The sequence below is a fragment of the Streptomyces toxytricini genome (assembly GCF_014649915.1).
Classification (GTDB): Bacteria; Actinomycetota; Actinomycetes; order Streptomycetales; family Streptomycetaceae; genus Streptomyces; species Streptomyces toxytricini.
The window spans coordinates 195,194-252,864 of record NZ_BMTY01000010.1; the positions used below are offsets into that span (position 1 = coordinate 195,194).

The following is a 57,671-nucleotide window of genomic DNA, read 5'->3' on the forward strand; positions in this document are numbered from 1 at the left end:
ATCGCCCTGACGGGCCTCAGCATGGCGGGCGACCTCGCACCCCGCGCCGCGGCGTTCGAAAGCCGGATCGCCGCCCTGGTGGCGATGCCGGGCTGCGTGGACCCCTGGCTGGGCTTCCCGCCCGAGATCCGCCAGATCCTCACGCCCGACAAGCAGCAGACGAACGACATCTGGAACAAGGAGGTCGTCCCGGAGCTGCCCCCGGAGGCCGCCGCGACCATGAAGAAGCGCTTCGAGCCGTTCTCCGTCCCCGCGATGCTCGAAGCCCGACAGGGCCGGTTGTTCACGGACTTCTACACCCCGGCCACCCGCATCCAAGCCATGAAGATCACGGACGTCGTCCCCCGCATCAAGGCCCCCACCCTCGTCCTCGACTACGAAGGCGAGCAGTTCTACCCCGGCCAGCCCCGCCAGATGTACGACGCCCTCACCTCGCCCAAGGACTACGTACGGCTGACGGCGGCGCAGGGAGCACAACTGCACTGCTCTCCGATGGCGCCGCAGCTGCACTGCGAGGTCGTCTTCGACTGGCTGCAGCACACCCTGCCGGGCACCTGACGCCAGCGGGGCCGTTCGACGCTACCGGGTCGAACCGCGCTGCCCGATCTCGAACCCGGGCGGCTTCAGGCCCTTGAGGCACTCCGTGTCCGCCGCGTCCGGGGTGTCGAAGAAGGAGACGGCGATCTGCTGCGCGCACTTCGAGGTGGCGAACACCACGTGCGGCTCGTACGGGACGGTGACGACCGTGGCGTTGGGCAGCGTGCGCGCGACGTACGGCCCGTTGTCCGCGCCGGTCTGGGCGTCGAAGCTGCCGGACAGGGCGAGCGTCGGAATGTCGCTGCGGGTGGCGTCCCGGATCGACGGGTCGGCCGGGGGCACGTCCCACACGTCGCAGTCCGGCCGGAGATAGGTCAGCTGCGGCGCCTGCTCCTGCACCGAGCGGGGGTACGTCGGGAACGCCTTCCGGCCGCCCTCCAGAGCCTGCTCCTCCGTCTCGTACGGCGTCCACTCGCTGCAGAACACGCCGTAGACGAGGCCGTGTGCGACCCTGCCCATGGCCGCCGGGCTGAGCTTGCCGCCTGCGTACTGCTGCGCGATCCGCTGGGGTTTGCCGTTGGCCAACTCGTCGATGGCAATGGGGACTTGCGGTGCGACGTGGGTGGCGGAGGTCATCCAGTTCACCAGCGTGCCGCCGTCCAGCACGACCTTCACCGGCTTGTCGCTGCCCGGCAGCGTGACGGTCGTCGTGACCGGCTTCGCTTCGAGGTCGCGGACGAGCTCGTCGAAGGTGGCCGACAGGTTCGGGTACCGCTCGTTGCACGCCGGCTCGTCCGCGCACGCCTTGAACACGCCGTCGAAGCCCTGCCGGGCGCTGCTCCAGGTCGCCGCCGAACCCGATATGGCCGGCGGCAGGATGCCGTCGAGGGCGACCGAGCGCAGCCCGTCGGGGTGCAGGCGCATGTACACCAGCGCGAGGTGGGTGCCGTAGGAGATGGCGTACAGGTTCCACTGCTTCAGGCCGAGCGCGGCGCGCAGGTCCTCGTAGTCGGCGGCGCTCTCGGTGTCGTTGTAGGCGGCGAGGTCGATGCCCTTGGCGGCCAGCCGGTCGCGGCAGGCCCGGGTGGCCTCGACGTGCAGGCGTTCGGTGGAGGGTGCACCGGAGACGAGGCCGACGGCGCGCGCGTTGAACGCGTCGATGTTCGGGCACAGGACGTTCGGCTCGGCCGAGTACGTGCCGCGCTGGGACATGAGGATGACGTCCCGGTCGCGGTTCAGGCCGCCGCTGATCGCCATCTTCGCCTCGCCGACCGCGTCGTCGCCGGGCCCGCCGGCGAGCCACACGATGGGGTCGGGCTTCGGCGTGGCCGACAGCGCGGGCACGATCGCGACACCGAGCCTGATCTGCCTGCCGTCCGGCCGGGCGCGGTTCTCGGGGACGGTGAGGGTTCCGCAGCGGGCCCCTTCGAGCTCCTCGATCGGCTCCGGCGTCTTCGGACAGGCGCCCGGTGCGTAGCTCGCGTCGCCGACGGTGCGGGCGGCCGTGCCGATCGGCGCGCCGGGCGTGGCAGTGGCGTCGGCGCCGGACTGCGCCTGCGCCGCGGGCACGGCGAGCAGCCCGGCGACGAGCACACCGGTCGCCATGCCCGCGGACGCCGCCCGCAGCCGCCGTACGGTGCGCCTGCGGGGCGTGTGGTGGAGCGTCATCTGCCCTCCCGCTCATTTCGGGATGATCGTGAACGGCGCCGGCTTGAGACCGTCCACGCACGAGGTGTCGGGGGCGGTCGGGCGGGCGAAGAACGACGCCAGCACCTGCTGCGCGCACGGCGACTGCGGGACGACCCAGTGGCCGATGCCGGGGACCAGCACGGACGTCGAGCGGGACAGGTCGGCGGCGACACCCTTCGCCCAACTCGCGCCCGTCTTCACGTCGAACGTGCCGGAGACGACGAGGGCCGGCACCGCGCTTGCCGTGGGCACGCGCTGGATCTCCGCGCGGTCCGCCACGTCCCAGATCCCGCACACCGGGTACTGGAAGGGCAGCTGCGGCGCCTGCGCCAGCACCGAGTCCGGCCAGTCCGGGTACTCCTTGCGGCCCGCCGCCAGCACGTCGGCCTCCGTGTACCCGGGAGCCCACTCGGCGCACGCGATCGAATTCGTCAGGCCGTGGGCGAACTGGCCGGCCTCCTGGACGGATCCGGCCGCGCGCGCCTGCGCGAAGCGCTCCGGGTTCCCGCGGCTCAGCTCGTCGAGCGCCGCCGGCAGGTCGTTCGGCCGCGGCGTGAACGCGACGATCAGGTTCAGCAGCGCGCCGCCGTCGAGCACCGTCTTGACCGGCTTCCCGCCGCCCTCCGGCGTGACGTCCAGGGTCAGCGGCTGCGCCTCCAGCTTGCGGATCTGCTCCGTCAGCATGCCGGGCAGGTCCGGGTAGCGGTCCTTGCAGGCGGGCTGCGCCGCGCACGCCGCGAAGATGCTGCGGATGCCCTCGGAGGTGCTGCTCCAGGTCCAGGGGAGGGTCACGTACTGGGACGGGGCGACGGAGTCGATCGCCACCGAGCGGATCCCCGCGGGGTGCAGGCGCAGGTAGGTGAGGGCCAGGTTGGAACCGTACGAGTACCCGTACACGTTCCACTGGGGGATGCCGAGCGCCGTGCGCAGGTCGGCGAAGTCGGCGGCGTTCTCCGTGGTGTTGTAGGCGTTCAGGTCGACGCCGTCGGCGACGAGCCGGGCCCGGCAGTCCGTCACCGCCTTCCGCATGATCTGCTTCGCCTGCGCGGAGTCGTAGCCCAGGCCGACGGCCTGCTCGTTGAACCGGTCGACCTCGGGGCAGGCCAGGTTCGGCTGGTCGTACAGATTGCCGCGCTGGCCCATGACGATGAGCTCGCGGTCCTTGTTCAGTCCGGAGTCGACGAGGAACGGGATGTCGTCGAACGTGTCGGCGCCGGGCCCGCCCGCCATGAACACCACCGGGTCCGGCGCGGGCTTCTCCGCGGCGGCGGGAATCCTCGCCACCGCCAGCCTGATCGTCCGGCCGCCGGGCCGGGAGCGGTTCTCCGGCACCTCCAAGACGCCGCACTTCGCGCCCGCCAGCGCTTCGATGGGCTCGGGCGGCTCGGGGCAGGCCCCCGGTACGAACCGGGCGCCCGTCGGACCCGTCGGGCTCGGTGTCGCGGCCGGGGAGGCGACGCTGCCGGATGCGGGGCCGAAGGCGGCCAGGCACGCGAGAGCGGCCGCGGCAGCCCCCGCACGGAGGGTGTGCTCGGACAATGCGATCCCGTTCCTTCGCCGGCTTCGGCGGCTGCCGCCGAAGCCGGCGGAGCCGCTGCGTTTGGGGCGGAACGCGCGTCCTTCGAAGCTACCGTGGGGCGCGGCCCCGTGCACCCGGAGCGGACACGCCCCCGGTCACCGTGTCCGCATGCCGGTGGGCCACGCGCCAGGCGCCGTCCTCCCTGCGGTACACCTGGGTGGCGCGCAGCGTGTACGTGCGGGGCTCCCCGTTCACGGAGGCGGAGGTGTGCTCGAGGCCGACGGTGTACGCCATGTCGCCCGAGACGTCGTACGCCTGCAGCTCGAACACGTACGACGTGCAGTCGGAGAACGTCTCCGCGAGGCCGGTGAAGAGGGCGTCCAGCTCGGCGCGGCCGGCGGCGTCGCGCCACGCGCCGAGAACGCTCACCGGTTCGCTGCACGACCAGAGGGCGCGGCGGGCTGCCGCGTCGCCGTTGTGCAGTGCGACCTCCGCCGCGTACAGCTCGGTTCTGACCCATGCCAGGAAATCGTCGCGATCGGTCATGCCCTCATGATGGCCCGGCACGGCGGCCGCGGCCTCGGGGGAGGGGCTTGCCCCCAGTGATCTTCGTGCCGTAGAGGTGGTGGCCCGCCGGCAGGCGCCGGACGCCCCGAGGCGGCGTCCGGTGCGGATACAAGGAAGGCCCACCGACATGGTCTCGGTCGTGCAGAACGTGGCGATTGACTGCTGCGACGCCTACGGACTCGCCTGCTTCTGGAGCAGGGTGACGGGTGGTCCGGTCGATCCGGAGGCCCGACCGGGGGACCCGGAGGTCCAGGTGCTGCTGGAGGAGGGGCCGCTGCTGTACTTCAACCAGGTGCCCGAGCCCAAGACGGTCAAGAACCGCATCCACCTGTGCCTGCGCCCGGACACCACGCGCGAGCAGGAGGTGGAACGCCTCCTGGGCCTCGGCGCGACCCTCGTCGCCGACCGCCGCAATCCCGACGGCTCCGGCTGGGCGGTCCTCGCAGACCCCGAGGGCAACGAGTTCTGCGTGCTGCGCAGCGCGTCGGACCGGGCCGCCACGCCGTCCTGACGCCTGAGCCCGCCCCGACCGGGCCGTGGAGCCGCCGGGCCCGCGACGGGTCACCCGGCGGGGCGGACGGGCTCCGGAACCCCGGTCGGCCCGCGGCGGTCTTCCGCGCCGGAGGCGGCCTGTGGGGCGACTGCGGTGCGGTGGGCGCGTTCGATGGCCTGGCCCCAATAGGTCCCGGCGACCATGAGCCCGGCGCCGAGGCCGGCCCACATGGTGAGCCGTTCACCGCCGACGCCGATCCCCACGGCGACCGCCCAGATCGGCTCCGTGCCCAGGAGCAGGCTGGCCCGGCTCGCGGACGTGCCCTGCACCGCCCACGTCTGGGCGAGGAACGCGAACACGCTGCAGAACAGGGCGAGATAGACGAGCTGCATCCACGTCGCACCACTGCTGTGGAACAGTTCCGGCAGATGGCCGAGGGCGAGCGGCAGGAACAGCGCCGCACCCACGACGGTCTGGACGGCGGTGAGGTTCAGCGGGTCCACGGGCCGGCCGGCGGTGAGCCGTCCGACGAGCGCGACGTGCCCGGCCCGCACGGCCGCGGCGGCGAGCATCAGCCCGTCCCCGAGCCGCGGCGCCTGGAAGCCGGTGCCGACGGTGAGCAGCCCGACGGCCGCGACGCAGCATGCGGCGGCGAGGAAGAACCTCCCCGGCAGCCGGCCGCCGGTGCGGTCCAGCAGCGGGGTCAGCACGATGGTCAGACTGATGATCAGCCCTGCGTTGGCGGCGCTGGTGTGCGCCACCCCGTACGTCTCCAGCACCAGCACGGCGGCCTGCGTCGTCCCGAGCAGCAACCCGGCGCGCACCTCCGCACGTGTCCACGCCCGCCTCCGGCGCCGGAACGCCACCAGCGCCCCACAGGCCACTGCGGACAGGGCGTACCGGGCGAAGAGGACCGCCAGGACGGGAAGGGCGGCGGTGGCCGTCTTGGCGGCGAGGTAGCTGGAGCCCCAGACGAGCGCGACCAGCAGGAGAACCGCATCCGTGCGGCGGGCAACATGCATGCGCCCACCGTGCCCCACCAGCACGTTGAAGACCACAACCAAGATCTAAACCGATCATGTAGCAGCCCTACACTGTCGCCGTGGACGAACGCCAACTGCGCATCCTGCGCGAACTCGGGGACCTGGGCAGCGTCAGTGCAGTCGCCGAGGCGCTGCACGTCACCCCTTCCGCGATCTCCCAGCAGCTGCGGCTGCTGCAGCGCTCCCTCCCCGTCCCGCTCACCGAACGCGCCGGCCGCCGCCTGGTCCTGACCGACGCCGGCCAGGCCCTGGCCGCGGCGGCCGTCCACGTCGAGACGGCCCTGGCCCAGGCGCGGCACGCTGTCACCGACTTCGCCGAGCAGGCGGACGGCGGCGTATCGGTGGCCGCCTTCCACAGCGCGGCCTCGTCCTTCTTCCCGCCCCTGCTGCGCAGCCTCGCCGGCCCCGGCAGCCCCCACCTGGCCCTCGCGGACGAAGACGTCGCCCAGGACGACTTCCCCGCCCTCACCCGGCGCTACGACCTCGTACTCGCCCACCGCCTCGACCACGGCCCCCCGTGGCCGCGCACGGTGACCTCCAGGACGCTCCTGCGTGAACCCCTGGACATCGCCCTGCCGGCCGGCCACGCGCTGGCCTCCCGTCCCGCGCTCGCGCCGCACGAGGTGGCGGACCAGCCGTGGATCACCGTCCACGACGGCTTCCCGCTGATGCAGACCATCAAGGCCATCGCCGTCGTCGCCAACCGCCGGCTGGACATCGTCCACCGGATCAACGAGTTCGCCGTGGTCGCCGAGGTCGTCGCCGCCGGCGGCGGCCTCGCGCTGATGCCCCGCTGGACGGCCCGGCCGCACCCCGGCGTCGTCCTCAGGCCGCTCAGCGCAGTCCACGCCCGACGCGACATCGACGTCCTCCACCGCCCCGAACGCACCGCCCGGAAGGCCGTCCGCACGGTCCTCGCGGCCCTGCACACCGCGGCCGCCCACATCCGGAGCCGGGACCGCTCCGCCGGCACCCCTGCCACAGCCGATGGGGAGCCTCCCGGCCTCGTGCGAGGCCGGGAGGCTCCCTGAGGCAGGGCCGACGGGTGACCGATGACCGCGAGGTCGAGGCCGGATCCTCAGTCTCGGTCGTGGTCGTCGTCGGGGGCGTGATGGAACTTCACGGTTGTGGTGGTGGTGACGGTCTTCTTGAGGACCTTGCCGTGATGGTTCTTGGTGATCTTGGTCACCGTCTTGACGGTGGTGACCTTGACCCGCCCGTCACTCAGGGTGCGCTTCGTGACCGTGATCTTGGTCGTCACGATCGTTTTGGCGCGGCCCTCGTGCGCCACGTGCTCCTGGGTCGTCTGGACGGCCGGCGTCTGCGGCGCGGCCGGCGCGGCGAAGGCGGTGGAGGGGAGGAGCGCTCCGCCGGCGGCGAGGGCTCCGCAGGCACCGAGGAGGGCGAGACGCTGGGTGAGGTTGATGCGGGTCATGGGTGTCTCCTGGGGGGTAAGTCCGCCGGTCCATCGCCCGGCCGATCCGAGTCGCCCCTTGCTGGGGCCGTGCTTCCATTGGGCCCCACGGGCGACAACCGGGTCACGCCCCTGCATCTCGGGACTTGACGCCCTCCCCCGCTCGGTGTTCACTCCACCGCCCCGGCCGGACCTGCCGACACCGTGACCTCATGCGCAGGGCACAGCCCGTACTGCCCCAGAGGCATACCATGCTGCCCATGACGCAAGATGACGGGGAGCTCGACAGCCTCGTACGCAAGCGGATCCGAGCCCTGCGCGTGGCGCAGGGCTGGTCCCTGGAGGAGCTGGCCACTCGCGCCAACCTCAGCCCGTCCTCGCTCAGCCGCATCGAGAACGGCCGGCGTCGACTCGCCCTCGACCAGCTCGTCACCCTCGCCCGCGCTCTGGACACCACCCTGGACCAGCTCGTGGAGAACGCCGCCGACGACGTCGTCATCAGCCCGATGATCGACGGTGCCCGCGGCCTGATGCGCTGGCCCGTCAAGGGGGAGCCCGGCATGACCGTGGTGCGCCGGCGCATGACGGACCCGCCGCCCGACAACCCCGCCGGAATGCGCGCCCACCCCGGCCGTGAATGGCTGGTGGTGCTCTCCGGCACAGCCGTCCTCATGCTCGGCCACCGGCGCTTCCGCATCGAGACCAACCAGGCCGCCGAATTCCCCACGATGATGCCGCACGCCATCGGCGCCGAGGGCGGCCCCTGCGAGATCCTCGGCATCTTCGACCGCGACGCCCGCCGCGGCCACCAGAAAGACGCCGACGCCACCTGACGCCCCGCCCTGCAGCCGGCCCATTGCGCGGCGAGCAGCACACAGCCCTGCTTTCTTGCGCACTAGGCAAGGAGCCTTGCGGCAGGCGCATCAGTCTGTACGGTGGCGGCATGAGCGAAACGCACCACCACACCTCCTCCCACCACGAGCACGGCGACGCCGGCCAAGCGGAGATCCTCGACCTGGACGCCGAAGTGCTCGCCGAACACACCGCTTCCCTCACCGCCTGGCTGCCGCTGAACGGCCGGCCGCACCAGATCGTCGACCTGGGCAGCGGCACGGGCGCGGGCACCTTCGCGCTCCTCGACCGCTTCCCCGACGCACACGTCACCGCCGTCGACGCCTCGGCCGGGCACCTCCGCCTCCTGCGCGAGAAGGCGTGCGCCCGCGGTGTCGAGGGCCGCGTACGGACCGTCCAGGCCGACCTCGACACCGACCCCTGGCCCGACCTCGGCACGCCGGACCTGGTATGGGCCTCGGCCTCGATGCACCACATGGCCGACCCCGATCGCGCCCTGCGCAACGTCCGGGAACTCCTCGCCCCCGCCGGTCTGTTCGCCGTCGTCGAGCTCGCCGGCTTCCCCCGCTTCCTCCCCGCCCACGCCCCGGAGAGCCGACCCGGCCTCGAAGAGCGCGCCCACGCCGCGACGGACCGCTTCCACTCCGAGCACGTTCCGCACCGCGGCGCCGACTGGGGGCCGATGCTGAAGGCCGCCGGCTTCACCGTCGACTCCGAGCGCACCCTCACCGTCGACATCCCGGGCGAGCGCAGCGAGGCGATCGGCCGCTACGCCCACGGCAGCCTGCAGCGCATCCGCAGCGTTGCCGCGGCCGCACTCGGCCCCGAGGACCTCGCGGCCCTCGACGAACTCCTGGACACCACCAGCCCGAACGGCCTGCTGCACCGCAAGGATCTGGCCGTACGCACGAAGCGCACGGTCTGGGCCGCCCGCCCCGCCTGACACCACCCCGACCCCTGACCCGGGGCACCCCGCCGCTCGCCCCCCTCGGCGACCGCTCCCGCGCGCAGACGGCCGCGGTGCCGATACGCCTGGACGCCCAGACGGACGAGGTACAGCGCCCCGGCCGGCCTCACGGCGGTGACCACGGCGGCCGACCACCACCCACCGCGAGGGCTACCACGTCCTCTACGCCCTCAACCGCACGCGCCTCGACGCCGTCACGGCGGCCCTTACCACCCTCGCCCCCACCGACTGACCCCCCGGCCGCTACCGCTGCGCGGCAGCCGGCCGGCGCCGCTACCGCAGTGCCGCGGCCAGCAGGTCGGTGCCCAGCGCCGTCAGGTCCGACAGGTTGAGGCCGTAGCGGACGTACCGCCCCTCCCGCCGCGCCGTGACGAGCCCTGCCTGCCGCAGGAGCGCCACGTGGCGGGAGACCTCCGGAGGCGTCAGCTCCCAGGCGTGGGCCAGCTCGCCGTTGGTGTGCGGTCCCCGGGCCAGGGTGCGGAGCAGCCGCAGACGGGTCGGGTGGGCGAGGGCCTCCAGCCGCAGCGCGACCGTCTCCAGTGAAACCGGCTCCGCGGGGCCGGGCCCGTCCACCGGGTACTGCACGACCGGCCGCCAGCCGGGCGCGTGGACCACCGCAAGGTGCGGTCGGCCGAAGACACTCGGGATGAAGGTGACACCGCTGCCCCTGGCGGTCGTCGCCTTGTCCAGCAGCTTGTCCACGAGGATGGAGTCGCCGTCCGGCGCCAGGGTCACCACGCCGGAGACCGAGGCGAGGGCCGCCCCGAGGCCATGGCGCCTCAGCAGGTCGTTCTTCCACCGCAGGTCCGTTGCGATCCGGACGGCCGCATCGGCCCACGCCGCGTCGAAGAAGGCGCCGGCACAAGCCTCCAGCGTCTCCCGGACGCGCGCCCGTACTGCCCCCGGATCCGCGAGGAGCCGCTCCGCGAAGGCTCCCTGGCGCGGGCCCCGGGCCTGGGCCAGGTCGAGGGCCAGCTCGCGCGTTGCGGCATCGGTGAGGGGCGAGGGGGACGCGAAGTGGACCCGGTTGCCGCACGTGGTGATCAGCGCGGCGGACACGTACCGCTCGTCGTCGATCCGGTCCACGTCGTCCAGTTCCTCCCCGAGCGTCCGCCGCGGCCGCGCCGGCAGCATGAAGTCGGCCTGCGACGTACGCCAGAGGAACTCCGCCTCCCGCAGCCGCTCGGCCAGCTCCGGCTCCAGCCCGGCCCACACCTCGGCGGCCCACGCGGCGAACTCCGGATGGTGGTCCGGCTCGGCCAGCACGTGCAGCATCGCCGTCAGCTCGGCCAGGGGGGACGCGGCGAACTGCAGCGCCTCGCTGGGCACACCGCCGATGTCGATCCTCAACGTCATCCGCACATCATCCCCACTCCGCCGGACGCGCCTGCGACGGTTGACGATCTCCGTCAAGCAACGTGCCCCCGCGCACCGCCGAACCCACCGTTCCCTCATGCCCGCCACGACCCCCGCCCTCGCCCGCACCCGGGTCCCGAAAGTCCGGCCGCGCGCTCTGCTGCGCGCCTCGGGAGGCCCCCGCTACGCCGTCGCCCTGACCATCGACGCCCTCGGCACGGGCCTCCTGCGGCCCTTCCTCCTCCTCTACGGCGTCACGGTCCTCGACCTGTCCGCCTTCGGCACCGGCCTCGCCATGACGGCCGGCATCGTCCTCGGCCTGCTCTGCATGCCCGCCGTCGGGCGGTGGCTGGACCGGGGTGCCCGCAGCACCGTCGTCGCCGCCTCGACGCTGATCCGCGCACTGGGCGTGGCCGTCCTGGTCGCGACCCCGCCGGGGCACGCCTGGCCGTTCACCGCCGCGGCCCTCCTCCTGGGCATCGGCAACCAGGCCTGGCCCGCCGCCCATGCGGCCCTCGTCGCCACCCTCGCCCACGGGCGGGAGCGCGACGCCGCCCTCGCCGCGGGACGCGCCCTGCGCAACGCCGGAATGGGGGTCGGCGCCCTCCTCGCGATGGCCTGCATGGCCGGCGGGACCTCCGCCCTGCAAGCGCTGGCAGCCGTCACGGGAACGGCGTACCTGGCCGCCGCGGCACTCGCGCGGCCGGTCCGCGTACGAGCGGAGCAGCCCGGGAACACAGCAGCCCGGTCCCGATCAGCGGCGGCCCCGGACGGACACCCGCCCCGCATGCGCGCCCTTCTCGCCGCCAACGCGGTGTACGTCTTCTGCCTCAACATCCCGGAGATCGCCCTCCCCGTTGATCCTGCTCACGCAACTGCACGCCTCACCGGTGTGGTCGGCGGCGATCTTCGTGGCCAACACCGTTCTGGTGGTCGTGCTCCAGGTCCCGATCACCATCCTGATGTCCCGCTACACCCGGCGCACCGCCATGGCCGTCGCCGGCATCATCCTCGCAGCCTCCTACCTGGGCTTCCTCGCCGTGACGTCCCTGGCCGACAGGGACGGACAGGTCTGGGCCGCCGCCGGCGTCGCCGCCGTGTCCGTCGTCTGCACCCTCGGTGAGATCGCCTACACCGGCAGCGCCACCGCCCTGGTGACGGCCCTCGCCCCGCCGGGTGCCCTGGGGCGCACCCTGGCCCGCTTCGAGTTCTCCTCCGGCTTCGGCCTCGCCGTCTCACCGGCGGCCATCACCGCCCTCGCGCCGCACGGCCCGACCGCACTGTGGGGCACCCTGGCCGCGGCGACCCTCGTGTCGGCCTCCGCCGTGGCCGCCGAAGCGGACCCCGCGGCCCCGAACGGACAACCCCACGCCAACGCAGGCCCGGGCGGCGGGTGAAGAGGCGTCGCGGAGTTGCGCTGCAGGAGGGCTGTGGCGTCAGCGGCCGCGCGGAGGGCCGTACGGCTGGAGGAGCTGGTCCACGGGGGCGTAGTCGTCGCTCAGCGGCCGGGCGCCGCCGATCCAGGCGGTCAGGGCGTCACCGGTGGCGATCTTCCAGCCGGTCCCGCGGCCGTCCAGAGCGCGCTGTGTCGCGGGGACGTCGAACGGCCGGTCGGAGGCGAGGGCCACGAGGTTGCCGCCCGAGGGAGCGGTGGCGCGGTCGAGGCCGATGTCCTCGGGCTCGCCCATGACGGCGACGTGCTCGAAGGTTCCGCCGAGCGTGGCGACTTCGGCACGTGCGAAGGCCATGTCGCCGTGGTCGATGAGGTTGGCGACGTACACGCCGCCCCCGTTGAGCACACGGCGTACGTCGGCCATCGCCTCCGCCGTCGTGAGGTGCCAGGGCACGCTCACGCCCCCGAAGGCGTCGCCCACGACGAGATCCAGGCTGGCGGCGTCCAGGCGCCGAAGGCCGAGCCTGCCGTCCTCGACGCGCACGTCGATACCGTTGCCCGGCCTCAGGCCCAGGTGGTCGCGGTTGATGCGGACGACCCCGTCGTCGATCTCGGACACGACGCTGCGCGTGCCGGGGCGCGTGGCGGCGAGATGGCGGGGGAGGGTGAGTCCGCCGCCCCCCAGGTGGTGGGCGGCGAGCGGCCGCCCCTCGGGGAACGCGGCATCGACGACCGACGCGATGGCCCGCACGTACGTGAACTCCAGGACGGCCGGGTCGTCGACGTCGACGTAGGAGTGCCGCAAGCCGTCCAGGACGAGGGTGCGGCCGGTGGCCCGGGCGGGGTCCGCGACGATGCGCGCGCAGTGGTAGCGGGTCTCCTGGTCGCAGTTGCCGGGCGCCACGGTGACGGCGAGGCCGCCGGCGAGGACCGCGAGTGCCAGCACGGGCGTGCTGTTCCATCCGCGCCTGCGCCACTCCACCAGCGCGGAACCGGCCACCAGCAGGGTGCCGAGGCCGATCAGGATGCCGCTCACCGGCAGGCGCGACACGAGGACGAACCCGGTGAGGACGGTGCCGACGATGGCGCCGAACGTGCCCACGCCGGACAGCCGCCCGACGACCGTTCCTGTCTCAGCCAGGCTCGTCAGGCGCAGCTTGGTGACGATCGGCGTCACCGCCGACAGCAGCGCGCCGGGCACGAGGATGGCCAGCGAGGCGACCAACAGCAGGGCGGCCGGCACCCGTTCCGCAGTGGTGCGCAGCAGGGCGGGGGTGAGCGCCACGACCGCCCCCGACATCCCGAGCGCCGGCCCGACGAGCCGGCGGGGATCGACGCGGTCGGCGAGGCGTCCGCCCAGCCAGGACCCGGAGGCGATCGCCGTGAGGGCGATGCCGATCACCAGGGTGCTGGTCTCCAGGGTGAGGCCGAGGTACGGGGCCAGCAGCCGCAGAGCGACGATCTCGACCACCAGGACGGCAGCCGAAGACCCGAACACGAGCACGAAAGCCGCACCGGGGCCGAGGCCGCCGCGGGGAGGACTGCCCTCGGTGACGGGCGAGGACGGCGAACTGGTCACGGGCGCCATCCTTGCACGAAACGCCTCCCCGGACGGCGGTCGTGCTCGACAGCCGGCCACTTCCCCGCCGCAACCGTCACCCTGGAGCGTGAGCCCTGGAAAGGATCACTGGCTCCTGCGGATGTCGTCGATCCGCTTCGCCAGGTCCCGCGTCTGCGCGATCAACCGCGCCTGCGCCTGCTTCTGCTCCCCGTCGCCCCGGGCCTCGAACGCCGGGCTGAAGTGCGGCCGGAGCTGTGTCCACCAGCCGTAGTCCAGCATCGCCCACGCCTGCGGGCACAGGGGGGCCCGGGTCTTGGGGAGACGGCCGCTGCCGACCAGGGACCGCTGGTATTCCGGCGGGTCGCTGCCGTACAGGTAGCACAGGAAGTTGTAGGCCCGCTGCTGGGTGACGGGGTGGTCGCTCGACATGCTCTCCAGGGTCGGCGTTCCCTCCTTGCGGGCGATCTCGTCGAAGAGGATCGCGGCGGCGAGCGACGGGCCCGGCCCGACCTCGTCGATGGTGTAGAAGGAGGCGAAGCCGTCGGCCGCGTCCTCTTCGAGGCCGAGGTTGGCCAGCAGCAGCTGGCGCTGCAGTGCATGGCCCATCTCGTGGCCGAAGATGAACTCGGTGGACAGCACGGTCAGATCGTCGGTGTTGTACTCCGACGCCGGGAACGGGTCGGGCCGCTCGACGGTCTTCACGACGTCGGCGAAGGCCTTCTGGATCTCGGCCAGGAATGACGGGGGGACGAAGACCGTCCTGCCGTCAGGCTGGGTGACGGCGTCGGTGACACCGCGCGGGACGTCGCCGGTGACCTTCACGACCAGATCGTGCGGGAGGGCGAGCGTCCTGTTCACCCAGTCCGCCGTCCGCTCCAGCACCCGGGACTTCCGGATCAGAGCCACGACCTCCCGTTCCTGCGGTGCGACCGTACCGGTCTCGTAGACGACCGTGACCCGCCCGGAGCGCGCCACCTGCGGGTGGGGCCCGGCCCCGGGGACCTGCCCGCCGCCTGCCGCCCCGCCACCGCACCCGGCCACGACCGCCCCGGCGACGGCCAGCACGCCCGAGGCCGCGACGACGCGGGCCCTCCTTGAGCAACCGGCGGTGTTCGGCATGCTGATCGCTCCCGTCGTGTGCTTCTCCCGCACCGATTCTGAGGCTGCCGGGACGCCGCTGCCCGCCGGGCAGCCCGTTCGGGCGAGGCCCGGCCGCACCCTACGGGCCGCAGCCGGAGGACCGCCATGCGGATCCGGCCCGGGCCGACGGGTGGCCCTGTGCGGCGTACAACACCCTGACGGCGCCGCGGAGCGCAGCGGTGTGCGGCGGACGGACCGCCGTCACCGGCGCCCGCAGGCCGTCGGCGAGCAGCGGGACCAGGTCGGGGCGCAGCCCGCCACCACCGGCCAGGAGCACGCCCCGGTCCAGCGCAGCGGCGGTCATGGCGGTGCGGTCGTGGCGGAGCATGGCGCGCACCATCGCGGCGACCGCGTCCCCGAGTTCCTCCGAAGGGCCGGCCCCGACCGGGTCGCCCGTGCCGAGGGCGGTACTGCGTGCGTCGACGACCGCGCCGTCGACGAGCAGGACGACCTCGCTGGAGTGGGCGCCGACGTCCGCGACCAGCAGCGGCCGGGCGAGATCGGCGTGTGCCGCAAGGGCCGCGGCGCGGGCCGTGGACAGGCTGACGACGGCTCGCGGGCGCAGCACCGCCGCGACCGCACGGGCCCGCTCCCGGTACACCGGGCCCTGCATCACCCGCGTGGTGACCACGACGAGGGGACGGGCACGGCGCGGCACGTGAGGGGCGATCAGCCGGCCGAGTCTCCGGGCGGTCTCGGGTACGTCCTCGATGGCGCCGCGCCCGGCCGGGTCGTGCACTGCGCGCGCATCCGGCACGTTGATGCCGGGTACGTCGAGGACCACGCCGCGGCTCGCGACCCAGACCCGCGTCCGGGCACTGCCCATGTCCAGCACAAGGCCGTCGTACCGCGGGGAGCGCGGCCGGGACGGATGCCTGACGGGCACGCCGGCACCACGTCGGTGAGTCGTGCTCATCGCCCGGCCTCCCGCACCTGCTGGCAGCGCGCGCAGTAGCGGGCCTGCGGCACGATGGCCAGGCGTTCCCGGTCGATCGGCCGCCGGCACAGGTGGCAGATGCCGTAGCGGCCCTCGGCGATCCGCTGCAGCGCCGCTCGGACGTCGGCGAGGACCATGCGCGCCGAGGCGGCCAGTGTGACCTGCACCTCGACCCGCCCCGGGGAGCTGCGTCCCTGCGCCTCCTCCGCCTGCGACGCAGCGGCGATCCTCCGCAACTGCTCCCGGCGGAACAGCAGCTGTTCGTGCAGGTTCTCCTGCAGGGCCGCGAGGTCCTCGAACGACAGGTGCGCGCTCGGTCCGTTGACGGTCTGGTGGTTCACGACGACACCCCTTGTGAACAGGGCGGACACGCGGACTGGACTGCCGGATGGCAGTCAGGTGGTCAGTCGGTTCTGGCAGGCGACGCAGTACCGCGTATAGGGCAGGATCTCCAAGCGCTCCGCGGGGACGGCCGCCGAGCAGCTCAGACAGGTGCCGTAGGAGCCGTCGTCGAGTCGGGCGAACGCCTCCTCGATCTCCTTGAGCACCCGCCTGTTGGCTTCCGCCTGTGCGGACATCAGGTGCCCGTCAGGGCTCTGCCCGCCTCCGAGGAGGGCCTGGAGCTGGGCGGCCCGGCTGCTGCGGGCGTGCTCGAGACGCCGGCGCGCGTCCTGGGCGGACAGCCGGCCGCGGTGCGGGCCGGTCCGGGAAACGTCGAGAGGCACGGCAGAGTCCCTTCGGGTCGGCTCCGGGCGCAGAGGTGGCGCCCGCTTCCACGGCAGCGCACGGACGGCCGTCGGCGGTCGGCGGTCGGCGGTCGGAGGTTCCGGCACTGCGGTCCTACGACTCTGCCCGTCCCCCCGCCGGAAGGACATGGGTGACAGGCCCCATCTCGCGCCTTCCGCCATGACCACACGACCGCTTTCGAACCGTGGATATGGGGGTCAGAACCCATCGACATCCGCCAGAAGCAAAGGCAGAGTGGCGCCTGTACGTCCTTAATCAAAGGAAGGGGGCCGCGCCGGTGTCACTGTTCTGGCGGATCTTCGGGCTCAACGGCGTGGTGCTGGGCGCGGCGACCGCGCTCCTGCTGTGGGCACCGGTGACCGTTTCGGTGCCGGTACTCCTCACCGAGGCGGTCATCCTGGTGGGCGGCCTGGTGGTCATGCTCGTCGCCAACGCGGCCCTGCTGCGCTGGGGCCTGGCACCGCTGGACCGGCTGAGGGCCCTGATGGCCACCGTCGACCTGCTGCGCCCCGGCCAGCGCCTGCCCATGCCCGGTCCCGGCGGAGGTGCGGACGGCGAGATCGGCCAGTTGGTCCGCGCGTTCAACGCCATGCTGGAGCGGCTGGAACAGGAGAGGGCCTCATCCAGTGCCCGCGTACTCCTCGCCCAGGAAGCGGAGCGCCGCCGGATCGCCCAGGAACTGCACGACGAGGTCGGCCAGAGCATGACCGCGATCCTGCTCGTGCTGGGCCGCGCCGCGGACACCGCAGACGCACCCCTGCGCGAGGAGCTCCAGCAGGCCCGGGAGATCACCCGCGACAGCCTGGACGAGGTACGCCGCCTCGTACGCCGTCTGCGCCCGGGCGTCCTCGACGACCTGGGCCTGGTGAGCGCCCTGACCTCGCTCACCCAGGACTTCTCCACCCACACCGGCCTGCACGTCGTGCGCCGCTTCGAGACCGGTCTGCCGGCCCTGGAGCCGGAGACCGAACTCGTCCTGTACCGGGTGGCCCAGGAGAGCCTGACGAACGCGGCCCGGCACGCCGACGCGCGCCGTGTCGGCGTGAGCCTGCACCGGGCCGACGACGCGGTCGTGCTGGAGATCGCCGACGACGGCCGCGGCATCGGGGGAGCGTGCGAGGGAGCCGGCATCCGCGGCATGCGCGAACGCGCCCTCCTCGCGGGAGCCGCCCTCCACCTCGCCTCCGCCCCCGGGTCGGGCACCCGCATCCGCCTCACCGCCCCCGCGCTCACGGAGCCTTGACCATGCCCGGCGCCGCACCCCTTCCCGCACCCGCAGCCCTCCCCGGACCCGGCCACACCCCGGCCCCGGGCCCCTCCGTGCCCACCCCGCGACCGACCCGCATCCTGCTCGCCGACGACCACGCCCTCGTACGCCGCGGCATCCGCCTGATCCTCGACCGGGAACCGGACCTGCAGATCGTCGCCGAAGCGGGCGACGGCGCCGAAGCCGTTCGGGCGGCGCGGAGCGCGGACATCGACCTGGCCGTACTCGACATCTCCATGCCGCGCCTCACCGGCCTGCAGGCCGCCCGCGAGCTGGCCGCTCTCCGGCCGAACGTGCGGATCCTCATGCTCACGATGCACGACAACGAGCAGTACCTCCTCCAGGCCCTGAAGGCCGGCGCCTGCGGATACGTACCGAAATCCGTCGCGGACCGCGACCTGGTCCGCGCCTGCCGGGCCGCGATGCGCAACGAGCCGTTCCTGCATCCCGGCGCGGTGACCGCCCTGATCCGCGCCTGCCTGGAGCGGGGCGCGCCCGGCGAGGACGACCGCGACGGCGTCCTCACCCCCCGCGAGGAGGAGGTCCTCAAACTCGTGGCCGAGGGGCACTCCTCCAAGCACATCGCCGAGCTCCTGTTCATCAGCATCAAGACGGTGCACCGCCACCGGGCCAACCTGCTGCACAAGCTCGGCCTCCGCGACCGGCTGGAGCTGACCCGGTACGCCATCCGCACCGGCCTCATCGAACCCTGACTCCGCGCGGCTCCCCGCACCCCGGACGCCCGGCCGCACGTTCCCCGCGCATCCCGGCGGACAGCCCCGCGCCCACCGCACCCCTGCACCGGCACCCGGAGAGGACGGCGCATGCATCCCGCACCCCGCACCGTCCCGGCCCCCGGGCGCCGGATCGGGGCAGCGCTCTGCCTGCTCCTCGCCCTCCTGACGACGGCCGCGACCGGCGCACCCGCCGCATCGTCCCCGCTGCCCCTGTCCGCCGCCCTTGCGACGGGCAGCGCGGAGCGCGCCCACGCCGGCCTCCACGCCGAGGCCCCGCACGCGGAGAACAACCCCTGCAGGGCCGCGGCCAGGGACACGCAGCCCGGCGAACGCATGTCCGCCCCGGACCACCTCGCCACCTCGGCCCGCACCGCTGCCGCTACCCCGGCCGCCGCCGCGCGCGCCAGGGAGCCCCGCACCCCCGCGGCCCCACCGGGCCCCGCGCTCCCCGACCGCAACCGGGCACCCCCGCTTCCTCCCGGCACCCGACACCCCCGCAATCCCACCCCGCCGCGGCCGCACCTGCGGCTCCGCGGCCCGCCTGCCGGAGAACCCGTTGCCACGCCACCACAAGCGCTCGCTGCGCACACGAGCGCTGCTCGCCCTCGCCGTGCTCGCCGCGGCACTGACCATCGCCCTCACCGTGCCGGTCCGCCTCGGCCTCGACCTGAGCGGCGGCACGCAGATCGTGCTGGAGACCCGCCCCACCCCGTCCACCGGCATCAGCCGTGAAGCCACCGACCGCACGGTGGAGGTCCTGCGCGGCCGCATCGACGCGCTCGGCCTCGCCGAGCCCACCCTCGTGCGCTCCGGCGACCACCGCATCATCGTCGAACTGCCCGGCGTACAGGACCCGGGCAAGGCCGCGGACGTCCTCGGCCGCACGGCCCAGCTCACCATCCACGCCGTTCAGGGCCCGGCCGACACCGACGCCCCGGCGGCGGACCCGGCCTCCGAACGCGTCCTCCCAGACGAGTCCGGGCAGCCCCTGCGGCTGAAGGCCGCCGCGCTGCGGGGGGACGACGTCAAGGGGGCCGCCGCCCGGTTCGACCCGCAGAACGGCACCGGGTGGCACATCACCGTGGACTTCACCGACCAAGGCTCCGCCCGGTGGGCCGAGATCACCGGCGAGGCCGCCTGCCGCCCGGTCGGCGACCCCGGGCGACGCATCGCCATCGTCCTCGACGACAAGATCATCTCCTCGCCGGGCATCGACCCGTCCGTCGCGTGCGGCGCCGGCATAGGGGGAGGGGCGACCCGGATCACCGGATCCTTCAGCGACACCGACGCCCGCAACCTCGCCCTGCTCATCTCCGGCGGCGCCCTCCCCGTGCCCGTCGAGATCATCGAACAGCGCGTGATCGGCCCCACCCTCGGCGCCGCGGCCGTCACCGCCGCCGCCTGGGCCGCCGCCATCGGCACCGCCCTGACCGCGCTGTTCGTCATGGCCGTCTACCGCCTCATGGGCCTGCTCGCCACCCTGGCCCTCACCTGCTACGGCCTCATCTCCTACGCCGCCCTGGCCGCCCTGGGCGCCACCCTGACCCTGCCCGGCCTCGCCGGATTCGTCCTGACCATCGGCATTGCCGTGGACGCCAACGTCCTCGTCCTCGAACGGGCCCGCGAGGACTTCGCCGCCCGCACACGCCCCACCGCCCGCTCGGCCCTGACCGCCGGGTTCCGCGGGGCACTGAGCGCCATCGCCGACTCCAACATCACCACCCTCATCGCCGCAGCGCTCCTCTTCGCCCTGGCCTCCGGACCGGTCCGCGGCTTCGGCGTCACCCTCGGCATCGGCGTCCTGGCATCCATGATCAGCACCCTGTTGATCACCCGGGTGCTCGCCGACCACGCGGCGAGCCGCCCTTCCGTCCACCGCCGCCCCCGCATCACGGGCATCGCGGACACCGGCTGGACACGGGACCGCCTGCTGCACCGCAACCCGCACCTGATGCGACGCCCCCACCGCTGGCTGGCCGTCTCCGCCGCCCTCCTCGTCGCCGCGGCGTCGGGCATCCTCGTCCGAGGCCTCGACCTCGGCATCGAGTTCAGCGGCGGCCGGCTCATCGAGTACACCACCAGCCGATCCGTCGATCCCGAAGACGCCCGCACCGCCCTGGCCGAGACCGGCTTCCCCCGCACGCTCGTCCAGACATCCGGCGACAACGAATTGACGGTCCGGGCCGAAAACCTGACGAACGCCCAAACGGCCACGGTCACCGAAACGATCACCCGCCTCGGCGGCGACGCCCAGAAGATCCGCGACGAACTCGTCGGGCCCACCCTGGGCGAGGAGCTGCGCCGCAACGCCCTCATCGCCCTCGGTCTCGCCCTCGCCGCCCAACTGGCCTACCTGACGGTCCGCTTCCGCTGGCGGTTCGCCACCGCGGCCGTCGCCGCACTCGCCCACGACGTGCTCATCCTCGTGGGCGTGTTCGCCTGGCTCGGCAAACCGGTCGACGGCATCTTCCTGGCGGCCCTGCTGACCGTCATCGGCTACTCGGTCAACGACTCCGTCGTCCTCTTCGACCGCATCCGCGAACTCCTCGCCCGCAACCACTTGGCACCCCTGCCCCTCACGGCGAACCGGGCGATCCTGCAAACCCTCCCGCGCACGGTCAACACGGGCATGGGCGCCGCCCTCGTCCTGACCGCCCTGGCCGTCCTCGCCGAAGACGCCCTCACGGACTTCGCCCTGGCCCTGCTCATCGGCCTGGCCATAGGCACCTACTCCTCCGTCTTCACGGCAACCCCCACCGCCCTCGCCCTCCACCCGGCGCCCCGGCCCCGCACCCGCGCCTCGGGCAAGCGCAAGCCCGGAGCGGCGGAAAGGCACGGCCCCGCAGTCGCCGGCGTGCCCCGGCCACGCTGACGGCGGGCAGCCGACGAAAGAGGGAAGGACCCCCTCGTCCGGCGCCGCACGACTGCGGCGCCGGACGACACCGCCCCGGCACGCCGTCCCCCTGGGAGACAATCTGCCGAGCATGAGATCGCGGTACGTGCTGCCCGTTGCCCGGAACCCGGGCGGAGCGCCGACCGCCCGCTCGACACCGGCTTCGGCGCGCTGCGGAGCCGGTGCGGGCTCGGTAAACTGGAAATCCGGTCACGGGGACCGCCCCGGGCCGCGACTGTGGCGCCCGACCTTCCCCCGCATGCATCCCGCGCGATCACCACCCCTTCCGGCACCCCGGGTGCCGTGGACGGGCGGGCGGACTCCGCCCCGCGCCCCTGCCGCCCGTTCCGCGCCGCCTCTCGGCGTGAACCGGCCGGCGGCCCTGCATCCGCACCTCACCGAGGAGCAGTCATGCGCACGCTCTCGCGCTCGACTTCCCGCTGCACGCGCCGCGTCACGATCGGCGTGGCCGGCGCGGCCCTGATCGGCCTCGGCCTGGCCCCGCCCGCCCTGGCCGCACCGGCGCCCGGCACTTCCCCTGCGCGAACCCTCTCGGCCCACCCGTACAAGGCCCCCCAGCCCTATGTGTTCTCCTACGGGTACAACGGCCACCTCTCCCTGGGCGGCGGGAACTTCACCGTGGGCGGCCGTGTCTACGTGGTGGTCAAGCTGAACTCGGGGGCCACGCACTACGGCAAGTGGGTGGTCGCGCGTCCAGGACAGCGCAACCCCGGCGGGACGTTCCACGTCGAGACGCGGATCCCGTACCAATGCCCGCCCGGCAAGAACGGCTTCGCGCGCGGCTACGACGAGGCCACCGGCGTCTGGTCGCCCAAGCTGCCCGTGTCGATCTGCGTCCGCTTCGACTGAACCGCTGCGCAGGGCACGAGAGGCGGCCGTCGCCCCACCCCGCCAGCACACCGGCGGGGTGGGGCGACGGCCGGCGAGGGGAGTGCACCTCGCGGGGCGGCGGATGCCGGGAACGTCGCCGTGGTGACCCACCACACACCCCCCTGGCTGGACCCCCGGCAACGGTCACACGTAAACATTGATCATGCAGTCAGAGTCCTCCGCCCCGGAATCCCCGCTGATACGAAGCCTGCGCACAGCCGTGGACGCGGCCCCCGAGGACGTGCCCCTGCGCCTGCACCTCGCCGAAATGCTGCTCGCTGCGGGTCGGCACGACGCCGCGGTGGCAGAGGCGGCCGCCGCGTTGCAGCATGCGCCGGGGGACGGAGCAGCACGCGAGCTGATGGTGCGGGCGATGGGGGTCCAGGCACCCCCTGCCTCCGCGACCCATGACACGTCCCCGCCCGCCGATCCGGTCGCGTCCGTCGAAGCGGCCGCAGCCGAAAGGCCCGCCACCCCTGACACACCGTCCCCCCGCGCCGGATTCGACTGGCGGGCGGCCGAGCAGGAGGTCGACGGCATCGTCGAACCCCGCTTCGTCGAACCCGCCACCGCCGACGGCAGCGGCGACCCGGGCGACGCAGACGCCTGGGACGTCTCCGCTCCCGGCGCCGTACGCCTCGCGGACGTCGGCGGCATGCAGGAGGTCAAGGACCGCCTCGAAGCCGCGTTCCTCGCACCGATGCGCAACCCCGAACTGCGCAGGCTGTACGGCAAGAGCCTGCGCGGCGGGCTCCTCCTGTACGGACCGCCCGGCTGCGGCAAGACCTTCATCGCCCGCGCCATCGCCGGCGAGCTCGGCGCGGGGTTCCTGTCCGTGTCCGTGGGCGACGTCCTCGACATGTGGATCGGCAACTCCGAACGCAACATGCACGAGGTCTTCGAGACCGCCCGCCGCCAGGCGCCCTGCGTCGTCTTCCTCGACGAACTGGACGCGCTCGGCGGCAAGCGCAGCCGGACGCAGCACAGCGGCATGCGCAACACCGTCAACCAGCTCCTCACCGAGCTCGACGGCATCGACTCCGCAGCCAACGAGGGCGTGTTCGTCCTCGCCGCCACCAACGTCCCCTGGGACGTGGACGTCGCGCTCCGGCGTCCCGGGCGCCTGGACCGAACCCTCCTCGTCCTGCCGCCCGACGCCACCGCCCGCGAGGCGATCCTCCGCTACCACCTGCGCGACCGGCCCATCGAGGCAGTCGACCTGGGGCGCCTCGTCAAGGCGACGGACGGCCTCTCGGGCGCGGACCTGGCCCATGTGTGCGAGTCGGCGGCCGAGAACGCCCTGCTCGACTCGGCACGCTCCGGCGTGATCCGCATGATCGGAACGAAAGACCTCCTCGACGCCGCGAAGTCGGTGGTCCCGTCCACCGAACCGTGGTTCGCGGCGGCGCGGAACGTGGCGATGTACGCCAACGAGGGCGGCATGTACGACGACCTGGTGACGTACCTGAAGAAGAGGCGCAAGCTGTGAGCGGAAACCCGGTACTGGCGCGCGCAGGCGCCCTCCAGGCGGCAGACCGCTATGAGGAGTCCAAGGCCGTACTCGCCCCCCACCTGGCCGAGGAGCCGGACGACGACTGGGCCTGGCAACTGCTCGCCGTCGCCCACGAGAGACTCGGCGAGTACGAGCCGGCGGCGCGGGCGGCCGGCGAAATGCTGCGGATCTCCCCGGGACACGTCGGCGCGCTCATGCTGCTGTCCCGGGTGCTCCTCAACCTCGGCCGGCAGCCCGAGGCACGGGCCGCGGCGGAGGAAGCCGTCCGCAGGGCGCCCGACAAGTGGGCCTCGCACTACGCGCTGTCCAGGGTGCTCATCGCCTACGCGACGGCCCCGCCCGCCGACCACGAGCGGGCGTACGAGGCCGCCCGCGAAGCCGTGCGCCTAGCCCCACAGGAACCGGGCACCCACAAGGCCCTGTGTTTCGCGGCCGTACGCACGCAGCGCCAGGACGTCGCGAAGCAGGCCCTGGTCGAATGGCTGCGCCTCGACCCGTCCGACGAGACGGCCCAGGCCATGTACACCGACGCCATGGCCACCGGCCCGGACGTCACGGCCGCCCAGGCCGCGGCGATGTACTCCGCCGGCCTCGCGGGCGCACCCCACTCCCCGATGCTGCGCAGCGGCCTCGACGACGCCACGTACCGCCTGCTGCGGGGAACGCGCTGGCTCGCGCTCGCCTGCCTCGCCTTTGCGGGAGTGACGATCGACCTCTTCGCCACGGCCAAGGACCCGGTCCTGCGGGAGCTGCCCGTACCGCTCGGCAACCGTCTCTGGGTGCTGACGGTCATGGCCGCGGTGTGGGGGTTCGGCGCGCTGTTCCGCTACAGCCGGATGCGCAGGGGAGTGCAGCTCACCATCCGCTCCCTCGTCCGCCGCGGCCGCTGGTCCCGGATCGTCGTGGCCCAGGCGGCATGGACGATGCTCTGCGCCCTGCTGATCTCCCAGATCCCGTGGACCGACCGCAGCGTGCCGGAGGTCCTGTTCTGGGCGGGCTTGGTCGTGCCCTTCTCGACCATGCCGTACGACCGCAGGAAGAGCGGGTGACCTCGCTTTTGCCGAAACGGCAACGGCAATTGCCGCGTCCGGGGGGAGGCAGCAGCCTGGGGTCCGGCAGAGACCGCTGAACACGGAGGGCTGCACGATGACCACCCGCGAAGACACCCCGGCCGCATCCGACTCCCGTTCCCGCACCCAGGTGCAGGACCGCGTCCACCACGTACGCTCCGGCGAGCTGGACGGCCACGCCGCCATCAGCGGCGGCACCGTCGGTTCCAGGAGGCTCTGGATGGGTTTGGTGGAGAACCCGCCGCTCAGCGCGACGGACAACCACCACCACGGAGAGTCGGAGGCGGGCATCTACGTGGTCAGCGGTCACCCGGTGTTCGTCTTCCACGACGGCACACGGGAGGTACGGCTCGCGGGCAGCCCCGGCGACTTCTTCCTCGTCCCCCCGTTCGTCCCGCACCGCGAGGAGAACCCCGACCCCCACGAGCCCGCGGTCGTCGTGATCGCCCGGACCACCCAGGAGCCGATCAAGGTGTCTGTGCCGGAGCTGTACCAGCTCCGCGAAACGCCCACAGAGTAGGCAGAGTGCGCGATCGGCCCGCTACGCCTCCCCACCGGCGCCCCCGACCCGAGCCCCGCCGTGCCCTCGGCACGTCGTCGACGTCGGGGGGCCGGTGGTGACGGGGCAGACGGTGCGGCTCGGCGGGGTGGAGCGGGTCCGCGTGGGCGTGAGCCGCCCAGCCCGGCGCCACCCTCTTCTCGCTCCTCAAGGAAGTCTTCGCCGGCCACGCCCACCGGGTGCCCCCGCTGTGGCGCGTCAGCGCCCTCGCCCGCCACCTCCACATCGCAGTGAGCACGGCGGCTACCACTGCCGCCTACGCGAAGCCGCCGGTCTCCCCCTGCGCGACGAATGCCGACCGAGGCCGTGGGTTGCCGGCTCGGGACCACCGGTGGGCGGCCTGCGGCGTCAGCCGCCGAGCTTGTCCAGGTCGGTGGTTTCCTCGGCGCTGGGCGCGGTCACCGTGACGGCCGTGCTGAACTCGCGGAACTCCACCCACCGCGGGTCCTTGCCGCCCTCCACGCTGTACTTCAGCAGGTACGGCTCGCCCTCGGCGGCCACATGGAAGGCAATGGTCTCACCGGCCGGGGTGGTCTTGGTCAGTACGACCGTCTTCTTGCCGCCGACCTCGGCGTTCGCACCCTTGGTCAGGCCCGTCTTCTGCTTCTCGGCGGGCTTGGTCAGGTCGTCGGCGTCACAGAAGTCTTCATCGGCGGAGTCCTCGGCGGGCACCTTGACCCAGCGGCCCTTGAGGATTTCGACAGCCGCCGCGCGCTGGGCCTTGGGCACGCCTTCCTCGCTGAGGAGGGTCTCCCACAGTTTGGCGTCCCCCTTCAGGTAGCCGGTGGTGCCCACCTGTCGAACGCTGGCGTTCGCGCCCTTCATGGTGGCCGTGCCGTCGCAGTCGCCGTTCGCGGCGATCGCCACGTCGAAGTCGGTCGGGGTCTTCTCGCCTTCCTCGATCGACGATCCCTTGGCCTTGAGCCCGTTGGCCGCTTTGGTTGCGTCCAGGGCCCTGTCCGCGATCTGGTCCGGGGTCATGCCCGCGAACGGCTCCGGGGCCGGCGACGGAACGGCGGACGCTGTGACCTGCTTGGCGGACGAGACCTGGGCCTTCTCGTTTCCACAGCCGGTCACGCCGATCGCTGCTACGACACACATTGCCGCTATGGCCAGAATCTTGCGATCCGTCACCCTGTCACTCCGTGTTTGCCCGGTTACCGCAAGCAGTGCTGCCTGCCGTAACGCCTGATGTTGCCTACTCACGACCGCGATGATCAGGCAATGGATGTACGGCAGTGGTGTGATTCAAGCCATTGCGAGGTGGTCGCCCAACTGGCGACTGCACCGAGTCACCGCCCGTCCGCATCCCGATGCCGCACGGTGCGGTGGGGCCCGCCCCTGGATGGCCCCGCCGATCAGGCCGGCGGTCGCGCGCCGTTGCCGACGGCGGCCGCATCGGTGGTGAACAGGTCGTAGGTGTCGGTGATCTTCAGTAGGCGGGTCGGCTGGGACCCGAGTCCGGTGACGGCGAGCCGGCCGCCCTCGGCCCGCATGCGCCGACGCAGACGGACGAGCACGTTCAGTCCGCTGGAGTCCATGAAGGACACGTCCCTCAGATCGAGGTACAGAGTCTTCCCGCCCAGGGGGATGATGGACGCGGCCTGTGCCAGCCGGGGCTGGTGTGCAGGTCCATCTCCCCGCTGACAGCGACCACGGTGCGGTCGGTGTGCTGCTTGGTGACCACGGTGAAGTCGTTCATCGGTTCGCCCCTCGCGTTCTCGAAGGTCGAGGGCGGCCGGTGCTTCCCGGGGGATGACGCCTGGCGCGCCCCACGTGCATGTGGGGTTTCCGGGTGGCAGGACAAGCGCAACTCCCCGCGCCCGGCAACCGCGTGGGCGGCTGCCAGGGGCGAGGAGGGCTCTCCCGAGGGGAGGGGGCGGCGACGTCGTCAGGACCGGTGGGACGCCTGCAGGTCTTCCGCCCTGCGTCCCTGCGGCTCCGGGACCGCGCGGTCCATGCCGTCCCGCCGGCCCCGTGTCGCGCGCACCGGCCACCACATTCCCCGGCCCAGCAGTGCCGCGGCCGCCGGGACCAGCAGCAGCGAGACGACGAAGGCGGACAGGAGGATGCCCAGGGCCATGGCGAAGCCCAGCTGCCGGGTACCGGGGTCCGCGTTCACCGCGAGGCTGCCGAAGGAGGCCGCGAGGACCACGCCGGCCGTGGCGATGGCCGGCGCCGTGTGCCGTACGGCCCGGGCCACGGCGGCGCGGGCCGAGCCCCCGTGCGCCATCTCCTCGCGCAGACGGTCGCTGATCAGGATGTTGTAGTCGGTGCCCAGCGCCACCACGAACAGGAACAGCACCAGCGGCAGGACGAAGGTCACGCCCGCCTCGCCGCCGAGGTGCTGGAAGACCAGAGCGGACGCGCCGAACGTCGCCGCGAAGCACAGCCCGACCGCGAGCATCAGCACCACCGGCGCCGCCAGGCTGCGCAGCAGCACCACCAGGATCAGCGCGATCAGCGCCGCCGCCACCGGGAACACCGTCCGCAGGTCCCGGTCGACCGCCGTCGCCACGTCGGCGAACACGGCCGCCGTACCTCCCACGTGTGCGCTGAGCCCGGCGGGAGTCGCCTCCCGCACGGCCTGGCGCACCGGGCCCGCCACGAGGTCGCGGGCGCGCTGCGACTGGGAGTCCACCGTCAGGTAGGCGTCCAGCCGGGCGGCGGTGCGGTCGGCGTCGAACACGGGGGCGGCCACCTCGCCCACCCCGGACACACCGGACAGCGCCCGCTGCACGACGCCCACCTCCGCGGCATCGAGGACCCGGCCGCCGTCGGCGGTGACGTACACCGTCGTCGGGTCGGACACCCCCGCCGGCAGGGCGCCGGCGATCTCCCGCGCCGTCGCGGCGGCCGCCGTCTCGTGCGGGGTGCCGCCTGCTCCGAAGTCCATGCGGACGCCCGCCACCCCCGCGGCCAGCGCGCCGAGGAGGGCGACCGACGCCGCGAGCACCAGCACCGGGCGGCGTGCCACCAACTCGCCGGTACGGCCGGCAGACCCGGGCCGCTGCCCGGCCGTCGCCGCCAGGGTCCGCGACGGCCAGAACATCTTCCGGCCGGTCACCGCCAGCAGCGCCGGCATCAGGGTCAGGCTCGCCACCAGCATCACCAGCACCGACACCGCCACCGACGGCCCGAGCACCCGGAAGTGCCCGAACGTCGCCACACCGAGCGTCGCGAACGCCGCCACGATGGTCAGCGCCGCCGAGGTCACCGCCGTGCCCACCCGCCCGGAGACGTCCGCAGCCACCAGGCGGTGGTCCTCCTCCGGGCGGCGCCGCAGCTCCTCGCGGAAGCGGAACAGCAGGAAGAGGAAGTAGTCGACGCCGATGCCGATCAGCACGGTGCTGATCATGCCCGGGGTGCCCGGGTCGAGCTCGAAGCCGGTCAGGAGGGCCGCCCCCACGACCGTGCCGACGGCGGCACCCCCCACCACGGACACCGCGAACAACGGGATGAACGCGGCCATGACACTGCGGAACACCAGCACGTTGACCAGGACGATCAGCCCGACCACCAGCAGCCCGACCACGATCTGCGTGGTCTCCTCCGCGTCGGCGCGGTCCACCACGTCGGCCAGGCCCCCGGTGAACCCCGTACGCAGCCCCGCCTCGCCGAACTCCTGCTCGGCGCGGTCGTGGAAGACCCGGTACACGGACTGCATGCCGGGATCGGTGGAGTTGCCCCTCAGCCGGGCGCCGAGCAGCGCGAACGACCCGTCGGGAGCGGTCGTCACCAGTGCCACGCGGGGGACCTGGGAGTAGTCCTCGGAGATCCCCCGTATCTGCTCCTCCGTCCAGGGCATCTCCAGGCGCGTGGCGCTCAGTTCACGCGCCACGGCCTCCACGCGCTTCTCGTCCGCGTCCTCCAGCGGCTTGCCGTCGCGCCGGGCCACCAGCACCGTCACGGCGTCAACGTCGGGCTCCGCGCCGAACTCCTCCCGGGCGACCCGCAGCGCCGCGGCCGCGTCGTACTGCGCGGGAAGGAAACCCGCGCTGTCGGTGTGCGTGACGCGGAAGACGAGCGCCTGTCCCATCAGCGTCACGAAGATGCCGAGCACCGCCCACACGACGATGACCCGCCATGGTCTGCGGGTCGAGAAACCGGTCAGGGCACGGATCACGGCGGAGTCCTCCAAGAAGTCCGAGGGCGAAGGGCCGCGGAAACCGTTGACGTCGGGGGCGGCCCCCGTGCCGGGTCGTTCCGGCACGTGTCCAGCACATCAGCCGTGGCCGGCCCGCACCTCGGAGCCGGGGACGAAAAACCCGCTGGGAGCACGGACCCGCACCGCCCGCCGACTGGGAGCCTGCTCCCGGCCGCGGCTCCCTCCCGGTCCGGACGCCGCGGCCGCGACGCACGGGCACCATGGGAGACTGAGCGGACGAACCGCAGGTCATCGGGGCGCAGACGGCGCCCCGGGCAAGAGCAGGGACGCACACGGGGAGGCGGAGATGGGACGGCGCGCGGACGAAACGCGCCCCGGCCGGGCACGGAACGGGGCGGGCGCCGGCGCGTCCGGCCCCGGGCTCCCGGACGACACGACCGGGAAGCTTCCCGGCCGGGCCGGGACGGTGAGCCGGCGCGGAAGGACGGCGTTGTGGAGCCAGCACGACGGACTCGTCGCCGTCGGCGCCGCGGCCGTCGACCTCGTGGGCTTCACCGTCACCAGCCAGATGGACCGGGGACACGTACCGCTGTCCGGATGCCTGATCACCGTCGCCGCCGCGATGTTCCTGCTGGTGCGCCGCCGCGCGCCCCTGTGCGTCCTCGCGTGCGCCCTCGCGGCGAACGTGGCGCTCACCTGGTCCAGTTCCGTGGGCCAGCACTACGGTGCCGTCACCGTCGTTGCCCTGTACACCGCCCTGCGCCACCGCAGTGCCGCGGTCGGCGCGGCGGCCGCCGCCGGCTGCGTCGCGGTGCTCCACTTCGTCCGCCCGGGGCAGCCCGCGGCCTCCCTGATGGACTTCGTCCCCAACGCCGCGTCCGCGCTGTTCGTGGCCGGCGCCGCGGCCGCCGTCGGCCGCTGGCAGCGCAACGCCCAAGCCCAGCGCCGGCTCCTCGCCGAGCGGGCCGTCTCCGACGAACGGCGCCGCATCGCCCGGGAACTGCACGACATCGTCGCCCACCACCTGACCACGATGCAGCTCCTCGCCGGAGGCGCCCGCGCCAACCTCGACCGGTCCCCGGAGACGGCCCGCGAGGCACTCGTCACCCTGGAGGGCTCCGGCCGCACCGCCCTGCGCGAGATGCGCCACCTGCTCGACGTCCTGCGGGCCGACGACGAGAACGACGAGGGCGAGACGACCGCTCCGCAGCCCGGCGTCGGCGACCTCGACCGCATCGTCGCGGACAGCCGCCGCGCCGGCCTCCCCACCACCCTCACCACCGACGGCGACCCGCGGTCGCTCCCGCCGGGCATCTCGCTCGCCGTCTTCCGCATCGTCCAGGAAGCCCTCACCAACGCCCGCAAGCACGCGGGCGACGGAGCGCACGTCGACGTGCGGCTCACCTTCGCCGTCCACGAAGTGCAGGTCGCGGTCACCGACGACGGCCCGCGCCCCGGACGCCCCGCCGCACGCGGCTCGGGCTACGGCCTCGTGGGCATGCGGGAACGCGTCGCCCTCCACGGCGGCACCCTGCGGGCGGGACCGGAGGGCGGGGGCTTCGCCGTCCGCGCCCGCCTGCCCCTGCCCGCCGACCGCCAGGAGGCGTACGCGTGAGCGCGACCGTGAAGGTCCTCATCGCCGACGACCAGCCGCTCGTCCGCCGCGGCCTCGCCCTGATGCTCGCCCCCGAACCCGGCTTCCAGGTCGTCGCCGAGGCCGCGGACGGAGCCGAGGCGGTCCGCCTCGCCCATGAGCACCGGCCCGACGTGGTCGTCATGGACATCCGCATGCCGGTCCTGGACGGCATCGCCGCCACCGAGCGGCTCACCGCCGAACTGCCCGACTGCCGCGTCCTGGCCCTGAGCACCTTCGACATGGACGAACACGTCGTGGGCGCCCTCAGGGCCGGAGCGTGCGGCTTCCTGCCGAAGGACATCTCGCCCGAGGACCTCGTCGCCGCGCTGCGCGTGGTCCGCGACGGCGAGGCGATCCTCGCCCCGAGGCTCCTCACCCGGCTCATCTCCACACACGTCACGGCACCGGAGCGCCGGCCGGCGCCCGCCGTGCCGTCCGCCGCCGAGGGGCTCACACCGCGTGAGCGGGACGTGTGGCGCCTGATCGCCGGCGGCTCGGACAACGCGGAGATAGCCGACCGGCTCGGGCTGAGCACCTCCACCGTGAAGAACCACATCACCGCCCTCTTCGCCAAGCTGCAGGTCCGCGACCGCGCGCAGGCCGTCATCGCCGCGTACGAGACGGGCCTGGTCACGGCACGACGGGAGGAGTAGCCCCCGCAGAACCCCCGCCCGCGTCAGCCCGCGGCCCGGCGTCTGCCCCGCGGGCGGCGCGCGTACGGCAGGAGCCGCGGCGGCCGTTTGGCCGCGAGGTCCTCCACCCAGCCGAAGGCCAACACGAGTGCCCCGGCGAGCGGAAGCGCCACCAGCAGCGTGAACCACTGACTGGACAGCAGCCACTGGAAGTGCGCGTAGACGAAGGGCACGCTCCAGAGCGGGTCGATCAGCGGGATGGCGGCCACCAGGGCGACCTGGTGCCAGAGGTAGACGCTGACGGCGCGTGCGTTGAGCAGGCTGACGAGGCCGTTCCACCGTTCCAGCGGCCTGGGCCACCGCTGCCAGGAGGGGCTGACGTGCAGCAGGAGGGCCACGAAGCCGAAGGACCACAATGCCTGCGCGACCGGCCAGGACTCGATGTCGGTCGCCACGGTCGGGTCGACCGGACGGGTCTGCAGGTACCAGAAGCCCGCCACCATGACCAGGGGCGCGAGGGACGGCACCACGTACTGCGGGATCTTCTTGAGCAGCCCCTCCCGGTGGGCCATGCCGAGGATCCAGCAGGCGCCGAAGGTGGCGAAGTCGTTGGCGGTCTCCCAGACCCGGCCGTAGAGGAACTCCTGGTCGAGGAAGAACGCGTTCATGACGATCACCATCGCCAGGGGAGCGCACAGCGTCGCCACCGGAAAGCGCCGCAGCGCCCGCAGCAGCAGCGGCGAGAGCAGGACGTACCACAGGTACGCCCGGAGGTACCAGAGCGGGACGATGACCTGCGCGGCCCAGGTGGGCTCCACGAACGAGAAGCCGGACAGCTCGTCCGCATACGGCGGGGTGCTCAGCGGCAGCAGCCAGAAGGCCAGCTTGGACCACCACCAGGCGGGGCGGCCGTCGGACTGCGGACCCCAGCCGGCGTACACCTGGAGGGCGATCATGACGGCGCCGAACAGCCACATCGGCGGCAGCAGCCGGCGCAGTCGGCCGCGGATCACACCGAGGGCGGGACGGCTGAGCGAGCGGGCCATCAGCGAGCCGGCCAGGGCGAACATCACGCCCATGGACGGGAAGGCGAGGGGCAGCCAGAACCAGCCGAAGTTGTGGTAGAGCACCACGCGGCCCAGCGCGAGCGCGCGCAGCAGGTCGAAGTACCGGTCCCGGCCGCCCGTGCGCACGGAGGGCGCCGCGGCCGGGGGCTCGGGCTCCGGCTGCGGCCGGGGCTCGGCGGCCCGCAGACCGGCCGGGATCCTCAGCCGCAGGGTGTCCCCGGTCCGACCGAGGTCGAGGGATGCGGTCACGGTCAGGCCTCCACCGGTGCGGCGACCTCGCCGGTGCGCCGGAGCTTCTGCCAGCGCAGCCGGCCACCGGTCATCGCCGTGATCGCGGACTGCAACAGGACGATGTACATCAGCTGCCGGTAGACCAGTTGCTGGATCGGCAGGCTGATCAGGTGCCAGGGCTTCTCGCCGTCGAGCCGGAAGGCGTACCAGGACAGTGCGGCCTGCAGGAGGATGAAGCCGCCCCAGCTGGTGAGGGTGATCGGGGCGTCCCCGAACAGCACGCCGTACAGCAGGAACAAGTCGACCAGCGGCGCCAGCAGCGGGGCGACCACACCGAACAGCACGACGAGCGGCAGCCCGAGCCGGCCGAACCGGCCCGCCGGGCCGCGGGAGGTCACGGCGCCGCGGTGCTTCCACATCGCCTGCATGCTGCCGTAGCTCCAGCGGTACCGCTGGGACCAGAGCTGCTGGAGGCTGGCGGGAGCCTCCGTCCAGGCGCGGGCGCGCTCGGCGTAGACGATCCGCCAGCCGTCGCAGAGCACCGCGATGGTGATGTCGGTGTCCTCGGCGAGGGTGTCGTCGCTCATCCCGCCGACGCGCCGCAGCGCCTCCTTGCGGAAGGCGCCGACCGCGCCCGGGATCGTCGGGATGACGCCCAGCATGTCGTACATCCGGCGGTCCAGGTTGTGGCCGAGGACGTACTCGATGTGCTGCCAGGCGCCGATCAGGCTGTCGCGGTTGCCGACCTTGGCGTTGCCCGCGACCGCGCCGATCGCCGGGTCCCCGAAGGGCTGGACCAGCTCGCGCACCGTCGACGGCTCGAAGACGGTGTCCCCGTCCATCATCACGACGAGGTCGTGCGAGGCGGCGGCGATACCCGTGTTGAGCGCGCTGGACTTGCCGCCGTTGGCCTGGCGGATCAGCCGGACGAACGGCAGGGCCATCTCCTCGACGATGTCCGCGGTGCCGTCCGTGGAGCCGTCGTCGATGACGATCACCTCGATGGGATGGTCACTGGCGGCCAGGGACCGGAGGGTGTTGGCCATGCACTCGCGCTCGTTGTAGGCGGGGACGAGTACGGTGACCGGCTCGGTCACCGGCGGCCCCCACGCGTCCCGGCGTTTCGAGCGGCGGGCGTGGAGCGGAGCGAGGACGAGCATCAGCGCGAACCGTCCGAAGTTGAGGAAGCCGACGACGGCCAGCAGCCCGACCAGCACCGGCAGGGTGAGCACGGCCACCCCGGTGGCCCAGATGAACCCCTTGCCGGCCCACAGCTGGAACCCGTGCACCGGCACGGTCGCGCTGGAGGCGCCGAGCGCCTCGGAGATGGTCGTGAAGCGGTAGCCCTGGGCCTGCAGCCTGTCGATGATCTGCACGAGCGCGGCGAGGGTCTGGGTGCGGTCGCCTCCTGCGTCGTGCAGCAGGATCAGCGCGCCCGCTCCGGGCTTGGCCGGCATCGCCGCCTTGACGATCGCGTCCACGCCGGGACGCCTCCAGTCGTCGGTGTCGCGGTCGATGAACGCGGTGAGGTAGCCGCGTGCGCCCACGTACTTGATCACCGGGTAGTTCCAGTCGTCCATCGCGGTGGCGTCGGAGGAGTACGGCGGGCGGAACAGCGCGCTGTGGACGCCCGCGACGCCGGCCAGTGCCAGCTGTGTCTGTGCCAGCTCCCAGCTGATCCGGGCACGGGACTGGTACACCAGGTCGGGGTGGGTGAAGGTGTGCACCCCGAGTTCGTGGCCGCCTGCGACGATCTTCCGGATCAGCTCCGGGTGGCGCGTGGTCATCGCGCCGGTCACGAAGAAGTCCGCGCGGACGTCGCGGGCCGCGAGCACCTCGAGGATCTTCGGAGTCCACTCCGGCGACGGCCCGTCGTCGAAGCTCAGGACCGCGGTGCGGTCGGGGATGCGGTAGCTGACGGGGTGCTCGTTCCTGGCGCCGCGCGCATCGATGACCGGACCGCCCTTCAGCAGGCGGTCCGGCACGGTCGTCTTGTCGACCGAGACGGCGATCCGGGAGTCGTGGAACGCCTCGTTCGTGGCGAGGCCGCGCAGGACGAGGAGGGCGAGCAGGCAGGCCAGCAGGGACAGCGGCATGAAGAAGCGCAGTGGCGGCGCGGCCAGTCGGCGCGGCCTGAGCAGGGACTGCCGGCGGCGCTGGTGGCGGGACAAGGGCGCTCCAGGAGGCGGTGGTGCGGATGATCAGGGTTGCTTGGTCGGCCTGCCCGAAGGCTTGGCCCCGCGCGGCGCGGCAGACGCGGGTTTCGGCGCGGCCCCGGCGGTTTTCGCGGGAGCGACGGCGTCCTTCGGCGGAACGCCGGAGGTCCTCGTCCGCGGCGTCGCGGACCGTGCGACCGCCGGAGGCGACGGCGCCGAGGACGGCGCGGACGCCCGGGCCTGCGACACGGAGGGCGCGGGTGAGGGCGCGGGCGGGCGCGAGGGCTGCACGGGCACGACCATCGCCGGGGCGTCCGCCTGCACACCGATCAGGCTGCTGCCCATGGCGACGGCCAGGACCGCGCCGACGATGGAGACCGGCCATCCGAATCCCCGCAGCATGCGGCCGCGCAGACCGGACTGGTCGACGAACACGGGTGCCTGGGCCGGCTCCTCGGAAGCCGGATCGGACATTGCGGGCACCGCCGGGTATGCCGAGCCGCGTTGCACGGGCGTGATGGCTGGGCGCACCTTGCGAGGCCTTTCATTGCAGGGTACGTAGACCGCGGGATCGCAGGGCGAACGCTAGCCCACCGTCCCGGGGCGACCCGGCCTCCATGTCCGCATTTACCCTGATCCCTCCCCGGGCCGTGACCGTATCGAAACGGAATTTGTCATACCGGTTAGTGGTGCCGAACGCCTTAGGATGACGCCCGCATGGGATCGACAGCCGATCCCCCCGCAGAGGGCGTGTCCAGGTACCGCCTCTCCACACGCCCCGAGGAGCCCGTGTTGAGCCAGCCCCGCCGCACCCGCCGCCGCCGCGTGCGGACCGCGCTCACGCTGCAGGCCCTCCTGTGCCTGCTCGCCGCGTGCTCCGGCAGCCCCGGCGACGACGGCGCCGCGCCGGCCGCGAGCCCCTCGCCGACCCCGTCCGGCCCGCCGGGAACCCTGTTCGACACCTTCCACTACAGCGGCCCCGACGACCCGGCCCTCGCCGCCCACGGCTGGGAGGTCCGCACCGGCGGCGGCGGCCCCGGCATCAAGGGCACCTGGTCCACCGCCGGCGTCGCCTTCCCTGCCGACGCGACCGCCCAGGGAGGCAGGGCACTGCAGCTGCAGTCCTCCACCGACGGCACGGAGCAGGGCACCCGGCAGGTCGAGATCCAGGGCACCGGCAAGAACCTCTTCACGGGAACCTACGCCGCCCGCGTCCACTTCAGCGACAAGCCCGCGAGCGGCCGCAACGGCGACCACGTCGTCCAGACCTTCTTCCCGATCTCCCCCTCGGACGCCTCGGACCACTACAGCGAACTCGACTTCGAGTACCTGCCGAACGGCGGCTGGGGTTCGACCGGTCCGCGACTCGACAACGTCAGCTGGCACAAGGCCGACCCGCCGGACCGGGTCAGCCACACCCTCAAGCAGCGCGTCGAGGGCTGGCACACCCTGATGGTCACCGCAATGAACGGGAAGGTCACCTACTCCATGGACGGCAAGGAGCTGTTCACCAGCTCCGGCAAGTACGTCCCGCGCGAGAAGATGGACATCCACTTCAGCAACTGGTTCATCGACCTGCCCTTCACCGGACCTGCGCGCACCTGGCACATGAAGGTCAACTGGGTCTACCACAAGGCCGACGAGGCCGTCGCACACGCAGACATCCAGAAAACGGTGGACGACTTCTACAACAAGGGCACCACTTACGTGAACACGCTCCCCAAGCCCTGACCTTCCGGCCTCTACAGTCCCCCAACCCCGCTCCGGACTGCACGGCGTCTGTCGGGATGTACCGTCAACACCTTGCTCAGGAGCGACACAAGGGCACACGGGCGCAAGGAAACCGGCACACTCGTGCCCATGCCGAGCACCCCACACCTCGCCTCCTCCGATGAGATACGAGTCCACTTCATCGAGCAGCTGGGCAGCGTCCTGCGGCGCCCAGCCGCATACGGCGACCTCGACACCGCCGTCTGGTTCCTGATGGATCACCTGCTCGTGTCCGAGCGGGACCCCGGAGCCTGGCAGGAAGAGCAGTCCCGTCTCGCCGAGTGCGGCGCCTGGTACGCGGACGGGGTCCAGGGGGTCTTCGCGAGGCTGCTGCCGAAGGACCCGGCCCCCCATACGCACACCGCCTCCGTGTACGCCGAGTTCGCGCACCGACGCGGATGGCTCACCCTCGACCGCGTTCTGTCGGCTGCGGAATACCACGCCATGCGGGACGCGCTGCCCGGCTGGTGCGCAGAGGACCGGCAGTGGCCTGACGTCACCGCGGCGTTCGGCGAACCGTCCGCCGTCATCGGCGGCCCGAACCCCCGCACCAGCAAGGCCCTCGTCTACGCCACCGCCGCTCCTGAAGTCCCCGTGCTCGTTCTGCACCTCTGGAACGACTACTCCTCGGGCCGTCCGCAACCTGCTGTGCTCGCTTCCCGAGTCGGCGGCACACTCCATCCCGAGGCATTCGCGTTCACCCCGCTCGGCCGGTCACTTCGCGGATCAGACGAGGGGGGACGTGACCAGGCGCGGTGACCTCCTGGTGGCGGCACTGGTCCGCGTAGGCCTAAGCGTCCTGCCGTGCAGCCACGGGTGCGGGTGTGGCGGTCCGAGCGCCGGGACTGTTGGGTTCGGGCAGGGTGCGGAAGAGGAGCCAGCTCAGAGCCGGCATGGCGATCAGGGGAGTGAGGGCGGCCTGCAGAGTGGTGGAGTCGGCGAGGTGCCCCAGCAGGGGACTGGTGAGGCCGCCGATGCTGACGGTGAGACCGAGGGTGACCCCGCCGGCGGTGCCGATCCGGGAGGGCAGATAGTCCTGGCCGAGGGTGACCTGGAGGGAGAAGGGGACGTACAGGCCGGCAGCGGTGAGCGCCACGCACAGGAACACGGCCGGACCGGGCGCGTAGATCACGCCGGTGACGGTGGCGATGGAGAGCAGGTAGGACCAGCCGGAGACACGCACGCGGTCGTAGCGGCCGGCCAGCACCCCGCCCAGCACCGAGCCGAAGGCGCCGCCCAGGAACAGCAGGAACAACGCGACGGTCCCCGCGGTGGTGCTTCCCTGCATGCGCTGTTGGGCGTAGAAGGAGACGAAGGTGCTCAGGCCCGTGAAGACGACGGAGCGGCAGACGACCGCCAGGGACAGCTTCACGAACGAGGCCACGTCGTCCGCCCCGCCGGGCACCTTCGCCTTCGCCGCGCCGGTCCGGGGCCGGCCGAACATCCGCACGACGGGCACACACAGAGCGGTGCCGGCGAGAGCGGGCAGGACGAGGACGGGTGTCCAGTGCAGGGAGCCGTGCCCGATCACGGCCGACACCACGAGCGGGGCGAGCGCGAAGCCGATGTTGCCGCCGAGGGAGAACCAGCTCATCGCGGTGTGACTGCCTCCGCCGGCCTGCCTTGCCATGCGGGCGGACTCCGGGTGGTACGCGGCCACGCCGATGCCGGAGACGGCGACGAAGAACAGGGTGAGCCCGTAGGAGCCGCTCAGGCCGCTGAGCGCGATGCCCACCCCGCCCAGCAGAGTGCTGACCGGCAGCAGCCACGGCATCGCCCAACGGTCGGTGAGCGCGCCGAACAGCGGCTGCGCCACCGACGACAGCAGTGACGCGGCCAGCACGATGCCGGAGGCGACCGCGTAGGTGTAGTCCCGTTCGGCCACGAAGAACGGGATCAGCGCCGCGACGGCGCCCTGGTAGATGTCGACGCAGGCGTGCCCCACGGCCAGCAGCAAGATCGATGTATTCCTTCGCACCCCTCCCATGCTGGGAGAAGCACCCGCTGTCGCGCTTTCGATAGATTGCCAGGCGATGCAGAAAATCCGCCACACCCCTGTCGCGCCGACCCGAACCCAGCGCCTGGCCTCCGGCGGCGAGATCGACGCCCACCGCCACGACGACCACCAGATCGCCTACGCCAGCCGCGGCACCATCGCGGTGACCACCGACGCCGGCTCCTGGATCGCCCCCGCCACCCGCGCGCTCTGGATCCCCGCCGGCACCGTCCACCAGCACCAGGCCCACGGCGAACTCGACCTCCACCTCATCGGCCTGCCCACCACCGACAACCCCCTCGGCCTGGACACGCCCGCCGTCCTCGCCGTCAGCCCCCTCCTGCGCGAACTCATCGTCGCCTACACCCGCGACCCCGACGACGACACCCCACCCCACCACCGCCTGCGCGCCGTCATGCTCGACCAGCTCACCCTCTCCCCGGAACGCCCCCTGCACCTGCCGGCCCCCACCGACCCCCTGCTGCACGCACTGCACGACATCCTGCGCACCGACCCTGCCGACAACCGCTCCCTCGACGACCTCGGACGCCAGATCGGCGCCAGCGCCCGCACCCTCTCGCGCCGCCTCCGCGACGACCTCGGCCTCACCTACCCCCAGTGGCGCACCCAGATCAGGCTCCACCACGCCCTGGTGCTCCTGGCCGACGACACCCCCGTCACCACCGTGGCCCACCGCTGCGGCTGGTCCTCCGCCAGCACCTTCATCGACGTCTTCCGCCGCACCTTCGGCCACACCCCCGGCACCCGCCCCACCCGCTGACACCCCGGAGGCCGATCCACTCTCGTAGGACGGCGCAGACCGGGCCGCGCCCCCCGTCGGTACACGGCCCCTTCCAGCGGGCTGGGACCCCGCGGCCACGCCGGGCTACCGCCGGAATCCCCGCCGGGGGTCCCTGGCGCGCCGGTCGTCGAACGGGGTGAACCAGGCGGCTCGGCAGCGGCCGCCCGCGCCCGTGGACGGGCCCGCCGCCGGCGCGGGGCGGGGGCGCTGCCCGCCGGCGCACGCGGCGCAGCAGGGCAGGGGCGCGTCCCGGTGCCGGAGCAGCAGGCGGGCGTGGCCGTAGTCGTCCTCGTGCTCCGGAAGCGCGTGGTGGTCGGCCTCGTCCCGGAGGACTTCCAGGTGCACGGGTGCGTCTTCGACGGCCAACCGAAGGGCCGTCTCTTCCGCCGTGCACGTGGGGGTGGGGCGGCGCCCGTCGGCGAGGTCGCCGGCCAGGTCGTCGAAGGCGCGCGCCATCCGCCGCCGCCACAGGCGGTCCGCCGCCCACGTGTGCGGCGGCAGCCGGTGGAAGACCTCCAGCGCGGCGGGGTCGGCACGGGGCAGGAACCGTCCCGCGAGCTGGAGCGCGTCGTCGTAGGCCTGGTCCGCGAGGACGACCAGCGCCGTGTGGAGCAGGTGGGCGGTCCGGGGCGTCGGCCGCCATCCGCCCGCCCGGCGGTCCCCCGCGCCCCACGGGCGGTCCCGAGGGGCGAAGAGCGCGGCGAAGTCGGGTGTGCCGTCACCCGCCGCAGGTCTGCGCCGCCCCTGCGGCATCAGGCCGGGCGCGGGCGAGGGCCGTGTTGCGGCGGGCCGTGGGGCGAGGGGCGGCGTCCGGCGTTCACTCTCGAAGGGCGGTAGGGGGTGGACGGCCAAGGCCGGGACGGCGGTCTGCAGGTGACGGTGCATGCTCGGGTCATTCCTCACGGGACGGCCTGCGGGGACAGGCCTGGACGGATGCGTTCGTGTGCGGCGGGCAGGTCGCACGCCGGGAGCGGCCTCGGCGGCGCGGCCGCGGCGGCGGCCTCCGCCGCTCGGGGACCTCGAGGGCCGCGGGCGTCAGCGCACGCCCGTGGTGACCGTCGGAGAGCTGCCCTCGACCAGCTTGACCGGCTCCCCGGATCCGTCGGCCGGCACCGTGTAGACGAAGGGCTTGCCGTGGTCCGCCCGTCCGTAGGCCACGGTGCTGTTGTCCAGCCAGGCGGCTTGGTCGTCGACGCCGGCGGGTGCGGCGAGCGGCGTGTCGGCGCCCGTCCCCAGGTCCAGCACGTGGAGTTGCCAGTGGTCGCCCACCTTCTTCTTGTACGCGATGCGCTGCTCGTCGGGCGACAGCGACGGGCACTCCACGTTCGCGCGCAGCGCCTTCAGCTCCCGGGTGGAGAGGTCGCCCCGCACGAGGTGGGTGCGCCCGTTCGCCGCCATGGTCGCGTAGAAGGTGCGGTCGTCCCCGGCGAAGGTGATCCCCCAGAAGTTCATGTCCTCCGGCTGGGTGCGCTCGCCGTCGACGAAGACGGCGAAGTCCTCCAGGGAGCCGTAGTGGCTGCCGTTGCGCAGGTCGTAGATGCCGGCCGTGGTGGAGAACTGCCCGGAGGCGGCGTACGAGTCACCGGAGCGGAAGACCGTCCAGGCGACCAGCCGGCCGGAGGGGGAGACGCGCGCCCTGCTCGGGTTGCCCCACACGGGCAGGGTCACCTCCGGCTCGGCCTTCCCCGACCGGTAGACGCGTACTTCCGAGGAGAACGGGCCGGGAAGCCCCTGCAGGCAGACCAGGGTGCCGGCGGCGACGGCGGCACGGCGGCACTCCGGCCCGGTGGCGAGCTCCTTGCCGTCCCGGGTCGTCTGGCGCACCCGGTGGCCCTTGGCGTCCACGACGACGAGCGTGTCCGGTGCGCCGAGTCGCAGCTCGCCGGTGCCGGTGTCGGCTGCGGCGCCCCGCCAGGCGACGGTGACCGCGGCGGAGCCGAGCAGGGCGACGATCAGGGCGGTTGCGCTCGCGGTGCGGATGGCGTTCATGAGTCCTTCCCGGGTCGGTGGATCAGGGTGGCGGCGGCGATGACGGCCAGGAACGTGCACCCGAACACGCCGAAGGCGGTTCCGAGGCCGCCGAGCGCGGCGACGGCGCCGAAGGCGAGCGCGCCGCCGGCCCGGGCGAGGGACTGCGCGGTCTGCACGACGGCCAGGCCCGTCGTACGCGCCGCCGCGGGGACGAGCGGGGCCACGTACGCCATCAGGACGCCGTCGGTGGCGGCGTAGAAGAGGCCGTACAGGCAGAGGACGACGGCGGTGCCCGCCCACCCGGTGAACGGGGCCAGCCAGAGGAACACGTACGCGGCGAACGCCGACAGGTGCCCGCCGAGGAACAGCGGCCACCTGCCGAGGCGGTCGGCGAGGACGCCCACCGGCACCGCGGCCGTCATGAAGACGAGGGCCGTGCCGATCGGCAGGAGCGGCAGCGCCTGGGCCGGCACGTCGAGGCGGTGCTGCAGGCCGACGTAGAAGGACATGTCGCCGACGGTGAGCAGTCCCAGCAGTGCCGCCGACAGCGTGCACCGCCGCAGGGCGGGGCTGCGCAGGGAGGCGAGGCACCCTCGCAGGCCGGGACCGCGTTCGCGGGGCGCCGGGGCCGGGCCGCGGCGGACGAAGGCCACGATGGCCACGACGCCCGCGGCGGCGAGGCAGAAGCTGACCAGGAACGCCGTGTCGTACCCGCCGGGGACCGCGAGGAGCACGGCGAAGGCGATCAGCGGCCCGAGCAGGGCGCCGCACGTGTCCATCGCCCGGTGGACCCCGAAGGCCCGGCCCAGGTCGCCTTCGGGCACCGCGGCGGTGATCAGAGCATCGCGGGGCGCGGTCCGGATGCCCTTGCCGACACGGTCGGCGGCGACCAGCGCGCCGACCGCCGGAGCCGATCCCACCGCGGGGAAGAGGAGTTTGGTGAGGGCGGAGAGAGCGTATCCGGAGGTGGCGACGGCCTTGGAGCGCCCGAACCGGTCGGCGGCGTACCCGCCGCCGATCCGGAACAGGGCGGTGGCGCCGGTGTGGAGCCCGTCCAGGGCGCCGAGTTGCAGGTAGCCGACGCCCAGTCCGTACATCAGGTACATCGGCAGGATCGCGGTGACCATCTCCGCCGAAGCGTCCGTGACGAGACTGACCAGACCGAGCGCGACGACGGTGGCTGGCACCCGCGCTCGGGCTGTGCCGCCGGGGGGCGGGGACCCCCCGGGGGTCCTGGCCGCGACGTCGCGGCTCGGGTCGGTGGCTCTGGCCTGGGACAGGTACATCGGGACGCTCCGGCGGAGGAGGGGGTCAGGACGGGGTGGGCCTACAGGCGGGCCTCAGCCGGCGATGTTGAACTTCCACTGCTGGCTGCTGCGCCCGTCGCAGGTGTTCTGGACGATGCGGGCGCCGTCCGAGGTCGAGCCGCCCGAGACGTCGAGGCACTTGCTGCTGTGCTGCGCGGCCACGGTGAGCCCGCCTCCGGAAGCGGCGATCTTCCATTTCTGCTCCGCCGCCGAGCCGCAGGTGCGCTGCTGGACCGCTGCCCCGTCACTGCTGGATCCCGGGGCGACCGAGACGCACAGGCCGCTGTTCTTCACCTTGAGCTGGTAGGTGCCGTCGGTGTTCCGGGTGGCGGTGAACTTCTGGTTGGTGTAGTTGCCGGCGGTCCACTGCACCAGCTGGGCGCCCTCGGTCGTCTTGCCGGGGTTGTCCAGCGCCTTCCCGGACTTGACGTTGACCAGCTGGTACGTCGTCCCGGACTGCACAGGCCCCTCGGGACCCGGCGTGGGCGACGCCGTCGAGGTCGGCGTCGGCGTCGGCGTGGGTGTGGGGGTGGGCGTGGGACCCGGGTCGTTGCCCTTGGCGTGGCAGGTCCCGCTGACCGAGTCGGTGAAGGTGCGGCCGGCGACCGGCTTGAAGGCGAACGAGTAGCCGGTGGAGGTCAGGTCGAACTGCCCGACGCCGTAGGTGTTGTTGTTGAACACCTCGGACGGGCCGGACGAGGTGCTGCGGCTGCTGTAGAGGGCGCGCCCGCCGGTGCCGATCACGAACGACCGTATGCCGTTGGCGGTGTCCTTCGTCCCGTTGGACATGGCGGGTGCGAACCGCTCGTAGTGGTGGTCGTGCCCCCAGACCGCCACGTCCGCCTTGAAGTCGGTGAGCGCCTTCATCAGGGGGGCCGTGCCGCTGGTGTCACCGTGGTCGCCGGAGGAGAACCGGGCGTGGTGCCAGTAGGCCATCGTGCACGGCTTCGTGCTGGCCGCCAGGTCGGCGCGCAGCCACTTCTCCTGTGCGCTGCCGGCGCCCGTGCTGATGTTGGAGTTCAGCGACACCAGGTGCCAGTCGCCGACGTCCACGCTGTAGTAGCCCTTGTCGCGGTCGCCCGTCTGGACGCCCTTGCCCTGGTAGTAGTCGAAGTAGCCCTGGGCTCCCGACGTCTTGTACTCGTGGTTGCCGGGGGAGGGGTGGACGATCGAGTTGAACTTGCCCCAGTTCTTGTCGTAGGCGCCGTTGAACTCGGACAGCTTGCCGGACTCGTACGCGTTGTCGCCCGCGGTGATCACGGCCGCGGGGGCCATGGTGCTCACCAGGGGGGCGGTCTGGTTGCAGGCGTCGCCGCAGATGTCGCCGACCGCCGCGACCCTGACGGAGGCGTTGGCCAGCGCCTCCTTCCCGGACTGGTAGCCGGTGATCGAATAGCGGCTCCCGGTCTGGGACAGCTTCGGGGTGACCGTCACGCACCCGCCGTTGAACGCACGGGTGAAGAACTCCTTGCCGGCGGCGTTGCCGGAGGTCAGCGTGTACGTGTCTCCGGAGGAGCCGGCGAGGGTGACCGTGTCGCTGCCGCGGAGCGTCAGCTCGGCGAAGCGCAGCCTCATCCAGCCGGCGCCGTCGGCGCACACCCGGCGCTCGGCGGCCGACGCCGCCTGCGAGGCGTCACCGCTGACGTTCGCGGCGCCGAGCTCGGCCCCGGGCTGCGCCAGCTGCTCCACGGCCGTGCCGGCGGCCGCGGGCGCGGCCGAGGGCTGGCCGGCGGAGGCGTTGACCATGAAGCCGCCGGCGATGAGCGCGCCGACCGAGGTCGCGATCAGCACGTTCCTTCCGTGGTGCCGCCGTGTGGGTTCCGGTTCTTGCATGTCTGCTCCCTGAAGGGTTGAGGGGAGAGGGGACCGACCGGTCCACCGGCGACGCGCTGGGGGGTGCGGGTGGCGTGATGGACCGGTCGGGGACTGGGATGGTGCAAAGATCTTGTGGACGGGCTCGTTCCGGGGTCGGTTCTACCCCGGCGACGGGTCGGCGGTGGCTCGCCGTTGCCACTGGCGCCGGTGGGCGGCGGCCGGCGTACGACCGCCCGGCCGTGCCGCGCCGATCCGCCGCAGCCGGCGCCTGCTACGAGCGGGCGGTGTAGAGCAGCCGGTTGGGCGTGTCCTTCCCCGGTTGGCGCACCTTGCCGGGGGTTGCGGCGCCGATGACGGCACTCTGGACCTCGGCCGGAGTGGCACCGGGGTTCTCCGCTAGGAACAGGGCGGCGGCTCCCGCCACATGGGGAGCGGCCATCGACGTGCCGCTCAGTACGCGGCCGGCGGTGTCGCTCTGGTGCCCGGCCGAGGGGATGGACGTGCCCGGAGCGAACAGGTCCGTACAGGGGCCGAAGTTGGAGTCCGAGCGGCGGACGTCCCCGGACGTGGAGTTGTTGACGACGATGGCCGCGCCGATCCGGCCCGGCGAGTTGTTGCAGGCGTCGGTGTTGCCGTTGCCGGAGGAGACCACCCAGGTGACCCCGGACGCGATGGAGCGCTTGATCGCCTCGTCCTCGGCGGAGTTGCCGCCGCCGTTGATGCTCATGTTGACCACGGCGGGCTTGACGGCATGGGCCGTGATCCAGTCCGCGGCGGCGATGATCGCCGAAGTGGCCGCCCTGTCCCGGCAGTCGGTGACGCGCACGGCCACCAGTTTCACGCCCTTGGCCACGCCGAAGTCCTTGCCGCCGACCGTTCCGGCGACGTGGGTGCCGTGGCCGGTGCAGTCGGCCCCGTTGCGGCCGTCGCCGACCTTGTCGACACCGATCGAGGCCCGGCCCTGGAACTGCGCGTGGGTGGTGCGCAGACCGCTGTCCACCAGGTACACGGTGACGTTTCCGGCGGTCTCGGCGAACGTGTACGTCCGGTTCAGCGGGAGGTCGCGCTGGTCGATCCGGTCCAGGCCCCACGGCGGGTCGGTCTGGGTCGACGCCGCGGCGTGCAGCCCGTCCTGCTGCACGTAGGAAACCGCGGGGTCAGCGGCCACCCGCGCCGCCTGGGCCGCGGTCATCTCGGCGGCGTAGCCGCGCAGGGCCGCGCTGAAGACGGTGTGTACGGTGCCGCCGTGCCTGCGTGCGCTGCGCGCCGCGGTCTCGGCGACCGCCGAGTGCTCGGCGGCACGGGCCGGACCGCGCGCCGCGGAGGCCGGTTCCGCTTTGAACACCACCACGTAGCGGCCGGGTATCGGCTCCGCGGTGCTGCGCACGTGTCCGCGGGCGGGACCGGCCTCGGCGGGGTCCGCGGCCATCGTGACGGCGGCGGCCGTCACCACGGCCACGGCCAGCCCGGTCGATCTGTAGGACGGACGGGAGGGAAGCAAGGACGACAAAGGGACTCCAAGGGGAACTGGAAGCTGTGCCACCGGTTGTTCCGGGGCGGAACCGGTCTACCCTCGGGCGCCACGGCATGGTGGCGGGCGATGGCCGGTGGCGCAGAAGGGCGCGGCGGTCCGCCGGGGTTGCCGCTCGAGCGGCGCACCGCCTGCCCGGCAGGCCGCGATCCGGCCTTCCTGCAATCGCTCACCAACGCACCCGCGGAACGGCAGTTGGTGTGCACACCCCAAGAGGCGACCGCAATCCCCAAAGGCAGCACGAGAAGAGCGTGTGACCTGCAGCGGATTCCTTTGCTTCGCATCCCCGAACATGCAACGATGGCCCGGCAGTTCACCGGAACGGCCATACGACGGCCTCATCGGCGCGACCTTCGCCGCCTATCAGCGGAACGCGGTCGTGCCATTCCCGCAAGGAGGTGGTCCGATGCCCGAAGAAGATATACGCGCGCACTTGTGCCGTCTCGGTCTTACCCGCATACAGGCGGACATTTACACAACGCTGCTCGGCGCCGGGCCCTGCACCACGGACCGCCTGGCAACCATGATGGGCCGCCACTGCCGCGGCGCCGGGAACGGCCTGCTCGAGGGCCAGGCACTGGACGGGCAACTCGCCCACCTGCGAAAACTCGGCTTGATCACCGTCAGCGGCGCCGGCATCGAGGGCATCGAGCACGTGCCCGTCGAACCGTCGATCGCGCTGGAGTGCATGGTCCACACGCAGACCGCCGAAGTCCACCGGGCCCACCAGGCCGCCATGCAGGCCTATCGCGGATACCGGCGCTCCGTCGCCCCCCAGGGCGGGGAGGACTTAGTCGAAGTCATCAAGGGGTCGCACGTCGCAGAACGCATCTGGAACCTGGAAGCGTCCGTCGAATTCGAAGTCCTGCGCTTTGACTGCCCGCCCTATCACACGCACGGAACCGCCAACCCGATCGAGATCGAAAAGCTGGCAAAGGGCGTCGACTATCGAGTGGTCTACTCCAAATCCGCCGTGCAGAACGCGGACTACTACAGCATCAACATCCAGCCGTGCATAGCCGCCGGAGAACAGGCCAGGGTCCTGCCCACGGTCCCCGTGAAACTGACCATCTACGACCAGCGCCTGGCCATCGTGTCCATGTCGGTCGTCGAGTCCGAGGTGAAGGACTACCTGCTGATGGTCCATCCCTCCAGCCTGCTGTCGGCGCTCGCCGGCCTGTTCGAGACCTCGTGGCGGACTGCACTGCCGATGCACCTGAACGACCGCGCCCCCTGCGGCCTCCAGCCGGTCCACCGGCGCATCCTGGAGCTGCTCGCGACCGGGATCACGGACGAGACGATCGCCGAACTCCTCGGCGTGAGCCGCCGCACGCTGTCGCGCCACATCGAGGCAATCAACACCCGCGCCGGCTCGATGACCCGATTCCAGATGGCGCTCTACGCGGCCCGCAGCGGCTGGATCTGATACGGCACCAAGCCTCCTGCAGCGTCACAGGGCGCGGCGCATGCAGGCACGGGGCCACCGGTCCAGGCCATGAGCGGCTTCCCGCGCGCGGATCGCGCGCAGACCCGGGGAGAGCTCGCCGTCGTCCATGAGCCGGAACCCGCACCGCGTGTAATAGGGGGCGTTCCACGCAACCTGCGTGAACGTCGTCAGGGTCAGGGCGACCGCCTGCCGGCCCACCGCCTGATCGGCCACGTGCTCCAGCAGCAGCCGGCCGATGCCGCGGCGGGCACTGCGCGGGTGGACCGACACCTGCTCGACGTGCAGGCCGTCGTCGACGCAGTCGGCGATCAGATGGGCGACCGGGACGTCGTCACCGTCGGCTGCGACCCAGGCCAGCCCGGCCGCCCGGTACCGGTCGAGCTCGCTCAGCGGCAGCGGCTCGTCATCGGCGATCTCCGGCATGCCGACGTCCCGGAAGCACTCACCGGCGGCCCTCTCGATGTCCTGGAGAACGGGCAGCTCGTCCGGGCGCACCACACGTATCCGCATGAACGCATTGTCCGATACGCAGACGACACCCCGCGAGCAACGCGGGCCTCGCCTTGACCCGGATGCCGGGAGGGGCCACGGAGCCGACGTCCGCCGAGGCGTCCGCCTCGGGACCTGACAGGAACGGCAGACTCAGCACGGCGCGCGGCCGAACGCCCTGCGGTAGGAGCGCGGCGGCACCCCGCGCCGCCGTACGAACTGCTCGCGCAGCACCGCCGTGCTGCCGAAACCGACCAGCCGGGCGACCTCCTCCACCGGCGGCCCGGTGGTCTCCGGCAGCTCCTCGGCACGGCAGATCCGCAGCCCCAGCAGCCAGGCGTGCGGCGTGGTCCCGGTCGCGGCCGCGAATCGCCGGGCGAAGGACCGCCGGCTCATGAGCACCCCACGGGCCGGCTCCGCCACGGGCAGCGACTCGTGCAGGTGCTCCCGGACCCGCGCGAGCACCTCGGCGAGGTTCTCGTCCCGGCAGTCCTCCGGCACCTGGGTCGCCGGGTACTGGGCCTGCCCGCCGTCGCGGTGGGACGGCAGCACCAGGTCCCGGGCCACGCATTGGAGGTGGCGCCCCGTACTCGCGCCGCAGCAGGTGCAGGCACAGGTCTAGGGCGGCGGCGCCCGCGCCCGTGACGATCCCGCCCTCGTCCACGTACAGGGAGTCCGGCTCGACGCCCACCTCCGGATGGCGTTCGGCCGGCAGCCCGTCCAGCAGCCCGGCCGCGGCGAGGGCGAAGGCCCCCACGCAGTGCACGGCGACCAGCGCACTCCGCGCGTGCACGGCGGTCAGCGCCGCCGGCACTGCGCCGGCGGCGGTGTGCGGAAGTCCGCCCACGGCAGGGCGATCACCAGGTCCGCGGACGCGAACCGGTCCGTGCCCCGGACGTGATCGGGCCCCGGCCACGGCCCCGCCTTCCCGGCCTACGGCACCGCGCCGCGCCGGCCGCGGTGCCCGACCACCACCCGTGCCGGCCCGCCCCGAGCAGCAATGCGTTTCCGTTCCCCCGCAGACGGAGGAATCCGCCGAGCCGTGACACACGGCCGAACGAACGCATCCGGCCCCGAAGTTCGACTATCGGCGGCCTGCGCGTGACCGGCGCGACACTGCACTGCGAAGCGCGCGGCAGAAGGCATCGGCGGAGCGGTCGGGTGGGCGTCCATCCCGGTTTCGTCGTCCTGCTCACATGCCGACCGGTGCCCGCCGTGAGCGTGGGGTGCTGTCCCACTTCCACTGCGTGAGTCGTTCTCGGCCTGCCAGCTCTCCTCGGCCGGTCGCCCACAGGAGGGTGGGCCAGGGGTCGCCGTCGGCGGGAACATCGGGGAACAGCCTCGCCAGCACCCGCGCACAGATCGCCGCGGGGGCTTCCCAATCGAGGCCGAGGCCGAGAGCCAGGTCATCGGCGTGCACGAACAGTTCCACCAGACCCATGGCGGCCGAGCCCTCGGGATCCGTCGTTCCGAACACGTGGAACGCACGCGCATGCGGCGGCGCCGTCCGCACCATCGCCACGAGGAGTGCCGCGCACGCCTCCAGCACCTGCACGAGGCCCTCTGGCCCGCCCTCCCGTTCGGCGAAGATCACGTTGAAGGGCTTGCCGGAAGCTTCCTGCCGCCAGATGAAGGGCACGTCAGCAGCGGCCGGAGGTGTTTGCGGACCTAGCTGCGCGGCATAGGCGAAGAGGTCGTCGGCCAGGTGCTCGGCGGTCTCCCAGCAGCTCCACTCCGGCGTCCCGGCTGCCCGGTTCCAGTCGGCGGCCAGCGCCGCCGGCTGGCGCAGCAGCGCGAGGACGAGTCGGACTCCTTCCGCGAGATCGTCGGCGGACACCGGGTCTGTGGCACAAGGCTGTTCTGCATGATCAAAATCGGACATGCGTTGAGCCTACGAAACCTGCATCGCGCGCAACCAGTGCCTTCTGCTCCGGGAACGGTACTCGGGGCGCCGGGGTCACCGATGCCGACGCGGACTCCGTAGGTCACCGGGCTCGACGCCCAGTGAGGCGGAGCGGGATGTTCGAGGCCCTGGCAGCCCGTGAAATCTGCTGCTCCCGCTGCGGGTGACGGGGGGACGACTCGTGCCGGTCGGGACCGCGCTGGTGGTTCTGCGCGGTGGTGTGTCGGCGTTGGGGGCGGCCCTGGTCGTGGCGGGAGCCGTGCCCCACCCCTGCCCGCGAGCCGGGGCCGGCTCCGGCTCGGTCGCCTGCGCGGACCGTCGGCCAAAGCGGGGATGTGCCCGCCCAAGGCTGCCGCCGCTTCCAACCTCCGCCTCCGCCGGCGAAGAGACTGCCGCGCCATGGACCGTCGGTGGGCCGCAAACTCCGGCCGGCCGCCCCGCGGCCGCGATCACACTGGGAGGAACGGCTCGGTCAGGTGCGGCGTGGCCAGGTGCAGTGTGCCGGCGGGTTCGCGCCTGAGCATGCGCTTCCTCGAGTGCCTCGCCGTCTCGGGGTCCACCTCGTGTGCGTAGGCGAGTTCGGGGTGGAGCAGTTGCAGCGCGTGCACCAGGAGGTCGCCGGTGATGAGCGCCGTCTGGTGCCCGTGGGCAATCAGCACGCTCTGGTGCCCGGGCGTGTGGCCCGGCGTGGCGACGACACGCCCGGCCCGCAGCGGCGTGTCCCCGTCGAGGAGCCGGAGCCGGCCGGCGGCCGCGAGCGGGTCGGTGAGGGTTTCGCGGAGCTGCGGGTTGATCGTGTCGAGGGCATCGAACTCGGCCCGCTGCAAAAGGTATTCGGCGTTCGGGAAATAGGGGCGCCGGCCGCTCGCCGAGACGTTGCCGTCCCGAGCGCCACCCTGGGACGGGACGGCCTCCTCTGTCACGACCGCCCACCCGACGTGGTCGGTGTGCAGGTGCGTGAGCACCACGGTGTCGACTTCTGCCGGGTCGATGCCCGCTGCGGCGAGCGACGCGGGGAGGGAGCCCGGCACCGGCGCCCACGAGGCGGCGGGGCCGTCGGCCGGGCCGATGCCGGCGTCCACGACGGTAAGGCCGTTGTCGCTGCGGACCGCGTACGCGCGGAACTGCAGGTGCCACCGTCCCTCGGCATCGACCCCGCCCGGGTCACAGCGGTCGGCCTCGGCCCACTGCGTGGCCGTGGCCTCGGGGAATGCCTCGGCGCGCGGGGAGAAGAACGGGCCCTCGGCATCCGCCAGGGCAATGATCTCGGCCGAGCCGATCTGCAGGTGGGGAATGCGGAAGGACATGGCGTCGATCTTGTCATGCCGTCGAGCGCCGTGGGCGCAGCGTTGTGCCGAGGAATGCACCCTTCACGACGTAGGGAGGTTTCGCGCCGTCGGCTCCGTCCACCCCACGTCCGCACTGTCACGTCCAGGTCGGCGAGGTCCGCGGGCATCCCTGTCTCGTCAGGGGCCGGCTTCGGCTTGGCGGAGGGTGCGGAATACCGCGGGGGTGGTCCAACCGCGGAGTGTGGCGTGGATTGCCGATCGGAATGCGGTGTCGGCGGTGGCGGTGTCGAGGGCTCCGGCGAGTTCGAGGGTGACGAGACCGTGGAGGGTGGCCCAGATCGACAGGGCGATGGGTGTGGGCTCGCCGTCCAGGAGGGATGCCGCCCGTGCGCGGTCGATCGCTTCGATGAGGGGGCGGACGGGGTCGGCGGAGCCGACCTGCCCGCCCGGGTCGAAGGACTGCACACCGCCGAACAGGACCGTGTACAGGTGGGCGTGTCCGCGTCCCCAGCGGCGGTAGGCGGCGCCCAGCGCGCAGAGGTCGGCCAAAGGGTCCGCGGAGGCCCGTACCGCCGACAGACTCTGGAAGAGCCCGGCGACGGCTCTGTCGCGTACCGCACCGATCAGCGCGTCTTTGCCGCCGAAGAGGGAGTACACCGCCGTCGTGGACGCGTCGGCGGCAGCGGCGACGGCGCGGACGGTGACCGACTCCCTGGGGTGGGTGGCGAGCATCTCCGTCGCGCATGCCACGAGCCGTTCTCTCACGGCGTCGTCGTTCGTTCTCGGCCTACCCACAACGGCAGCCTACCCCCTTCTGATAACGTCGTTTCAAAACAGTGTTCTGAAACACCGGGAGGTCACCTTGCCCTCGCCCGCCATACGCTTCGTCCGCTACGCCGGCCGCTTATCCCTCACCCTGGCTCTGGCCGTGGCCGCCGTCGCGGCGCTGGTGGCCGTCTTTCTCGCGCTGGTCGTCCTCACGGACGGGGCCGGCTCCGGTCTCGCGGCATGGCTCACGACTCTGGTGGTGGGATCCGCCTTCGCCACATGGCGGCTGCGGCGAAGGCGGCGCGCCTGGCCGGCGCAGCTGGTGCCGTTCCTGCCGGTCGTCGTCGCGGCGGCACTGTCGGCGGCCGTCTGCATCCCGACGGTGCCGACGGACCGGCAGTCCCCGCCCGCCCTGCCGTTCGTGGCCACGCAGCACTGGAGCCTGGCCACCGGCAGCCGCGTTGCGGTGTACCACTACCCTCCCGCCGGCTCCGGTGCCCGGCGGGCCGTTCCGCTGGTGTACCTCCCCGGCGGACCCGTCCGCGGCATCTCGGTGCTCGACCACCGCTTCCTGCAGCTGTTGGCGCGGCGCGGCTACGACGTCTACGCCTACGAGCAGGCCGGCGGCGGCCGAAGCGACCTGCTGCCCATGGGCCAGTACACGATCTCCAGGTCGGTCCGCGACCTCGCCGCGTTCGTCGACCACCTCGGCAAGGGCAAGGTCGACGTCCTCGGGTTCTCCTCGGGCGGAGCCGTCCTGACCCGGGCCCTGGCCGACCCGGACACCGCCGGACGCCTGCACCGCGCCGTCATCGCCGAACCGGGCCCCATGGACGGCCCCACCGCGCGAGCGGGCGGGCACAAGGGCAGGCCGTCGGCACGGGGCCTCGCCCCGGCCCCCGCCGGACCGCGATCGACACACGTCCCCCGCTACGCCGTCGCGTTCGGCCTCATGCGGCTGGGACTGCTCACCCCCGAAACCGGGCTGATCGGACAGGCCGAAGGGGACAACGCCTTCACCGCCGCGGACCTCGGCGACGACACCGCATCCGCCTACTGCGCGCGCGACGCGCACCGCATCCCCGTCGAGGACACGCCGCAGAACTTCTCCTTCAGCCCCGCCGCCAGCCTCCGCGTCCAGCAGACGGTCAGGGACTCGCCCTCCATCGCCCCGCAGCTGAGCCGGTCGACGACCCCGGCAATGCTGATGATCGCCGAGTGCTCCTCCCAGCTGCGCCAGTGGGCGACCGACGTCCTCGCCCATGATCCGGCCGTCGAACGCACGCAGTACATGCCCAAGGTCGGACACCACATGTGGAACGGCCTGGACGACAACGACGAGCGCGCCGCCGCCGTGATCAGTGCGTTCCTTCAGGACGAGCCCGCCCCGCTGCCGAACTACCCGACGCGCGAGGACGTCTCCGCGTTCCTGGCCGACCGCACATGACCCCGGCCCGCCGCGGGCCGGACGGGAGTCTCGAAGACGTCCGGGCCGCCGGTGGAGCTCCGGGGGCTGCATCCCGGTCCGCAGCCTGCGAGCTGATCGAACACCCGGACCGACGCCGGTCCCCGCCTTCCGCGAACGACTGCATCCTTCGGCCTACTGCATTTTCGGCCCTGCGGAGGAGGCTTCCGGGACTCCGCCGCGAGAGGGTTGATCCGTGCGCAAAACCATCGGATACACCGTCGAAAGCATCGGCTACGTCATAGGAGCCCAGGGGCTGGTCGGCTTCGCTTCGCAGACCTTCTTCGGCACGGAGTGGGGCTGGCTGCACAAGGTCGTCGACCTTCCGTCCGCCGCTTACCTCGGCATCACCGTAGCGGGGCTGGCGCTCGTCGCCGTCGGGGTGAAGACGCGCAAGGCTCCCGATCGCCAGCCGGCCGCCTGACCGGCATCACGTCGCGCGGCCCGTCCCGGCCGGTACGCCCCGAAGGTCTCCCGACCCGAGTACGGAACGACGGGCCGCTGGCGTGGACCCTGTGCCCGTGCTGCACGCGCGGCAAGCCACCGGCAACCTCGACTGGCAGTACAGCACGAACCCGGGCGAACCCTGCCGACATGGAAGGCAGTCGCCAGCCGCTCATGCGATCCCAGGCATGAGACCGGTGATCGCGCCCTTGCCGAGCAGTGCACCCGCCCGGCTCGGCGGCCACCGACTCCTGGGGCTCCTCGGCACCGGCGGCATGGTGGCGGTCTACCTCGCCCGCTGCGGTCGACACCGGTGGCCCTCACGACCATCCGCCCCGAACTGCTGCGTGACACCGAGCTGCGGGAGTTTCCGCCCGTGCGGCTGCGGCAGCAGCGGCGGTGCGCAGCCCGTTCGTGACGGCGCTGCTCGGGTCGTCGCCGCCTCAGGGCTTGCCCTGGCGGGCAGCGGAGTGCGTTCCCGGTCCGACGCCCGCCGACGCCGTAATGCGGCACGGGCCGCTACCCGTGCCGGTCGTGTGGGTCCTGGCCGACGCGCTCGTCCGCGCCGCGCCGGCCCTCGGCGAGGCTGGCGTCGTACACCGCGACCTCAAGCCGTCCAACGTCATCCTCGGTACCGACGCCCGCACGTGGTCGACTTCGGTATCGCCCGGACGGTCGGCGACACCACCTTGACCGCGACCGGGCAGCGCCCCGGGACACCGGGCTTCATGTCGGTCGAGCAGGTGATGAAGGGCGTCCTCGGCGCGGAGAGCGACGTCTTCTGCCTCGGCGCCCTGCCGGTGTTCGCCGTGACCGGGCGGCACGCCCTCTTCGACGGGAACGCGGCCCGTGCCGACTTCCGGATCGTGTACGAAGAACCCGACCTGGCGATGTGCCCGGCGTGCTCTTCGCCCTCGCCGCGGTCCCGGTCTTCGCCTCCACCGGGCATGGCCCGTACGACGCCCGCGGCACCGGGCAGGATCCGCTGCGACTGCTGCGCGCCGACGCTGCGCCCCCCTGAGGTGCCTGGCGGAAGGGCTCCGCGGCACTCTCTCCGGCTGCCTGTGGTTGCAGCCCGGTGACCGTCCCCCGCCCCGGCAACTGCGTGAACTGTGGGGGCCCTTCGACGCGGGGGATTTCGCCGACTGCTGTCGGACGCGCTGCTCGCCGACACGGCCCGCCGGATCGGCGAAGTCGCCGCGGTCGGCGCCGCGCCGCTGCGCGACCCGGGTCCACACGACAGGCCCTCGCGCCGCACCGTCCTCGCGGGCACGGCGGCCGCCGCCGTCACCGGCGCGGGCGTCACGGCTCTCCGGGTGACCGGTGCCCTGCCAGGCTCCGGCATCCGGGGGCGCCCGTACCCGGCCCGTCAACCGCAGGCCGCTCCGCTCGGCACCGCCCCCTGCGGTCGGTACCTTCACCCCTCAGCACCACCCCGCCCCCCGGCAGCCGACGGCATCCTGGACACCTTCGCACGCCTCGCGGACGTACCCCTGGACCGACGCCGCGCCCCCCGGTCACCGCGCACCTCGGCTCGATGGCCACCATCGCGGGCACGCCGTCTCGGCAACCGGTTGCACAAACCCGCCTTGGACCGACCGGCAAATGGTGGGTGGGGCAGCCCAGGCGGGCCCGAACGCGAGGCAGGCACGAGCCTGAGGAATCATGGGGTTCTTGACGCTCTGTGATCACCCGGAGGGCTCGTGCCTGCGGTCCCCGCACGCCTTTAGGAACCCCTGTGGGACCACTTCGCCGCTCTGCTGCCGTGCGGAAGGGATACGCCGAGAGCCATCCGCTGGGTCGCCACCGGCGACGGATTCCAGACCGGACCGTCTTCGAGTACATCGCGCTCGCGCTGGTCCACGGCTCCGGCTACGCGTTGTGGACTTCCACCTCTACCTCGCCGCCACTCTCGTCCGGCTCCGCATGCTCATCCGACGCTCGACGAGCCGCTACCGCTGGGACGGCCGCCCCACCACCCGACGCCTCAAGTGATCCATCTGCCGGTCGGCCTCAGCCCCAGTCCTGCAGCTGCTGGAGCAGGTCGGCGTCGCCCTCGATCCGCAGCGAGTCGGCCGGGATGCGCATGTACATGAGCAGGGCCATCTCGCTCGCCGTGCCGTAGATGGCGGCTGTGGGCTTGCTCTCGGCGGCCTCCGCCGCGGTGAGGCGGGTGAAGCGGGAACCGGCGGCGTCCACCGTCTGGCGCCAGGAGCCGGCCTCGGCTGCGTGGTAGTCCACGGTGGCGGGCTCGCCCGGCCACGGGACCGTGCCGGTGCAGACGGTGGCGAGGAACTCCTCGATGGCGTCGGCCGCCTCGGTCGTCGGCAGCTCCTGCGGGGTACCGGAGGCCAGCTGGGCGTCGTAGGTGTGGATCAGCGATTCCGGGACGCGGCGGCGGGCCACGGCGGCCACCGTGTGCGGCGAGGCCAGCGGCTCCCACCAGGCCCAGCAGCTCCGGTCCGGGCCGGCCTCGCGCAGAGCAGTGAGCAGCTGCTCCGTCGAGTCGGCCAGCCAGGTTATGAGGGCCTCGCGCTCCCTGGGCGCCGCCAGGCCGTCCTTGCTCGGCCGTTCGTCGCCCGGCGCGGTGTTCAGCACGATGTAGGCCCAGAAGCGGTCCCCCTCACTGAGGTGGTTCGCCAGGTCGTACAGCGTCCAGCCCGGGCAGGACGGGACGTCGGCGTCGAGGCTGGGGGCCGCGGCGACGGCGGCGCGAAACGCGGCGGAACGCTCGTCAATCATCCGCAGCAGGGTGGGGAAGTGGAGATGATCAGTCACGCGGACCTTGTATCACCCGGACCGGGACTCTCGCACTCGATTAAGACCGACCGGCAGATGGATTACTTGATGCGCCGGGTGGTGGGACGGCCGTCCTAGCGGTAGCGGCTCGTCGAGCGTCGGATGAGCATGCGGAGCGTGACGAGAGTCGCGGCGAGGTGGAGGTAGAACTCGACGACCGCGCCGTTCCTCTCGGTGCAGCGCCGGAGCTTGCCGTAGCCGTTCATCCACGAGCGCGTCCGTTCCACGGTCCACCGCTTGCCGACCTGGATCGGGGCGGGTACACCGTTGCGGGCGATCTTACCGGTGAAGCCCAACTCCCCGAGCAGACTGCGGGACTTGTTGTTGTCGTAGCCCCGGTCGAGGTTGACGTTCACATCCTCGGGCAGGGGTCCCACCTGTCCGATGGCCGCTTCGAGGGTCGGGCCGAGGAGAGGCGAGTCGTGGCGGCTGGCCCCTGCGGCGACCAGGCCGAGCGGGACGCCGCACGCGTCGGAGGCGAGCGAGCGCTTCAGGCCCTGCTTCCCGCGTCGACCGGGGACCGGCCTGCGCCCTCGCCGCCGCACGGGGCCTTGGTGATGCAGCCGTCGACGGACATCTCGGACAGCTCCCGGCCGATCATGCGGTCGTACGCCTGGAGCGCGATGGTGTGGACGGCCTCGGAAATGCCGCGCACGGCCCACTCTTTGAGCCGTCGGCGGATGGTGCGGTCGGAGCATCCGGGACTGGACAGGCGCTCGTAACCCGAGCCGTGGACCAGCGCGAGCACCCTCCCAGAGGGGTTCGAGCAGACGAGATGGCAGCGCGGGCACGGCTGTCCTTCGTGATCACTGAGCGTAGAGAACTCCATGATCACGTGGACCCGTGCCCGTTCTGCCACCCGGGCCACCTCGCCGACACCTATTGCCGGTCGCTCTTAAT

The 57,671-nt window shown here is 72.7% G+C and carries 49 protein-coding genes and 3 pseudogenes; 22 read left to right on the forward strand and 30 right to left on the reverse strand.

Translation table 11 applies throughout. The features are described 5' to 3' along the window. Nucleotides 1–558: alpha/beta hydrolase family protein (locus tag IE170_RS32640; RefSeq protein WP_373298992.1), on the forward strand; the 558-nt coding region annotated here is incomplete at its 5' end. A gap of 21 nt (nt 559–579) precedes the next feature. Here the strand turns inward: IE170_RS32640 and IE170_RS15120 are convergent. From IE170_RS15120 to IE170_RS15130, 3 genes are all read right to left on the reverse strand, one after another. Continuing rightward, complete coding sequence (locus IE170_RS15120; RefSeq protein WP_189809877.1) at nt 580–2,205, reverse strand: alpha/beta fold hydrolase; 1,626 nt, start codon at nt 2,203–2,205, stop codon at nt 580–582. 12 nt (nt 2,206–2,217) lie between these two features. Beyond that, entirely contained in the window at nt 2,218–3,765 is a 1,548-nt protein-coding gene (locus IE170_RS15125; RefSeq protein WP_189809878.1) for an alpha/beta fold hydrolase, read from the reverse strand. Nucleotides 3,766–3,853: 88 nt separating this feature from the next. Beyond that, nucleotides 3,854–4,291, reverse strand: coding sequence for a nuclear transport factor 2 family protein (locus IE170_RS15130; protein ID WP_189809879.1), 438 nt, complete (start codon nt 4,289–4,291; stop codon nt 3,854–3,856). A gap of 148 nt (nt 4,292–4,439) precedes the next feature. On the opposite strand from IE170_RS15130, the gene IE170_RS15135 reads away from it, so the two are divergent. Further along, the gene (locus IE170_RS15135) at nt 4,440–4,823 is read left to right on the forward strand and encodes a VOC family protein (RefSeq protein WP_189809880.1); all 384 of its coding nucleotides are present in this window, start codon (nt 4,440–4,442) and stop codon (nt 4,821–4,823) included. A 50-nt stretch (nt 4,824–4,873) separates the two neighbouring features. Here IE170_RS15135 and IE170_RS15140 read toward each other — a convergent pair whose 3' ends face one another. Further along, nucleotides 4,874–5,827 (reverse strand): DMT family transporter, encoded by a 954-nt coding sequence (locus tag IE170_RS15140; protein ID WP_189809881.1) that lies wholly within the window; start codon nt 5,825–5,827, stop codon nt 4,874–4,876. Nucleotides 5,828–5,907: 80 nt separating this feature from the next. On the opposite strand from IE170_RS15140, the gene IE170_RS15145 reads away from it, so the two are divergent. Continuing rightward, a complete protein-coding gene (locus tag IE170_RS15145; RefSeq protein ID WP_189809882.1) occupies nt 5,908–6,879 on the forward strand; it encodes a LysR family transcriptional regulator in 972 nt (323 codons plus the stop codon). Between the two features lie 47 nt (nt 6,880–6,926). Here IE170_RS15145 and IE170_RS15150 read toward each other — a convergent pair whose 3' ends face one another. Then, complete coding sequence (locus IE170_RS15150; protein ID WP_189809883.1) at nt 6,927–7,283, reverse strand: hypothetical protein; 357 nt, start codon at nt 7,281–7,283, stop codon at nt 6,927–6,929. A gap of 239 nt (nt 7,284–7,522) precedes the next feature. On the opposite strand from IE170_RS15150, the gene IE170_RS15155 reads away from it, so the two are divergent. Next, nucleotides 7,523–8,095 (forward strand): XRE family transcriptional regulator, encoded by a 573-nt coding sequence (locus IE170_RS15155; RefSeq protein ID WP_189809884.1) that lies wholly within the window; start codon nt 7,523–7,525, stop codon nt 8,093–8,095. Nucleotides 8,096–8,205: 110 nt separating this feature from the next. Then, complete coding sequence (locus IE170_RS15160; RefSeq protein ID WP_189809885.1) at nt 8,206–9,057, forward strand: class I SAM-dependent methyltransferase; 852 nt, start codon at nt 8,206–8,208, stop codon at nt 9,055–9,057. A gap of 297 nt (nt 9,058–9,354) precedes the next feature. Here the strand turns inward: IE170_RS15160 and IE170_RS15165 are convergent, their stop codons facing one another. Then, the gene (locus IE170_RS15165; protein ID WP_189809886.1) at nt 9,355–10,437 is read right to left on the reverse strand and encodes a DUF5937 family protein; all 1,083 of its coding nucleotides are present in this window, start codon (nt 10,435–10,437) and stop codon (nt 9,355–9,357) included. Nucleotides 10,438–10,534: 97 nt separating this feature from the next. Between IE170_RS15165 and IE170_RS15170 the strand changes: the two are divergent. Next, nucleotides 10,535–11,834: pseudogene (locus IE170_RS15170) on the forward strand (MFS transporter). A 39-nt stretch (nt 11,835–11,873) separates the two neighbouring features. Here the strand turns inward: IE170_RS15170 and IE170_RS15175 are convergent. The 5 genes from IE170_RS15175 to IE170_RS15195 form a co-directional block, all read right to left on the reverse strand. Then, entirely contained in the window at nt 11,874–13,409 is a 1,536-nt protein-coding gene (locus IE170_RS15175; RefSeq protein ID WP_189809887.1) for a fused MFS/spermidine synthase, read from the reverse strand. A 105-nt stretch (nt 13,410–13,514) separates the two neighbouring features. Beyond that, complete coding sequence (locus IE170_RS15180; protein ID WP_189809888.1) at nt 13,515–14,510, reverse strand: DUF4344 domain-containing metallopeptidase; 996 nt, start codon at nt 14,508–14,510, stop codon at nt 13,515–13,517. Between the two features lie 100 nt (nt 14,511–14,610). Next, nucleotides 14,611–15,417 (reverse strand): rod shape-determining protein, encoded by an 807-nt coding sequence (locus IE170_RS15185; RefSeq protein ID WP_229884779.1) that lies wholly within the window; start codon nt 15,415–15,417, stop codon nt 14,611–14,613. Between the two features lie 26 nt (nt 15,418–15,443). Continuing rightward, nucleotides 15,444–15,809: a TraR/DksA family transcriptional regulator gene (locus IE170_RS15190; protein ID WP_189809890.1), complete on the reverse strand. Its 366-nt coding sequence runs from the start codon at nt 15,807–15,809 to the stop codon at nt 15,444–15,446. A gap of 54 nt (nt 15,810–15,863) precedes the next feature. Next, nucleotides 15,864–16,193, reverse strand: coding sequence for a TraR/DksA family transcriptional regulator (locus IE170_RS15195; protein WP_229884781.1), 330 nt, complete (start codon nt 16,191–16,193; stop codon nt 15,864–15,866). Between the two features lie 299 nt (nt 16,194–16,492). Here IE170_RS15195 and IE170_RS15200 point away from each other — a divergent pair, with 299 nt between their 5' ends. From IE170_RS15200 to IE170_RS15230, 7 genes are all read left to right on the forward strand, one after another. Then, the gene (locus tag IE170_RS15200) at nt 16,493–17,458 is read left to right on the forward strand and encodes a HAMP domain-containing sensor histidine kinase (protein WP_189809892.1); all 966 of its coding nucleotides are present in this window, start codon (nt 16,493–16,495) and stop codon (nt 17,456–17,458) included. Between the two features lie 2 nt (nt 17,459–17,460). Next, a complete protein-coding gene (locus IE170_RS15205; protein WP_189809893.1) occupies nt 17,461–18,195 on the forward strand; it encodes a response regulator in 735 nt (244 codons plus the stop codon). 580 nt (nt 18,196–18,775) lie between these two features. Next, nucleotides 18,776–21,091: a protein translocase subunit SecD gene (gene secD, locus IE170_RS15210; protein WP_189809894.1), complete on the forward strand. Its 2,316-nt coding sequence runs from the start codon at nt 18,776–18,778 to the stop codon at nt 21,089–21,091. 432 nt (nt 21,092–21,523) lie between these two features. After that, nucleotides 21,524–21,982 carry a hypothetical protein gene (locus IE170_RS15215; RefSeq protein ID WP_189809895.1) on the forward strand — a complete coding sequence of 153 codons (459 nt, stop codon included), beginning with the start codon at nt 21,524–21,526 and terminating at the stop codon, nt 21,980–21,982. A 184-nt stretch (nt 21,983–22,166) separates the two neighbouring features. Continuing rightward, nucleotides 22,167–23,492 (forward strand): tetratricopeptide repeat protein, encoded by a 1,326-nt coding sequence (locus tag IE170_RS15220; protein ID WP_189809896.1) that lies wholly within the window; start codon nt 22,167–22,169, stop codon nt 23,490–23,492. Continuing rightward, nucleotides 23,489–24,565 carry a tetratricopeptide repeat protein gene (locus IE170_RS15225; protein ID WP_189809897.1) on the forward strand — a complete coding sequence of 359 codons (1,077 nt, stop codon included), beginning with the start codon at nt 23,489–23,491 and terminating at the stop codon, nt 24,563–24,565. Before IE170_RS15220 ends, IE170_RS15225 begins: the two co-directional genes overlap by 4 nt. A 97-nt stretch (nt 24,566–24,662) precedes the next feature. Beyond that, complete coding sequence (locus tag IE170_RS15230; protein ID WP_189809898.1) at nt 24,663–25,106, forward strand: cupin domain-containing protein; 444 nt, start codon at nt 24,663–24,665, stop codon at nt 25,104–25,106. Nucleotides 25,107–25,493: 387 nt separating this feature from the next. Here IE170_RS15230 and IE170_RS15235 read toward each other — a convergent pair whose 3' ends face one another. The 3 genes from IE170_RS15235 to IE170_RS15245 all read right to left on the reverse strand — a co-directional run bounded on the left by IE170_RS15235 (nt 25,494) and on the right by IE170_RS15245 (nt 29,271). Beyond that, nucleotides 25,494–26,279, reverse strand: a complete 786-nt coding sequence (locus IE170_RS15235; protein ID WP_189809899.1) for a hypothetical protein — start codon at nt 26,277–26,279, stop codon at nt 25,494–25,496. 224 nt (nt 26,280–26,503) lie between these two features. Further along, nucleotides 26,504–27,145 (reverse strand): STAS domain-containing protein, encoded by a 642-nt coding sequence (locus IE170_RS15240; RefSeq protein WP_308428398.1) that lies wholly within the window; start codon nt 27,143–27,145, stop codon nt 26,504–26,506. Then, entirely contained in the window at nt 27,037–29,271 is a 2,235-nt protein-coding gene (locus IE170_RS15245; protein ID WP_189809901.1) for an MMPL family transporter, read from the reverse strand. Before IE170_RS15245 ends, IE170_RS15240 begins: the two co-directional genes overlap by 109 nt. A 472-nt stretch (nt 29,272–29,743) precedes the next feature. Here IE170_RS15245 and IE170_RS15250 point away from each other — a divergent pair, with 472 nt between their 5' ends. Both IE170_RS15250 and IE170_RS15255 read left to right on the forward strand, forming a co-directional pair. Then, nucleotides 29,744–30,868: a sensor histidine kinase gene (locus IE170_RS15250; RefSeq protein ID WP_189809902.1), complete on the forward strand. Its 1,125-nt coding sequence runs from the start codon at nt 29,744–29,746 to the stop codon at nt 30,866–30,868. Then, a complete protein-coding gene (locus IE170_RS15255; protein WP_189809903.1) occupies nt 30,865–31,542 on the forward strand; it encodes a response regulator in 678 nt (225 codons plus the stop codon). The genes IE170_RS15250 and IE170_RS15255 overlap by 4 nt, the downstream gene beginning before the upstream one ends. A 23-nt stretch (nt 31,543–31,565) precedes the next feature. Here IE170_RS15255 and IE170_RS15260 read toward each other — a convergent pair whose 3' ends face one another. The 3 genes from IE170_RS15260 to IE170_RS15270 all read right to left on the reverse strand — a co-directional run bounded on the left by IE170_RS15260 (nt 31,566) and on the right by IE170_RS15270 (nt 35,449). Next, nucleotides 31,566–32,786 carry an acyltransferase family protein gene (locus tag IE170_RS15260; protein WP_373298994.1) on the reverse strand — a complete coding sequence of 407 codons (1,221 nt, stop codon included), beginning with the start codon at nt 32,784–32,786 and terminating at the stop codon, nt 31,566–31,568. A gap of 53 nt (nt 32,787–32,839) precedes the next feature. Beyond that, the gene (locus tag IE170_RS15265; protein WP_373298995.1) at nt 32,840–34,927 is read right to left on the reverse strand and encodes a bifunctional polysaccharide deacetylase/glycosyltransferase family 2 protein; all 2,088 of its coding nucleotides are present in this window, start codon (nt 34,925–34,927) and stop codon (nt 32,840–32,842) included. A 93-nt stretch (nt 34,928–35,020) separates the two neighbouring features. After that, nucleotides 35,021–35,449, reverse strand: coding sequence for a hypothetical protein (locus IE170_RS15270; RefSeq protein WP_189809904.1), 429 nt, complete (start codon nt 35,447–35,449; stop codon nt 35,021–35,023). A 318-nt stretch (nt 35,450–35,767) separates the two neighbouring features. Between IE170_RS15270 and IE170_RS15275 the strand changes: the two genes are divergently transcribed. Continuing rightward, on the forward strand, nt 35,768–36,706 hold the full coding sequence (locus tag IE170_RS15275; protein ID WP_189809905.1) for a glycoside hydrolase family 16 protein: 939 nt from the start codon (nt 35,768–35,770) through the stop codon (nt 36,704–36,706). Between the two features lie 129 nt (nt 36,707–36,835). Then, a complete protein-coding gene (locus tag IE170_RS15280; protein ID WP_189809906.1) occupies nt 36,836–37,504 on the forward strand; it encodes a hypothetical protein in 669 nt (222 codons plus the stop codon). A 31-nt stretch (nt 37,505–37,535) separates the two neighbouring features. Here IE170_RS15280 and IE170_RS15285 read toward each other — a convergent pair whose 3' ends face one another. After that, nucleotides 37,536–38,723 carry an MFS transporter gene (locus IE170_RS15285; RefSeq protein WP_189809907.1) on the reverse strand — a complete coding sequence of 396 codons (1,188 nt, stop codon included), beginning with the start codon at nt 38,721–38,723 and terminating at the stop codon, nt 37,536–37,538. A 55-nt stretch (nt 38,724–38,778) separates the two neighbouring features. On the opposite strand from IE170_RS15285, the gene IE170_RS15290 reads away from it, so the two are divergent. Further along, nucleotides 38,779–39,522: an AraC family transcriptional regulator gene (locus IE170_RS15290; RefSeq protein WP_189809908.1), complete on the forward strand. Its 744-nt coding sequence runs from the start codon at nt 38,779–38,781 to the stop codon at nt 39,520–39,522. A gap of 105 nt (nt 39,523–39,627) precedes the next feature. Here the strand turns inward: IE170_RS15290 and IE170_RS15295 are convergent, their stop codons facing one another. The 5 genes from IE170_RS15295 to IE170_RS15315 all read right to left on the reverse strand — a co-directional run bounded on the left by IE170_RS15295 (nt 39,628) and on the right by IE170_RS15315 (nt 46,095). Further along, nucleotides 39,628–40,428, reverse strand: a complete 801-nt coding sequence (locus IE170_RS15295) for a hypothetical protein (RefSeq protein WP_189809909.1) — start codon at nt 40,426–40,428, stop codon at nt 39,628–39,630. A 150-nt stretch (nt 40,429–40,578) separates the two neighbouring features. Then, complete coding sequence (locus IE170_RS15300; RefSeq protein WP_189809910.1) at nt 40,579–41,532, reverse strand: TolB-like translocation protein; 954 nt, start codon at nt 41,530–41,532, stop codon at nt 40,579–40,581. Continuing rightward, a complete protein-coding gene (locus IE170_RS15305; RefSeq protein ID WP_229884784.1) occupies nt 41,529–42,701 on the reverse strand; it encodes an MFS transporter in 1,173 nt (390 codons plus the stop codon). Before IE170_RS15305 ends, IE170_RS15300 begins: the two co-directional genes overlap by 4 nt. Nucleotides 42,702–42,854: 153 nt before the next feature. After that, nucleotides 42,855–44,612 (reverse strand): RICIN domain-containing protein, encoded by a 1,758-nt coding sequence (locus tag IE170_RS15310; RefSeq protein WP_229884786.1) that lies wholly within the window; start codon nt 44,610–44,612, stop codon nt 42,855–42,857. Between the two features lie 295 nt (nt 44,613–44,907). After that, nucleotides 44,908–46,095, reverse strand: a complete 1,188-nt coding sequence (locus tag IE170_RS15315; RefSeq protein ID WP_229884793.1) for a S8 family peptidase — start codon at nt 46,093–46,095, stop codon at nt 44,908–44,910. 478 nt (nt 46,096–46,573) lie between these two features. Between IE170_RS15315 and IE170_RS15320 the strand changes: the two genes are divergently transcribed. Further along, on the forward strand, nt 46,574–47,593 hold the full coding sequence (locus IE170_RS15320) for a helix-turn-helix domain-containing protein (protein ID WP_189809913.1): 1,020 nt from the start codon (nt 46,574–46,576) through the stop codon (nt 47,591–47,593). Between the two features lie 24 nt (nt 47,594–47,617). Here IE170_RS15320 and IE170_RS15325 read toward each other — a convergent pair whose 3' ends face one another. The 5 genes from IE170_RS15325 to IE170_RS15345 all read right to left on the reverse strand — a co-directional run bounded on the left by IE170_RS15325 (nt 47,618) and on the right by IE170_RS15345 (nt 52,090). After that, nucleotides 47,618–48,124, reverse strand: a complete 507-nt coding sequence (locus IE170_RS15325; RefSeq protein ID WP_189809914.1) for a GNAT family N-acetyltransferase — start codon at nt 48,122–48,124, stop codon at nt 47,618–47,620. 132 nt (nt 48,125–48,256) lie between these two features. Beyond that, entirely contained in the window at nt 48,257–48,670 is a 414-nt protein-coding gene (locus IE170_RS33395; protein ID WP_308428400.1) for a helix-turn-helix domain-containing protein, read from the reverse strand. A 625-nt stretch (nt 48,671–49,295) separates the two neighbouring features. Beyond that, nucleotides 49,296–49,985 carry a hypothetical protein gene (locus IE170_RS15335; protein WP_189809915.1) on the reverse strand — a complete coding sequence of 230 codons (690 nt, stop codon included), beginning with the start codon at nt 49,983–49,985 and terminating at the stop codon, nt 49,296–49,298. 470 nt (nt 49,986–50,455) lie between these two features. Further along, the gene (locus IE170_RS15340; protein WP_189809916.1) at nt 50,456–51,313 is read right to left on the reverse strand and encodes an MBL fold metallo-hydrolase; all 858 of its coding nucleotides are present in this window, start codon (nt 51,311–51,313) and stop codon (nt 50,456–50,458) included. Between the two features lie 159 nt (nt 51,314–51,472). Beyond that, nucleotides 51,473–52,090 (reverse strand): TetR/AcrR family transcriptional regulator, encoded by a 618-nt coding sequence (locus IE170_RS15345; protein WP_189809917.1) that lies wholly within the window; start codon nt 52,088–52,090, stop codon nt 51,473–51,475. A 67-nt stretch (nt 52,091–52,157) separates the two neighbouring features. Here IE170_RS15345 and IE170_RS15350 point away from each other — a divergent pair, with 67 nt between their 5' ends. From IE170_RS15350 to IE170_RS15360, 3 genes and pseudogenes are all read left to right on the forward strand, one after another. Further along, on the forward strand, nt 52,158–53,510 hold the full coding sequence (locus IE170_RS15350; RefSeq protein WP_189809918.1) for an alpha/beta fold hydrolase: 1,353 nt from the start codon (nt 52,158–52,160) through the stop codon (nt 53,508–53,510). Between the two features lie 214 nt (nt 53,511–53,724). Beyond that, complete coding sequence (locus IE170_RS15355; RefSeq protein ID WP_223856795.1) at nt 53,725–53,952, forward strand: hypothetical protein; 228 nt, start codon at nt 53,725–53,727, stop codon at nt 53,950–53,952. 1,889 nt (nt 53,953–55,841) lie between these two features. Continuing rightward, nucleotides 55,842–55,967: pseudogene (locus IE170_RS15360) on the forward strand (IS5/IS1182 family transposase); the annotation flags it as partial. Nucleotides 55,968–55,985: 18 nt separating this feature from the next. Here the strand turns inward: IE170_RS15360 and IE170_RS15365 are convergent. Both IE170_RS15365 and IE170_RS15370 read right to left on the reverse strand, forming a co-directional pair. Next, nucleotides 55,986–56,750 (reverse strand): maleylpyruvate isomerase family mycothiol-dependent enzyme, encoded by a 765-nt coding sequence (locus IE170_RS15365; RefSeq protein ID WP_189809919.1) that lies wholly within the window; start codon nt 56,748–56,750, stop codon nt 55,986–55,988. A gap of 95 nt (nt 56,751–56,845) precedes the next feature. Next, a pseudogene (locus tag IE170_RS15370) lies at nt 56,846–57,513 on the reverse strand (transposase family protein); the annotation flags it as partial. Nucleotides 57,514–57,671 lie beyond the last annotated feature (158 nt).

Bases quoted from the DNA above. Each gene is read 5' to 3' on its own strand.
- IE170_RS15120 (WP_189809877.1), bottom strand. From the start codon at position 2,205: ATGACGCTCCACCACACGCCCCGCAGGCGCACCGTACGGCGGCTGCGG.
- IE170_RS15130 (WP_189809879.1), bottom strand. From the start codon at position 4,291: ATGACCGATCGCGACGATTTCCTGGCATGGGTCAGAACCGAGCTGTAC.
- IE170_RS15135 (WP_189809880.1), top strand. From the start codon at position 4,440: ATGGTCTCGGTCGTGCAGAACGTGGCGATTGACTGCTGCGACGCCTAC.
- IE170_RS15140 (WP_189809881.1), bottom strand. From the start codon at position 5,827: ATGCATGTTGCCCGCCGCACGGATGCGGTTCTCCTGCTGGTCGCGCTC.
- IE170_RS15150 (WP_189809883.1), bottom strand. From the start codon at position 7,283: ATGACCCGCATCAACCTCACCCAGCGTCTCGCCCTCCTCGGTGCCTGC.
- IE170_RS15155 (WP_189809884.1), top strand. From the start codon at position 7,523: ATGACGCAAGATGACGGGGAGCTCGACAGCCTCGTACGCAAGCGGATC.
- IE170_RS15160 (WP_189809885.1), top strand. From the start codon at position 8,206: ATGAGCGAAACGCACCACCACACCTCCTCCCACCACGAGCACGGCGAC.
- IE170_RS15165 (WP_189809886.1), bottom strand. From the start codon at position 10,437: ATGACGTTGAGGATCGACATCGGCGGTGTGCCCAGCGAGGCGCTGCAG.
- IE170_RS15180 (WP_189809888.1), bottom strand. From the start codon at position 14,510: ATGCCGAACACCGCCGGTTGCTCAAGGAGGGCCCGCGTCGTCGCGGCC.
- IE170_RS15205 (WP_189809893.1), top strand. From the start codon at position 17,461: ATGCCCGGCGCCGCACCCCTTCCCGCACCCGCAGCCCTCCCCGGACCC.
- IE170_RS15215 (WP_189809895.1), top strand. From the start codon at position 21,524: ATGCGCACGCTCTCGCGCTCGACTTCCCGCTGCACGCGCCGCGTCACG.
- IE170_RS15220 (WP_189809896.1), top strand. From the start codon at position 22,167: ATGCAGTCAGAGTCCTCCGCCCCGGAATCCCCGCTGATACGAAGCCTG.
- IE170_RS15230 (WP_189809898.1), top strand. From the start codon at position 24,663: ATGACCACCCGCGAAGACACCCCGGCCGCATCCGACTCCCGTTCCCGC.
- IE170_RS15270 (WP_189809904.1), bottom strand. From the start codon at position 35,449: ATGTCCGATCCGGCTTCCGAGGAGCCGGCCCAGGCACCCGTGTTCGTC.
- IE170_RS15280 (WP_189809906.1), top strand. From the start codon at position 36,836: ATGCCGAGCACCCCACACCTCGCCTCCTCCGATGAGATACGAGTCCAC.
- IE170_RS15290 (WP_189809908.1), top strand. From the start codon at position 38,779: ATGCAGAAAATCCGCCACACCCCTGTCGCGCCGACCCGAACCCAGCGC.
- IE170_RS15295 (WP_189809909.1), bottom strand. From the start codon at position 40,428: ATGCACCGTCACCTGCAGACCGCCGTCCCGGCCTTGGCCGTCCACCCC.
- IE170_RS15300 (WP_189809910.1), bottom strand. From the start codon at position 41,532: ATGAACGCCATCCGCACCGCGAGCGCAACCGCCCTGATCGTCGCCCTG.
- IE170_RS15320 (WP_189809913.1), top strand. From the start codon at position 46,574: ATGCCCGAAGAAGATATACGCGCGCACTTGTGCCGTCTCGGTCTTACC.
- IE170_RS15325 (WP_189809914.1), bottom strand. From the start codon at position 48,124: ATGCGGATACGTGTGGTGCGCCCGGACGAGCTGCCCGTTCTCCAGGAC.
- IE170_RS15335 (WP_189809915.1), bottom strand. From the start codon at position 49,985: ATGTCCGATTTTGATCATGCAGAACAGCCTTGTGCCACAGACCCGGTG.
- IE170_RS15340 (WP_189809916.1), bottom strand. From the start codon at position 51,313: ATGTCCTTCCGCATTCCCCACCTGCAGATCGGCTCGGCCGAGATCATT.